This window comes from Streptomyces sp. NPDC006529 (genome assembly GCF_040611795.1).
In the GTDB taxonomy this organism is placed as follows: domain Bacteria; phylum Actinomycetota; class Actinomycetes; order Streptomycetales; family Streptomycetaceae; genus Streptomyces.
Window position 1 is genome coordinate 1 of the sequence record NZ_JBEXPB010000001.1, and the last position, 55,406, is coordinate 55,406.

Here is a 55,406-nt window from a genome sequence, read left to right on the forward strand (position 1 = left end):
ATCGGCCCGCTCTTCTACGAGCCCACCATCCTCGACGGCGTCGAGGCGCCGATGGCGGTGTGCGCGGAGGAGACCTTCGGCCCTCCCCCATGACGTGCGCGGCTCAGGCGTCGAGGACCTGACCCTCGCGCTTCACGACGGGCGGCTCGACCGACCAGGGGAAGTTGATCCACTCGTCGGTCTTCTTCCACACGTACTCGCACTTCACGAGAGAGTGGGACTTCTCGTAGATCACGGCCGACCGCACCTCGGCGACGTGGTCGAGGCAGAAGTCGTGCACCAGCTTGAGCGTCTTGCCGGTGTCGGCGACGTCGTCGGTGATCAGCACCTTCTTGGCGGTGAAGTCGATGACCTCGGGGACGGGCGACAGCATGACGGGCATTTCGAGCGTCGTGCCCACGCCGGTGTAGAACTCCACGTTCACGAGGTGGATGTTCTTGCAGTCCAGCGCGTACGCCAGGCCGCCCGCGACGAAGACGCCGCCGCGCGCGATGCTGAGGATGATGTCGGGCTCGTAGCCGTCGTCGGCGATGGTCTGCGCCAGCTCGCGGACGGCGCGTCCGAACCGCTCGTAGTCGAGGTTCTCGCGTACTTCGCTCATGCCTGGTGCCTCACCTGGGTGCGGTGGAAGTTCTGGAAGGACCGCGAGGCCGTCGGGCCGCGCTGCCCCTGGTAGCGCGAGCCGTAGCGCTCGCTCCCGTACGGGAACTCGGCGGGCGAGCTGAGCCGGAACATGCACAGCTGCCCGATCTTCATACCGGGCCAGAGCTTGATGGGCAGCGTCGCGACGTTCGACAGCTCCAGCGTGACGTGCCCGGAGAAGCCCGGGTCGATGAACCCGGCGGTCGAATGCGTCACCAGCCCCAGGCGGCCCAGGCTGGACTTCCCCTCCAGCCGGGAGGCGAGGTCGTCGGGCAGCGAGATGACCTCGTAGGTCGAGGCGAGCACGAACTCGCCCGGGTGGAGGATGAACGCCTCGTCCCCCTCGGGCTCGACCATCCGGGTCAGATCCGGCTGCTCGGTGGCGGGGTCGATGTGCGCGTAGCGGTGGTTCTCGAACACCCGGAAGAACCGGTCGAGCCGTACGTCGATGCTGGAGGGCTGCACCATCGAATCCTCGAACGGGTCGATGCGAACCCGTCCGCTGTCGATCTCGGCACGGATGTCTTTGTCGGAGAGAAGCACGTCCCGAGGATACGCAGAGCGCGCGGGCCACCCCCAATCGAGTGCGCCCGCGCGCGTCCGCTCCGCTCCTGCTCCGGGCCCGTGCCCGCCACGGCTACCGCTTGGCCGAGCCCACGGGCACCGCGTGCCGCAGCCGCGCGCACCGCGGGCACCGGATGAGCCGCCCCGGACCGATCCGGCCGGCCCCGAGCTGCTGCATCGGGAACGAAGCGGTACTGAATACATGCCCTTCGGCACAACGGACGACGGTGTGCTCCATCGAGTCCCTTTCCCCAACGAGCCGTGCTGCGACGAATCGCCACATTAGGGGATGAAGAACACCCACTCCAGTCGCCGCTCCGCACCCCAACGGTACGCCCCAACTCCCGCCCCCACAGCCCCCGGTACCCCCACCACCACCCGAACCCCGCGGGTCCGAATTCACCGACAAGGGATCATGGGGTACAGTGTGCAACGATGCGGCACCAGCCAATTGGCCCGCTGCGCGGATGTAGTTTAATGGTAGAACATGAGCTTCCCAAGCTTATAGCGCGGGTTCGATTCCCGTCATCCGCTCCATTGCAAAGCCCCAGGTCAGCGACCTGGGGCTTCTGTGTTGCCTAGACCTTTTCAATGGTCCGCGCCAGACCCGTGCCAGAAGGCTTGCCGCCACCCGCCTTGGCACGCAACGCCTGCGCGGGCATAGATCCCGGCGGCCACTGTCACGGGCCTTTTCAGTTGATCTTGGGTTTACGGGTCTGCACTATGAGCGGCTGAGCACCCCCACGCTGCGGGCCTCCCGTAGCCATGCCTGACGGTGCGGGGGGTTCGGGGGACCGGTCCCCCCGCAGTCGGGATCGTCGACCGCCGGTCAACGCTTCCCCCAGCAGTGACACGAAATGCCCCCAAGCGCTCCGATCTAGGTAGTCGATGCTGCACCGAGGTATCAAATTCATCTACGCCGCCGTATTCGCGTTCTCCGCTGTGGTGGCGTTCCTGTTCGTGCGGGGGCTGGACGAGGACTGGGTGCTCGGCCACTCGGCCGTGGTCTGGGTGCTCGACTCCGACGATTCGGTCAGCGGGTCGCAAGTCGCCCGCGACGTGGCCTCTTTCGCCAGCGACCACCGGCTCTCGGTGGCCCGTGAAGTACCCGATCTCAAGGACCCCGACGGCCGCCGGCACCTGTATCTCGCTTCGGGCGACCCGGGCTCGGAGGCGGCGTCATGGCTGGGCGAGGGCTATCCGTCCTTCGGTCGCGACTACCGCACCGAGGTGCACCCGCTCGCCGAGATCGGGCAGCGGGACCCGCGAGGTTTCTACTACGTGTTCGGCCCGGCAGGGTCCGATGACGCCCTCGTGGCTCGGTTCAAGAGTCTCGGCCTGCGTGCCAGTGCGCACCACCCGCTCTCCGTCGGAGAGCTGACCCCCTTCTACGCGGACGGGGTCCTCGTCCGGTCCTTCCTGGTGGTTGCCCTCGCTGCCGTGACGATGACCGGAGCGAGTGTCCTGCTCAATGCGAAGGCGTACGGAGTGCTGCGCCTGCAGGGAAGGTCCTTCACCGACATCCTGCTCCGTGATCTGCGGCAGCTCGCGTCGTTCGCAGCGATCGCGGCCGGTGCGGTGGCCGGTGCGGTCCTGGTGCTCCTCGGCCTCTACAACGGATGCGCGTGGCTCGGCCTGTTCGCTTCGGTGACTCTGGGCATCGCGGGCCTCCTCGTGCTCTTGATCCTGGCGACCCACGCGGCCGTGCTCGCCCTCACTTTCAGGACCGATGTCCGGCGAGCTTCCCGCCCGGGCCGCGTCCATTTCGGCCTACCTCGTGCGCGTCCCTGCCCTATGGCTCGCCCTCAGCATCGCCACCTCCGCTGCCCTGGCGGGGCAGGACATCCTGGCCCGCCAGGACAGCCGGGAGATGTACGCGAAGGTGGGCGACACTGCAGCCATCCGTCTCAACGGCAGCCTGGGCGGCGACGATGAGATAAAGCAGATGCAAAAACGCGTGGGCGGATGGCTTCGTCAAGCCGACGCCGCAGGCAAACTCATCGTCGCCGGGCGGCGGGAACTCCAGGACGTCGCCCCCGGTTCCGGCCTGCCCCAGGGCGAGATGCTCATCGTCAACGAAACCTTCCTCACCGAGCAGACGCTCCTTGGTCCCACCGGATACCGGTACGCTCCCGCGGCACGGGACGGCACGAACCCCGACGATCGCGCAGTGCGGCTCATCGTGCCCGAGTCCCTGAACCAGCACGCCTCGACCATCGCCGCACACATCCCGGGCGTCCTGAGCCCGGCCCGTCCGGAGCGCATCCGGCAGAGCCAGGTGCAGACGCTCCCGGCGAAGAGCGGCCGGCGCGTCTTCGGCTACAACCCCGGCGACCAGGCCCACACCGCCGCTCGCAACACCAAGGAAGACCGCTCACTCGTGGACGATCCGGTCCTCCTCGTGGTCCCCAACGGGTCGGCCTATCTCACGGACAACGCGTACACCTCGTTCGCCACCCAGGGCGGAGTGGTCTTCCCCGACCCCGCCGACATCCAGGCCGGCATCGAGACGAACAAGCTGCAGAACGACGTGATAGCCATCAGGCCGATCGGGCAGAACGCGGCCCTGCAAATGCGGGACGCGGTCAACGACTTCCGGCTGTACCTGTTCAACCTCGTGGTGGCAGTGGTCGTGCTTGTCATCACCGGCGTCGGCGTCTGCATCGTCTACTCGCGAAAGAACGCCCAGGCCATCTTCGTCAAACACATCAGCGGCTGGCGGTTCGCCGCAAGTCACCGCTCCGTGCTGGCCGTCGAGGGGATCCTCGCCGTCCTCCTGGCCGGCTGGGTGCCCTTCCACGTCTGGCAGCAGAACCAGGATCTGGAGGAGTTCAAGGCCATGGGGATGCCCGCACCCAGCGCGGCCGTGCAGATCAGCGCTCTGGATCTGGCCCTCACCAGTGGGCTGGTCGCAATCGAGGTCGGAGCCGTGCTCCTCGCACTGGCAGCCTTCCATCGCCGCATCGTCAAGGAAGGGGCGACCGAAGGATGAGTCCCGTTCGCACCCTTTCACGCAGCAGGAGCACCACCGTGATCGATATCGAGAACCTGTCGAAGTCCTTCGGCCGACGGACCCTGTGGTCGGATGTCACGCTGACCGTGAAAGGTGGCGACATGCTCGCCCTGGTCGGCCCCAGCGGATCGGGAAAGTCCACTCTCCTCAACTGCATCGGACTGCTCGAGGCGCCGAGCAAGGGCGCGATCCTGCACGAAGGCAAGGACATCACCCGCTTCAACCCGCGTCAGACCCGACGGTTCCGCCGCGAGGTGCTCGGCTACCTCTTCCAGAACTACGCCCTGATCGACAACGCCACCGTCGCCGCCAATCTGGAGGCCGCCGTCAAGCCTCGGCGGTCGCCGAGGAACACCACCCGCGTCACCATCGCCGAGGCCCTCGACCGCGTCGGTCTCGCCGGGCGCGAGAAGGAGAAGATCCACTACCTCAGCGGCGGTGAACAGCAGCGTGTCGCCCTTGCCCGGCTCATGGTCAAGCAGCCGGCACTCGTACTTGCCGACGAACCGACCGGCGCGCTGGACCACACCAACACCGCCATGGTCGTCGACATCCTGCGCGAGATGAGCGACGCCGGGTGCGCCGTCGTCATCGCCACCCACAACGATTACGTCCGCGACCGTTGTGACAGCGTCTTCGCGGTGGACGAGCCTTCCGCCGGTCATGGACAGGGGGCAGATGTGCACCGCGCCGAGTTGGTACCGGATTCGGCGCGCACGCGGAGCGGTGCCTGACGGGATGGCGCTCAGAAGGCGTTCAGCGCGTCGCGGGTGTTCGTGCGGTACAGGCCGACCTTCGGGTGGGCGACGGTGCCCGGCTTGGCCAGCCGGAGGTTGACGCCGTCCGCGTTCGGCATGTGCTCCTCGTCGGCCAGGACGTTGACCTCGTCGGCCACGGGGCCGCTGCCGGCCGTCGGGTTGAGGTTCACGGCGGCGTACGCGGTGGCGCCGGGGCGCACCGGGTACGCCGGGGCGCCGCCCAGGCCGCCGGGGGCGGTGGCCTGGAGACCGAGTGCGCCGCCCTTGGCGCTGAAGCCGACGGTGGGGAAGTAGTCCAGGCCGCAGGAGGTCGAACCGTTGTTGGTGACGGTGATGACGCGGACGGTGGCCGGAGTCCCCGCCGGGGAGGTGACCTTGACGGTCAGGTTCCGCGCCGAGCAGGGGTGGGTGTAGGCGTAGGCGTCACCGGTGGTGCTCCCCGTGTCCTTGCCGCCCGCACCGGCCTTCGCCGGGGTGACGGTGGTGCCCGTGCCGGTTCCGGTGACCTTCCCGGTGGACGAGGCGGCGCCCTCCCCGGACGGCGTCACGGTCCCGGTCGAGGCCGGCTTGTCGGTGCTCTTGGTCGTGGCGGGGTCCGCGGCCGGCCCGGCGGCGCTGTGCGAGCCGCCGCCGCAGGCGGTCAGAGCCAGAGCGAGGCCGGCGGTGACGGTGGCCAGGGCGGTGGTGCGGAGTCGGTAGGTGCGCATGGGGAATTCTCCGTATCGGTGCGGTCGTCAGGCGGAGGGCTTGCGTTTCCCGGCTGACGAGACGTGGGGTGCGGCTGCTGTTCCGGTCGGCTGCTGCCGCAGGCGGCCGAGGGTGGCCCGTGGGCGCCCTCCCGTTGCGACCGCCGGATCCGACCGGCGATCCCATCGGCGGACCGACGGGTTGATGACGCAACTGTGGGGCCGGTTTCGTCCCAGTGGCGGTCGGCCCGGGATAGTAGGGACCCTGGAACGCTCCCGACCCCTCTCACCTGGGCGATCGGGCGAGCCTGGAACGTGCTTCCGGGATGAGGGGGAGGGTGGAATGGCCACGGAGACGGAGCGGTTCGCGGAGCTGATGCGCGGATTCAAAGAGCGCTCGGGTCGCAGCTACGGCACGCTCGCGAAGCGTCTGCACTCCAGCAACTCGACGCTGCACCGGTATTGCAGCGGCACTGCGGTGCCCACGGATTACGCCCCGGTGGAGCGGTTCGCCCGGGTCTGCGGTGCCTCGGCCGACGAACTGCTCGCGCTGCACCGGCAGTGGCTGCTGGCGCTGGTGGAGCGGCGGCGGGGGGTGACGCAGGGGCAGGACTCGGCGGCGGGGGCGGCGAACTCCGCGGCTCCGCGGGGCGGTGACGCCGCGCCTGAAGCACCGGCTTCTTCGGCGGATGTGGTGGCCGGGGAGGCCTCGGAGGTCCGGCCCCCGGCGGAGACCGGCCCCGTACCGGTCCCTACGCTCGCCCCCGATTCCGCGCCGGCACCGGCACAGGCACCGACGGAGGCCCCCGCCCCCGCACCGCAGGAGCCCGCACACGCCCTCGGCGCCCTCATCCAGCCGGGCTCCGCCCGGGCCTCCGTACCGGCGGCCCGGCGTCCTCGGCTGCTGCTGGCCGTTGCGGCCGCCGTGGCCACCGTCGCGGTGGCGGGAACCGCCGCCGCCCTCTCCGCCATGGGGGATGCGGGTCACGCGGACCCGCGCCACGGCGCCGCCCAGCCGTCCTCGCGCGAACGGGCGGCGGCGGGCCCGGCCCTGCCGTCCGGCGCGCCGTCTTCACCCACGCCCGCAGCCGGTTCCGCATCCCCGTCCGGCCCCGGACCCTCGTCCCCCTCGGCGACGCCCGGGACCGCCTCGCCGGCCGCCGGCCGGGAGGGGGCCTCCGCCGCCGCCCCGTTCACGGTCAACGTGCTGCCCGACAACTGGGGCAGCCCCTGCGACCAGTGGTTCGCCCTGGACAAGGCACCCGGTACGGTTCCCCCGCCCCCCGCCGGGCAGGCGACCGAAGGGTGGGCCCGGACCCTGGGCGCCGTCCCGGCGGGGCACCTGCGCCTGCAGCTGACCGTCCAGGGCACCGAGGGCAAGCCCGCGGTCCTGCACGCGCTGTACGTCCACGTCGTGAGCGGCCGCAAGGCTCCCGGCTGGAACGCCTACACCATGGGGTCCGGTTGTGGCGGCGCGCTGGTGCCGGCGTCCTTCGCCGTGGCCCTGGACGACGCCTCCCCGCGGGCCAGGTCCGTACCCGGCAAGGAGGGCGAGCGGCCGACGGCGTCGACCGACTTCCCGTACAAGGTCTCCGCCACCGACCCCCAGGTGCTGAACATCGACGCCGCCACGCTCGGCCAGGACGTCAGCTGGTACCTGGAGCTGGCCTGGAGCAGCGGCGACCGCCAGGGCACCACCCGCATCGACGACCACGGCCGCCCGTTCCGCACGGTCGCCATGAACGCCGGCCACGGCTACTGGTACGACGAGAACCACAACGCCTGGCTCCCGCACACGGAATGACGGATCCATCGCACCGTGCCGCTCACCCGGCCGGCCGCCGCCCCATCAGCCTGCCGCGGCCGTGGCCGGGGACCTTTCGGCCTCCTCCCGTGCGGTTCCCGTCTGCGGCCCGGGGGGCGTCCCCGGCCGGTGGTGGCGCGCCACGACGAAGCCGCCCAGGGCGAAGAGCGTCATGGTCGCCGACACGCTCCAGAAGCCCGCGCCGAGCGAAGAGGCGGCGAAGTAACCCACGACCGGCATGAGGGCTGCCGTGCCGAGGCCGATGGCCAGCAGCCGCAGTGACGCCATTTTGGCCTTGTCGCCCTCGGCCGCGTAGTGCTGGAGCGACGTCAGCAGCCAGGTGAGGCTGTTGAGGTTGGCGAAGCCCGCCAGGAAGAACGCGCCGAAATGCACCGCGCCCGTCCCGCTCGACGCCAGCAGGACGGCCGCCGCAGCCTGACCGAGCAGCCACACCGGCAGCAGACGCTGTGAGACCAGGTACCGGGTCAGGAACGACGCGCTGATCATTCCGACCGCGAAGGTGGCCTCCAGCGCCGCCACGTACCATCCACGACCCCCGTGGAACTCGGCGGTCAGGGGGATGACCAAGGTGCTCAGGCCCTGGGCGAAAACGAAGTCCCCGCCGCAGAGCACGATCATGAGGAAGACGGTCCGGTCCTCCCGGTGGCGGATCAGCATCCGACGCCACTCCCCCAGCGTGCCCGCCACGGCCCGGGTCATCATGCGGACGGACACGGGCGGGTTGTGCTCGTTCGCCGTCAGGCGGATCCGGCTCATGGTGAGGGCGCAGCACAGCGACATCAGGACGTCGACCACCAGGGCCTGCGAGGCGGTGCCCCAGGTCAGGATCAGGCCGAGGAGGGCCATCCCGCTCAGCGCACCGGCCTGGAAGGCCACCCCGATCAGGCTGTTGAAGCGCGTGGCGTGGTCCGGATTCACGTGGTGCGCGGTCAGCTTGAACAGCGCAGACCGCTCGACGTTGTCGAAGACGGCCAGCAGCGCCGAGGCCGCCACGATCCAGGGCACCGCACCGGCGCCCGGCACCAGGGCCGCGGCACCCACGATCACCGCGACGGTGCCCGCCCGGCCCAGCCCGCACAGCGCGTACACCCACTTGGAGCTGAGGGCATCGACCAGCGGACCGCACACCGGAAGGACACACAGGGCCGCCACGCCCTGGAGGGTGAGCACGAACGCGAAGGCGGCCGGGCTGCCGGTGCGGCCGTACAGCAGCTGACCCATGGCGAGGGTGTGGATGCCGACACCGACGCTGGAGAGGGTGATCACGCCCAGCATGGTGCGCGCGACACGGTCGTTCCCGAGCATCACCGCACCCCGTCCAGTCGGCGGTCGATGACGTTCTTGACCTTGCCGCTGACCGGGTTGCGCGGCAGAGCGCCCTCCGCCGCGCAGACGATCCTGAGCTCGTACGCATCCAGCGCGGCATCGAAGTCCTGGTAGCCGCCCAGTACCGGGAACTCCTTGACCAGCAGTTCGCGCACGGCCTCGGGTTCCGGCGGGCAGGGAGCCTCGGTGCGCAGTGTCAGCACCTCCCGGCTGCCCTCGGTGGCCACCTCGATCTGGAGCTGCGAGACGCCGAAGGGCGCGAGGGCGTCGAAGACCTCCCCGTACAGCACCGTTTCGCCCTTGAAGCGGACCAGCCCGTCGGAGCGGCCCAAGTACTCCAGCACCCGCCCCGTCACGCCGCAGGCGCAGTGGTGCTCGTACGTGCGGCCCGTGTCGCCGATGCGGTAGCGGATCAGCGGGCCCTCGAACTTCTGCAGGCCGGTGACCAGCAGTTCACCCGCGGTGCCGTCCGGGACGGGGCGGCCGTCCGCGTCCACGACCTCGATGAGGTTGTAGTCGTCGTTGACGTGGTGCACGGTCCCGCCGAGGAATCCGCACTGGTAGCCGAGCTGCGCACCGTCGTTGGCGGCGAGGATGCTGGAGACCACGCGGGTCCCCAGCTCCTGGCGCAGCCACGTCTTGTCGGTCTCGGTCATGGGGGTGCCGCCGTAGATCACCTTGTCGACGCGCAGCTCGGGGCGGCGCTTCTTGGCGTCGCGCAGGAGCGGCAGGATGAGGGCCGGCATGCCGAGGACCACGTTGGCGTCGAAGCTGCCGGTGAGCATCAGCAGGTCGTCGACGGTCACGAACTGGGCCGTCGCGTAGGACTCCACGGGCATCCGGGACAACTCGCTGAACGTCGTGGTCAGCCCGCCGTACATGCCGCCGCCGAACAGCGTGTTCACGACGCGGTCGCCCGGTTCGAGCCCGAGCGCGTAGAGCATGGGAACGGCCTCGCGGACCATGTTCTCCCAGTCGGTGCGGGAGTAGACGATGTAGCGAGGTTCGCCGCTGGTCGCGCCCGAGCGCAGCACCTCTCCGGTGGCGGGATCGCCGCTGCTCAGGTCCCGGCTCGCGGGCAGCGAGTGCGCCTCCAGGGCGGCCTTTTCCAGAACGGGGAGCCGGGTGAGGTCGCCGTCCCGGGTCACGTCGGGCAGCTCCCGGTAGTACGGGGTGCGCCGGGCGCGCGCGACGAGGTAGCGCAGGCGCGCGGCCAGCCGGTCCGCGCGCTCCGGGTGGTCCTCGCTGCGGGCCCGGTCCAGGGAGACGCCCGGCAGGTGCCGGATCCGGTACAACCCCTGCGTCCAAGGGGCTCGGCAGTCCACGGCCAGGTCCGCGCCGGCGGCCAGCGCCGGTACCTCCAGCGGATCCGCGGTCACCTCGGTGTCCGGGGCGGTCACCCGGCCCGCGGGCAGCGGAACGCCGGCCCCCCGCAGCGCCGCCATGACCTGCTCCCACAGGTCCGGCCGTGCGGAGCGCAGCGTCACCTCGTTGCCCAGGGCCCACGCGAGCAGCAGAGCGCGCAGGGTGGCCTCGGCCAGCCGGTCGTCGAGGACGAGGGTGCCCGTCGGGCACAGCTCCAGGACGTCGTCGCTGTCGGTCAGCGGCTGCCACGGGTACTGGCAGACCCCGCCGAGCAGCCGGTCCAGTCCCTCGAAGAGCCGCCTGCTGTCGAACCGGCGGAGCGGGTCGGCGACGCCGGCCTGCCGCAGCCGGGCGTCGAGCGGGGCGAGGGCGCCGGACGCGAGGGCGCGTTCGACGTGCTCGACGGCCAGCAGCAGGTCGGTGGGGTAATGCCTCATGATCATGTCCTCGTCATAGGTGCGGTGCGGGTGGCTGCCGTACGTCTCACTGCCGCCCCCGTGCGTCCAGCCGCTCGGCGATCACTGCGGCCAGCCGGCGGACGCCGATGTCGATCTGCTCCGCCGGCGGATAGGAGAAGGACAGCCGCAGGTTGCGGGCGCCGCGGCCGTCCGCGTAGAAGCCGGTGCCGGGGACGAACGCAACGCCGGCCGTCAGCGCGTGAGGCAGCAGTTCACGGGAGTCCAGGCCCTCGGGGAGCGTCATCCAGACGAAGAATCCGCCGTCGGGGACGGTCCACGACACTCCTGCGGGCATCGAGTCGGAGAGGGCGCGCAGCATGGTGTCGCGCCGGGCGCGGTAGCCCGCGCGGAAGCCGGCGAGCCGGTCCTGCCACGGCTGGGTGCGCAGATAGCGGTCCACCGTCAGCTGGGCGAGCGCCGAGTGGGAGAGCATGGCGCTCTCGGCGGCGAGCACCAGCTTGCGGGTGAGGGCGGCGGGGGCGCGCACCCAGCCCACGCGCAGGCCGGGTGCCAGCGTCTTGGAGAAGGACCCCAGGTAGACCACCCGCTCCGGGTCGTCGGCGCACAGCGCCCGCGACGGTTCGCCGTCGTAGTGCAGCAGGCCGTACGGGTTGTCCTCCACCACCACGACCCCGGCCCGGCGGCAGACCTCCAGGATCTGCGCGCGGCGGCCGGCCGGCAGGGTGGCACCGGTGGGGTTCTGGAAGGTCGGAACGGTGTAGAAGAACTTCGCGGGCCGCCCCTCGGCCGCCAGCCGGTGCAGTGCCGCGGCGAGTTCGTCCGGGACCACGCCGGCCCGGTCCATGGCGACCTGCACCACGCGGGCGCCCGCGGCCTTGAACGTGCCGAGGGCGGTGACGTAGGTGGGACCCTCGGCCACGACCGTGTCCCCGGGGTCGAGCAGCACCCGGACCAGCAGGTCCAGGGCCTGCTGGGAACCGACGGTGACCATGACCTCCTCCGGTCGGGCGGAGATCCCCTCGACCGCCATGACGGAGCAGATGCGTTCCCGCAGGCCCGGGTCGCCCTGGGCGGCCCCGTACTGGAGGGCCGTCGGGCCGTGCTCGCGCACCACGTCGGCGACCGTCCCGGCCATGACCTCCTGCGGGAGGGCACGGACGTCCGGCATGCCGCCCGCCAGCGAGACGATGCCGGGCAGGGCCGCCACGCTGAACAGGGAGCGGACCTCGGAGGGCACCATGGCGCGGGCACCGCGGGAGAAATACCGCTCCCAGGGCACCGGCTCGCCGTCCGCCGCGGGCGGCCGTACCGCTCGTACGGCCGGTTCCGGTTCGAGTTCCATGGGCAGGCGCATCACTGTCTCCTGGGGTGGGAAGGGCGGGTCTCTTCGCCCGCGGTGGCGTCGGCCGGGCCGGCTGGTGTCGCGGCTGATGGACCGGCCGACTTCCCGGCCGGCGTCCCGGCCGACGTCAGGAGCCCCACCGCGTAGTCGTGCAGGACCCGGTCCTGTCGTGCGTGCAGCAGCGTCGTCTCCCTGCGCGGACCGTCCGGGTCCCGGGTGACCAGGCGGGCGGCCTGCCGGCACATCGCGTACGGCCGGGCGGCCGCGCCGCGGAAGGCGGCCGGGTCCGCGCGGGCCAGCTCGGCCCACTCGCGCTGGTCCTCGCCCAGCGCCGTACGGGCCAGGCCCAGCAGGTCGGAGGCGCACAGTCCGGGGCGGATCCCGGCCGGTGCGATCCCGTCGGCCGTCGTGGTGAGGTCGACGCAGGCGGGGCCGTCCCCGGCACCGTGCGCCGCCATCGCCTCCAGTGCCGTCTCGACGGCCCAGTCCTGCTCCGCCCCTCGGCGCGGGCGCAGGAGAGCACCGGGGAACTCGCACGGATCCGTCCCGCTCCCCCGCACGCTCCAGATGGCGCAGATCCGCTGGGCGGAGCCGAGCTTCACGAGGCTGATGTGCAGTCCCGTACGGACGTGTCCCATGGAACCCTCACTCGCTCAGGAGGTGTGGCCGCAGGACGGCTCGGGGTCGGCGGACGGCTCCAGGGCGTCGTGGCCAAGCCGTACGACCGCCTTGCCGGTGTTCTCGCCGCGCAGCATCCCGAGGAAGGCGTCGACGGTCCGCTCGAACCCCTCGGTGACGTGGAGCCGGTCGGTGACGCGGCCGGAGCGCAGATGGGGGACCAGGAACTCCTCCAGCTCCACCTGGGCGTCGCCGTGGCGGGAGACGAGGAAGCCCTCCAGGCGGATGCTCTTCTCCACGAGGTCGAAGAGGTTGCGGGGGGCCGCCGGGGCGGATCCCGCGTTGTACTGCGCCACGGCCCCGCACCAGGCGATGCGCCCGTGCTCGCGCATCGCCCCGATCGCCGCCTCCAGGTGCGCGCCGCCCACGTTGTCGACGTAGACGTCGATGCCCTCGGGCGCCGCCCGCTCCAGTTGCCCGGACAGACCCGGACCGGCGCGGTGGTCGAAGGCCGCGTCGTAGCCGAGTTCCTCGGTGAGCAGGCGGACCTTTGCCGCCGAGCCCGCGCTGCCGACGATCCGGCCCGCGCCCAGCAGCCGCGCCAGTCGGCCGGCGGCCGTGCCGACGCCACCGGCGGCGGCCGAGACGTAGACCGTGTCGCCGGCCCGCAGCCGGGCGATGCGGGTCAGCGCGACGTACGCCGTCAAGCCGGTCCCGCCGAGCAGGCCGAGGAAGGACTGGGGGGCGACGCCCTCGTAGCGGGGCAGGACGCGTACCTCCGCCGCGTTCACCACGGCGCGGGTCCGCCAGCCCTCCCGGTGGAACACCAGTGCTCCGACGGGCAGTTCGGCGCTGCACGACTCCACCACCCGGCCGATGGAACGGCCTTCGAGCGGAGCGTGCAGCTCCCAGTCCCCGTCCATGCACTCGCGCATGTACGGGTCGACGGAGAGCCACAGGTTCTCCACCACGGCCTGGCCGGCGGCCGGCGGGACCAGCGGCAGCTCCACCTCGGCGAAGTCCTCGGGCACGGGCATGCCGCGGGGCCGGCGGCGCTGCGTGAACGCGCGTGTGGTGCGGGCCGGGGCGTTCATGCCGCCACCTGCCCGGCGGGGACCGTGCGCACAGTGATGTCGCGGGCGCATTCCTGGAGGAACCGGCGGAGTTCGTCCGCATCGGTGTGCGAAGCCTCGACGAAGACCGGCACCTCCCACTCCTGGTAGGTGATGTGCCGCGGTGTCTCCTCCTGCGGGTCGAGAATGTGGAGGGCGTCCAGGCACGGATGGGTGCGGATCCGGTCGGGTACCTCGATCGTCCGTACCCCACCGGCCGCCAGGTGGTGACCGGGGAAGGCGAGCCAGCCGTGGTGGCGGCCGCTGGGCGGGCCGGCCGGCGGTCGCTGAAGGCCGAGCCGGACGGCTATCTCGTGCGAGGGCAGGTGCACCCCGGTGTGCAGTTCGTGCGTGGAGACCACGGCCGCGCCGCCGACCCGGTTGGCCACCTCCAGGAAGACCAGCGCACCTTCCGGGGTGTGGAAGAACTCCAGGTGGATGCAGCCTTCCTCGATCCCGAGGACCTTCACCACCTGTTCCACCAGCGCTCGTTGCGGCGGTGTGCACGGCTCCTGGTGCGAGCCCAGCGGGGCCCCTTGGGCGTACTCGACCGGCTTGTTGACGTACCGGCTGACCGCCACCTCGACGAGGCGCCCCTCCTGCACCAGCCCGTCGGCGTGCAGGATGTCCCCGTCGATGTGCTCCTCCAGCTGGAACTCCCCGGCGTCCGGGAGCAGACCGTAGGCCCGGAGCGCCTCGCGGGCCGTCGCGTGGACGGAGACGTCCTCGCTGGAGGCGCCCTGGCGCGGTTTGAGGACCGTGCGTCCGGTCCACGGCAGCGTGCCGTCCGGTGACGGCGCGGCCACGAAGCGGGGGTACCGCAGGCCCGAGCCGGCCAGGGCCTCCTTCATCCGGACCTTGTCCCGGACCCGCTCGACGGCGGCGAGCCCCGGGCCCTCGATGCCGAGGTGCTCCCGTACGTGGCAGGCCTCGATGAGGCCGAACTCGGAGAGCGCGAGCACCTTCTCGTAGCCGTCGGCGGGCGAGGTGCGGGCGCGGATGCCCGCGACCAGGTCCTCGTCGGCGTCGAGGACGAGCCGCCGGGCCGGCAGGTGCGCGGGGAGGTCGGCCATCCGGTGCGGGTGCCCGATGTACGTCACCTGGTGGCGCTCGTGGTCGATGCCCCGCTCGTAGCCGATCTTCCGGTACGGCACCTGGTGAATGACGAGGATCTTCATCCGAGATACTCCAAGGTCGTGATGCCCCAGCTGAAGCCCATGGCGCTGGTGGCGAGCATGATCAGGTCGCCGTGCTGCAGCCGGGCCCCGCGTTCGAGGTCCCGCAGGGCGATGAGGGTGTCGGTTCCGCCCATGTGGGCCAGCCGGTCGTAGTTGAAGACGCTCCGCTCGGCCGGGATGCCCAGGGCGCCCAGCAGCCGCTGGTGCATGTCCCGGTCGCCGTGGTTGACGAGGAAGTGGGAGACGTCGTCCAGGGTGATCCCGAGTGCGGTCAGCGCGTCCTCCACCAGGGCGGTGAAGTGCCGTACGTAGGCGTCCGCGAGTCCCTTGCGGTGTTCGCCGCGCCGGATCAGGACACGGGATCCGGTCAGCTCGCCGGCGTAGTAATCGGACCAGCCGCCGTCGGTGCGCATGGCGGAGTGTGCGACACGGAAACGACCCGGACCGCTGCCCAGCAGCACCGCCGCAGCCGCATCACCGAAGTTGAACAGAGCCTTGGAATCAGGGTCACCGTAATCAACCATCCGGCTCAGCCGGTCCCCGACGAGGACCAGGGCGTACGTGTTCTTCTCCAGGGCCCCGGGAGTGGACAGGAGCCGGACCGCGGTCATTCCCGCGTTGCAGAAGTTCGCCACTTCGAAGCAGTGAGCGCCTTCGATGCCCAGGGCGTGGGCCACCTTCGCCGCGGGCGACCAGAACGGGCGGTCCCACTCGCCGGATCCGGCGTAGACGACCTGCCGGATCAGCTCCGCCGGCACACCGGTCCGTTCCAGGACCGCTCGGGCGGCGTCCAGCGCGAGTTCCCAGGCCTGCTCCCCGTCCGCGAGCACCGGGAAGGTCTCGCAGTGCGTGATCCGGGCCAGGTCCCCGGCCGGCACGCCGGAGGCGGCGGCCATGACGCGGACATCGGCCCTCGCGGACGGGAAGGACACCTCGAAGTCGGCTATGCCGCCCACGTCTCGCCCTCTTCGATGCTCACGCGGTGCACGGTCCGGGTGGCCCCGGGCTCGACGGCGGTGGCGGCGTGGTAGGTCGTCGCCGTCTTCCACACCACCAGGTCGTTCGTCGTCCAGCGGTGGGTGTAGACGTGCGCGGGGTCCTGGATGAGCCGGTCGATGACGGCGAAGAACTCGGCGTTCTCGTTGGCGTCGAAGCCGACGACGGAGTCCATGTACTCGGGGGCGCCGTAGAGGTAGGAGCGGCCGGTGACCGGGTCCTGCTTGACCAGCGGGTGCTCGGTCGGCGGGTATTCCAGCTCGACCAGCGCCTTGAGCTCGGCGATGGACAGTCCGGCGTGCTCGGGAGAGATCCGCTGCCGCTTGCTCACGGTGTGCAGGGCGGTGCGGCCGGCGATCTTCTCCTTCCACTCCGCGGGAAGGCGGTCGTAGACGTCCAGGGCGCTGGCGTACAGGGTGTGGCCGCTGGTGGCGGGTACGTCGATGCCGTGCAGCATCGTGTAGGGCGCCGGGTCCTTCATGTACGAGGAGTCCTGGTGCCAGAAGTTGCCGACGCGGGCGACGCCGACCGGGCGGTCCGCCTTCATGGCGTTGGAGGAGATCATGATCTCCGGGTGATCGGGGTGGCGGTACTTCGCCATGAGGAACGGCACGGGCCGGCCGATCCGGGAGGCCAGTTCGATCTGCTGCTCCGGGGTGATGTCCAGACCCCGGACCACCACCAGCTCACGGCGGTGCACGGTGTCGATGAGCCGGGCGAAGACCTCGGGGTCCTGGAGGTCCTCGTAGCCGACGCCGGTCAGCTCCGAGCCGATGAACGGGGTGATGTCCTTGACCTGCATGAGCGGATCTCCTTGATGCGCTGGAATGCTCTGAAAGTGGAAGGGAAAAGCTGCCGGGGGCGCTATCGAACGTCGTCGATGCAGGCGCGCAGGGCGCGGACGAATCCCTCGATGTCCTCGCGGGTACGGAACGGAGCGACCGTGACCCGGAAGCGCTCGCCCCCCTTCGCGACGGACGGGAAGTTGATGGGCTGGACGTAGATGCCGTACTCGTCCAAGAGACGGCGCGAGATCCTTTTGACCCGCTCACCCCCCGGGACCAGCACCGGGACCAGGTGGCTGGGGGCGTCGATGAAGTCGATGCGCGCCTCGCGCAGGAGGCTCCGCATGAGTTTGGCGTTCTCCCGCAGCTGCAGGCGCAGTTCCGTCCCCGCCGCGCCCTGGATCACGTCGAGGCTCTGCTGGGTGGCGTCCAGACTGGAACGCGGAATCGTGGTGGTGAAGATGAATCCGGGCGCGTGGGACCGCACGTAGTCGAGGGCGGTGTCGGGGCCCGCGACGTATCCTCCGGTCGTACCGATGGCCTTTCCGAAAACACCTTGCACGAACGTCGCCCTGTGTTCTCCGATCTCCTCGCAAATCCCGGCTCCCGACGGGCCGTTCACGCCGATCGCATGGGTCTCGTCGAGGTAGGTCATGGCGTGGTGGCGCTCGGCCAGGTCGCAGATCTCGGCGACGGGTGCGATATCGCCGTCCATCGAGTAGACGGATTCGAAGACGATCAGCTTCGGCCGCTCAGCCGGGTACTGGCCCATGAGCGCGTCCAGCGCGGCGACGTCATTGTGCGGGAATATGTGCCGGCGATTACTGGAGGCGCGGATTCCCTCGATCAGCGACCGGTGGTTGAGCGAGTCGGAAAAGACCACCATGTCCGGTACGGCCGCCAGCAGCGTCGTCAGCATTTCGAAGTTGGCCACGTATCCGCTGGTGAATATCAGAGCACGGTCCTTCCCGTGCCACGCGGCGAGCCGGGCCTCCAGCGCGACGTGCGCCTCACTGGTGCCCGCGATGTTGCGGGAGCCGCCGTTGCCGGTGCCGTGCCGCCGGGTGGAGGCGACCTGGGCGTCCATGACCTGCACGTTCTGGCTCATGCCCAGGTAGTCGTTGGTGCACCAGACCTGGACGCGCTCGCCCCGGTGCATGGCGTGGCCGGGCTGATCGGCCAGGTACGAGCAGGGGGTGAATTCTCGGTACAGCCCCGAGCTCCTCAGGCCTGCCAGTCGCTCTTCCAGCCCGTTGAAGACGGACAGGGGTGATGCGGACACGGGAAGGACGGACATGTCTCTCCTGTAACTAGAATTTAATGGTCCAGGGACGGGGCAGGTGGTCAGCCGGCCCGGTCAGCCCCACTGCGAGTCACTCATCAAGGCGACGGAGACGACCTCTCCCTGCGGTGCGGATTCGCTGCCGGCGACCACGCCTAGAGTCGCGAGAACCGTCACGGCGAGTGCGCCGATGAGCTGCTGGAAAGTCGTCTTGAACATTTGTCCCCCTGATGAGTGCTGCGCCGCCGGTTTTCTCCGGCCCGTGACAGGAATCATGTGCCGAGCTTCTCGCCGAAAACAGGGATATCCGGGAGCATGATCACGCAATGCAGAGACTTGAAGGATGGAAAAATGTGCGTCAAACCGGGCAAAACAGCAAATGTTCCGTCTGTCGAGCTCTGCGTTGAGGGACTGGCCTTCTACGAGGACGTCGTCCGGGGTGACCTCTCGGGGCGGGACTGCCCGCAGTGCCTGCTGGACCTGGGGCTCCTGCAGACGCTGCCCGACGGAGGGCTGATGCCCCTGCCCCCGGGACTCGCGGCCAACGGCGTCATGCGCCTGCTGGAGACGGACATCGAGGAGAAGCAGCGCGCTCTGGCGGCGGCCCGGACCGCCGTGCACCAGGCCGAGGTGGTCTATCGCGCGCACACCCGCACCGACACGGGCATCCGCGCGATCAGCGGCGCGGACGCCATCAGCGCCACGCTGTCCTCGGTCGTGCTGTCCTGCGGGGAGGAACTGCTGACCGCCCAGCCCGGCGGCGGCCGACCGGCGGACCTGCTGGAGAAGGCCCTCGCCAGCGACGTGGCGGCCCTGGAACGCGGCGTCCGCCAGCGCACCATCTACCAGCACACGGTCCGCTCCCACGCACCGACGCTCGCCTACGTCGAGCAGATCTCGGTCGCGGGCGCCGAGATCCGCACCCTGGACGAAGTGTTCGACCGGCTGATCGTGTGCGACCGCAAGATCGCCTTCGTCCCCGATCCGGGCGAGGTACGGCGTGACCTCGCCCTGGTCATCGAGCACCCCGGGATGATCCGGTACCTCGTCGGCATCTTCGACAAGTCATGGGAACGCGCGGCTCCCCTGCGGCACACCCCCACGGAACACCGCCCGCCCCTGCTCACCGACGAGACGCGCCGGGCGGTCCTGCACCTGATGGTGAACGGCTACACCGACGAGGCCATCGCCGGCCGCCTCGGCATGAGCGCCCGCACGGTGGCCACGCACGTCCGCAAGGCGTCGGAACAACTGGGCAGCCGCAGCCGCGCCCAGCTGGCGTACCTCGTCGCGAGGAGCAACATTTTGGACGAGGATCCGTAGGAGCGTCCTAGTCCCAGATGTCGGTGTCGGTCGGGGGCAGGGGCCGCAGGGTGGGCCATTGGGCGAGGAGGCGGGTGGCGAGGGTGGTGCTGAGGTGGCCCAGGGCGTGGAGGTGGTCGTGGGTGCGGGTCAGGCCGGCCACCGCGCGCAGGCGGTGGAGCAGGCGCTCGCGGGCGGAGACGTAGCCCCACTCGAAGTCCTCGGTGGGGATGCGGGCGAGGTGGTCGACCGTGCCGCGGTGGGCCCGTTCGACGAGGGCGTCGCCCTGGATCAGCCAGGCCGCGCACGCGTCGGCGAGGTCACCCGGGACGTCCTTGCCGGTGAGGTCGCGCCAGGTCGTCCGGTAGACGTCCTCGGCCTCCGCGAGCGGGGCCGGGGCGACCGACATGGCACATCCGCAGGTGGGGAAGCCGATGCGGAGGTAGGCCAGTTCCATCAGGCCGTTGCCGAGCGAGGCCCGCTCGAAGTCGATGAAGCGGAGGCCGTCGGCGCTGTACAGGTCGTTGCCGGGACAGGGGTCGCCGTGCAGCAGTGCGTGGTGCCCGGCGGGGTCCAAGCGGTCCAACAGGGCGGCGAGTTCGTCGGGGACCGCCGGCGGGACGGGCACGTCCAGTGCCCGGGCCAGGGCGAGGAAGGACTCCGCGTCGGCGGCCGTGGGCCCCGACCAGGCCGGCAGCGCGCCCGCGTCGGCGGGGCCCGTCAGGGCGTGCAGCCGGGCCAGCGACTCGGCGTACCCCGGCATCCAGTCGGCCGTCCTGCCCAGGTCGTCCACGTGCTCCATGACCAGCACCCGCGAGGGCGGGTCCGTGGCCAGCAGCGCGGGGGCCACGGCGGGTCCGGCGGCCCGGCCCGCCAGCCGCAGGGCGGCGACCTCGCGCGCGAAGCGGGTGGGGGCGTCGGCGTCCGCGTCACCGACGTCGGTGATCTGCTTGACGATCACCAGCTGACCGTCGGCCACCCGCACCCGCCACACCCGTGAACGGGGGCTGCTCTCCAGGAGTTTGCTCTGGTCCGGGGTGCCCACGGTGGTGAGCAGCGCCTCGTTGAAGGGGACAGGATTCGGCATGCCGGTGAGCGTATCCGCCGGTCAGCGCATGCGCGCGGGCCTTTTCCCGGGCACTGACGCCGAGCACTGACAAAGGGTCCGGACCCGGGCCGGGACCCCTTGTCAGTGCCCTGGCCTAGCGTCAGATCATGACGAAAAGACCCTCTGACGCGTGGCGTTCGCAGAAGGCCGAGCGGGCCCGCAAGGTGGCGGCCGGGGAGAGGAGCGGGAGCAGCTGTGCGACTACATCGACCGCAGCCTGACCGGGAGCGGTGTGGACGTGACCGCGCTCGCGGCGAGGCGGGGCATCGACCGGTCGGAGATAACCGACCGGTGGCGCGACTGGTGACGACGCCCGCACGGCCGGGTCCCAGCAGCCGCCGGAGGGGCCGGACGCGCCGATCGTGAGGGCGGGCGGGGCCGCGCAGCAGCCACCGGCGGGGGCTCCGGTGGCTGCTGCGGATCCGGGCTGACCCCGTCCCGCTGCCCCCTTCCCGCCGACCTCCCCACCGCGGCACCCCGGAGGCGCTTAGGATCGCGGCCATGGCGCTGACCGTGAGTGACGTCGACCGTTTCGAGGCTGCCCGGCCCCGGCTGGAGGCCATCGCCTACCGGCTGCTCGGCTCGGCGAGCGAGGCGGAGGACGCCGTCCAGGAAACCTTCCTGCGCTGGCAGGCGGCCGATGTCGGGCGGATCGAGGTGCCCGAGGCCTGGCTGACGAAGGTCCTCACCAACTGGTGCCGCAACCAGCTCACTTCGGCCCGCGCCCGGCGCGAGACGTACGTCGGCAGGTGGCTCCCCGAGCCGCTGCTCGGCGGGGACCCGATGCTCGGCCCGGCCGACACCGCCGAGCAGCGGGATTCCGTGTCGTACGCCGTCCTCGTCCTGCTGGAGCGCCTGTCGCCCGACGAGCGGGCGGTGTACGTGCTGCGCGAGGCCTTCGGCCACCGGCACCGGGAGATCGCCGAGATCCTGGAGATCACCGAGTCCGCCGCCCAGCAGATCTACCACCGGGCCAAGAAGCACATCGCGGACGGCCGGGCGCGCACCGAGACCGACGGGGCCACCGCCCGCAGGATCGTCGAGGAGTTCCTGGCCGCGGCGACCAGCGGCCGGACCGAACCGCTCCTGCGCCTGCTCACCCAGGACGCCGTCTCGGTGGGCGACGGCGGCGGGAAGGTCCCGGCCCGCGCGAAGGCGTTCGAGGGCGCGCTCGCGGTCGCCACGTTCCTGCGCGGCCTGTTCAAGCCCAGCGCGGCCAAGCGGGCCCACATCGGCGGCGCGGCCGACTTCCACGCCACGACCGCCAACGGCGGGCCCGCGCTCCTGGCGGTCGTGGACGGCCGGGTCGCCGGGGTCATCTGCCTGGAGGTCACCGCGCAGGGCATCAGCGCGGTCCGCAGCCAGGTCAATCCGGACAAGCTCGTCCGCGCGACCGAACGGTGGGCCGCCGACGGCCGCGGCGAGGCTCCGCTCCACACCCTCTGACGCCGGGCCGCGATGATGTGACGCAGACCACAGTTTCCACCTGTCAGGGAACGGCCGGCTGTCCGGTTCAAGGGGCGAAACCCTGCCGGACCACGGCAGCCCCGCCCAGACAGGAGCACGGACATGGAGCACCGCATCGTCGTCCTCGGAGCCGGCTACACCGGGGCCCTCGTCGCCGGCCGCCTCGCCAAGCGGCTGCACTCCGACGGCGTCGGCATCACCCTCGTCAACCCCGAGCCCGACTTCGTCGAGCGCGTCCGGCTGCACCAGCTCGCGGCCGGCCAAGAGCTGCGGCCCCGCCCGCTCGCGCAGATGTTCGCGGGCACGGGCGTGGTGCTGAAGCTCGCGACGGTCACCGCCGTGGACGTGGACCGCAGGATGGTGACCGTCGCCCCCGCGAACGGCACCGGACCGCAGGAGCAACTGGCCTACGACACCCTGGTCTACGCCCTCGGCAGCGGCTGGAACGACGGGGGCGTCCCCGGCGCCGCCGCCCACGCCCACGAGGTCGCCGGCCGCCCCGGCGCCCTCCGCCTGCGCGCGCGCCTGGCCGCCCTGGAGGCCGGCCGGCCCGTGGTCGTGGTAGGGGGCGGTCTGACGGGCCTGGAGGCCGCGACCGAGATCGCCGGGGCGCGCCCCGACCTCGACGTGGCCCTCGCCGCCCAGGGCGCCCTCGGTGACTGGCTCTCCGCGAAGGGCCGCGCCCACCTGCGCAAGGTGGTGGCCGGGCTCGGCATCACGGTCCACGACCACACCGCGGTCAGCGCCGTGGCGGCGGACGGCGTGACGACCGCCGACGGCCGGGTCCTGCCCGCCGCGGTCACGGTCTGGACCGCCGGTTTCGCCGCGCACCCCATCGCCCGGGCCACCGCCCTGGAACTCGGCGACGACGGCCGCATCCTGGTCGACACCACGATGCGCTCGGTCTCCCACCCGGACGTCTACGTCGTGGGCGACGCGGCGCTGGCGACCCGCCCGGACGGCACGCCGCTGCGCATGGCCTGCGCCACGGGCGTCCCCATGGCCTGGCAGGCCGCCGACGCCCTCGCGGCCCGCCTCACCGGCGCCAAGGTCCCCCGCACCGCGATCCGCTACGCCCAGCAGTGCGTCTCCCTCGGCCGCGAGGATGGCCTGATCCAGTTCGTCACCGCCGACGACCGCGCGGTCGACCGCGCCCTGACGGGCCGTGTGGCCGCCCTCTACAAGGAACTCGTCTGCAAGGGCGCGGCCTGGGGCGTCGCCCACCCGACCCTGGGCATGCCCGTCCGGCGCCGCCGGATCGTACGGCAGGAGACCCGCAGCCGGGCCCGGGCGCAGGCCCCGGCCTGACCTCGCCGCACCCCCCGAAGCCGACAGCGGCGCACGGTGCCGGGGGCGTCGTGCGCTCCCGGCATACGATGCCGACCGTGACGCACGACCACGGTGAGCTGGACAGCCTCGTACGCAAGCGGATCCGGGCCCTGCGCGTGGCCCAGGGCTGGTCGCTGGCCGAACTGGCCGCCCGCGCCCACATCAGCCAGTCCACCCTCAGCCGGATCGAGAACGGCGGCCGCCGCCTCGCGCTGGATCAGCTCGTCACCCTCGCCCGCGCCCTGGACACCACCCTGGACCAGCTCGTCGAGACCGGCGCCGACGACGACATCGTCAGCAGCCCGGTGATCGACGCGGCCCACGGCCTCATGCGCTGGTCCATGAAGTCGGACCCGCGCGTGAGCGTGGTGCGCCGGCGGATGACGAACCCGCCCCCCGGCGACCCCGCGACCATGCGGGCCCATCCGGGGCGCGAATGGCTCGTCGTCCTGTCCGGCACCGCGGTGCTGCTGCTGGGGAACCGGCGCGTGCGGGTGGAGACGAACCAGGCGGTGGAGTTCCCCACGATGCTGCCGCACGCCATCGGAGCCGAGGGCGGCCCCTGCGAGATCCTGGGCATCTTCGACCAGGACGCCCGCCGCGGCCACCAGAGCGGTGACGACTGACGGTTTCCCGGTGCCCGTTTGCGCGTTCGGCAGCCCGCCGGGGCTCCTTCTTGCGGATACAGGGATACGCGATGCCGTAACGGCATCACCGTCCTAGCGTGGGTCCCATGCCCCACGCCTCCCACGCTTCCCCCTCACCTCACGATTTCCACGACCAGACGGAGCTCCTCGACCTGGACGCCGACGTCCTCGCCGGACACACCGCGTCCCTCGTCGCGTGGCTGCCCGTCCCGACCCCGCCGCGCCACATCGTGGACCTGGGCTGCGGCACGGGCGCCGGTACCTTCGCCCTGCTCGCGCGCTTCCCGGAAGCCGAAGTGACGGCCGTCGACGCCTCGGCCGCCCACCTGGACCGCCTGCGCGAGCGGGCCCGGGCGCTCGGCCTGGCCGACCGGGTGCGCACGGTGGCGGCCGACCTCGACGCGAACTGGCCCGGCCTCGGCCGCCCCGCACTCGTCTGGGCGTCGGCCTCCCTGCACCACCTGGCCGACCCCGGCCGCACCCTGCGCGCGGTGCACGGCCTGCTGGCGCCCGGGGGACTCTTCGCCGTCGTCGAGACGGCCGGCTTCCCCCGCTTCCTGCCCGCCGACGCCCCCCGCGATCGGCCCGGCCTGGAGGACCGCTGCCACGCCGCCCTCGCGCACCACCACGCCGAGCGCCTGCCGCACCGCGGCGCCGACTGGGGACCGCTGCTGGCCGCCGCCGGTTTCACCGTCGAGGACGACCGTACGATCACCGCGCGCGTCGACGGCTCCGCCGGCTCGGGCGGCGAAGCGGTCGGCCGCTACGCGCTGAGCGCCCTGGGACGGCTGCGCGCCGCCGCCGCCCACGTCCTCGGCGCCGAGGACCTCGGCGCCCTCGACCGGCTGCTCGACACCGGCGGCCCGGGGAGCATCCTGCACCGCGACGACCTCGCGGTCCGCACCGAACGCACCGTCTGGGCCGCCCGCCGCGCCTGACGCCACACCCGAGGCCGCACCCGGATCCGTGCCGAACGCCCCGGCGCCCTGTCAGGTGCGGTCACGCCCGGTCAGGCGCGGTCGATGTGGACGCTGGTGGACTTCACCCGGGCCGTGGCCCGCATGCCCACTTCGAGCCCCATCTCCTCGACGGCTTCGCGGGTCAGCAGCGAGACCAGGCGGTGCGGCCCCGCCTGGATGTCCACCTGCGCCGCGACGTCGCCCAGTTTCACGGCTGTGATGATCCCCGGAAAGGAGTTCCGGACGGAGCTGTGGACCTGCTCCTCCCCGTCCTGGTCGCGCTGCGCCAGATCGACGGCGAACGCCGCGAGGTCACGGCCGTCGATGAGCCGGCGCCCCGATCCGTCGGGGCCCTCGCGGAACGTGGGCACCTTGCCCGCGTCGGCCCAGCGGCGGGCGGTGTCCGTACTGACGCCCAGGAGACGCGCGGCCTGACCCACGGTGTAGTGCTGCATGGGCGACACGTTAGGGACGTGCGGACCGCATCGGCAATACGAGCGGACCGACGCCGCCCCCGCACGGGCGCCGGGCCCCGTCGGCGGGGCGCGGCGGCCCCGGATCCTGACGATATGCTGGCGTTTCTTTGCTTCCGGGGGGTGCAAGCAGGTGGAGTTCCGGCTGCTCGGATCGGTGTCCGTCGCCACGGAGGCGGGGGCCCTGCCGCTCGGCCCGGCCAAGCGGACGAGCCTGCTGGCCGCCCTGCTGCTGCGGCCGAACCATCCCGTCCCGCTGCGCCGGCTCATGGCCTCGCTGTGGGACGGCGAGCCGCCCGCCCGCGCCCGGAGCGTGATCCAGGGGCACGTGTCCCGGCTGCGCACGCTGCTGGACAGCGCCCAAGCCGGTTCCTCCGGCGTCGAGTTGGCGACCGAGGGCGCGGCGTACGTGCTGCGGATGCCCGAGAACCTGCTGGACGCCCACCGCTTCGAGGAGCTGGTCACCCTCGCCCGGGACCAGTCGTCGGTCGGGGACGCGGTGGTCATGTACCAGGAGGCCCTGGCCCTGTGGCAGGGGCCCGCGCTGACCGGCGTCCATCCGACGCCCCCGCTCCAGACGGCCGCCGACGCGCTGGAGGAGCTGCGCCTCACCACGGTCGAGCACCTCGCCGCCGGGTACGGGCGCCTCGGCGCGCACGCGCAGGCGGCAGCCGTGCTGCGGGCCGAGGCGAGCGCCCACCCGCTGCGCGAATCGCTGGCCACCGCCCTGGTGACGGCCCTCCAGCGGGCGGGGCGTCGCTCCGAGGCGCTCGACTGGTTCCACCACACCCGGCGCCTGCTCGCCGAGGAACTCGGCGTCGATCCGGGGCACGAGCTGTGCGACGCCTACGCGGTGGCCCTGCGCGGCCGGAGCGTGCACGAGGTCCACGAGCTGCACCGCGGCGGCGCGGGCGCCGGTGACCCCGTACCCGCGGGAGCGGCCGCCACGGCCGGGGCCCCGGCGCCGTCCCCCCGCTACGGCGACACCCTCGACCTGCTGCCCCGCGCCCCCCGCGGTTTCCACGGGCGCGCGGCGGAGCTGGCGGCGCTGTCGCGGGCCGCGGCCGCGGAGGCGGCCGTATGCCTGGTGACCGGGCCCGCCGGCGTCGGCAAGAGCGCGCTGGCCGTCCACTGGGCGCACCTGCACCACGAGCGGTTCCCGGACGGCCGGCTCCACGCCGACCTGCGCGGATTCAGCGACACCGGGGAGCCCGCGCCGATCGACGTGCTGCGCGAGTTCCTGCTGGCGCTCGGCGTCGCACCGCTGAGCGTCCCGGAGTCGCCGACCCGGGCGGCCGCCCTGTTCCGGTCGCTGACCGCCGGGCGCCGGCTGCTCGTCGTCCTCGACAACGTGCGCGCGTCCGAGCAGGTGCGCCCGCTGCTGCCGGGCGGCAGCGAATGCGTCACCGTCGTCACCAGCCGCCACCGGCTGCGCGGCCTGATCGCCTCGGACGCGGCCCGGCCGGTGCCGCTCGACGTCCTGGGACCGCAGGACGGTACGGACCTGCTCGCCGCGGTGCTCGGCCCGGACCGCGTGCACGCCGAACCGGCGGCCGCCCGGCAGCTGGCCCGGCTGTGCGACGGGCTGCCCCTCGCCCTGCGGGTCGCCGCCGCCCGGCTGGCCGACCAGCCGCACCTGACCCTCGCCGCCATGGCGGCGGAACTCTCCGACACCACGCGCAGGCTGGCCCTGCTCGACGCCGAGGACACCGGGGTCCGGGCCGCCCTGCACCTGTCGGTGCGCCGCCTCCCGCCGGGCGCCGCGCACCAGCTCGCGCACCTGGGCCGGCACCCCGGCACGTACATCGACCGCGGGGTCGCGGCGGCCCTGGCGGGCACCGGCCCGGCCCGGACGGAGGCGGCCCTCGACCAGCTCGCCGCCGCCCACCTGCTGACGTACGCGGCGCCGGGGCGGTGGGCGATGCACGACCTCGTGCGGCTCTACGCCCGCGACATGGAGAGCGGTCCGCACGCGCTGGAGCGCCTGCTCGACCACTACGTCGCCACCGGCCTCGCGGCGGCCCGGGCCGCCGAACGGGACGGGCAGCCGTGCTTCACGACGCCCGGGGACTTCCACCCGTCGCCGGACCCGCGGGAGTTCGCCGACCGCGACGAGGCGATGGCCTGGTACGCGGCCCACCGCGAGGACCTCGCCCTCGCGGCGGCGGCCGCGCACGACGCCGGCCGGCACGGCCGGGCCTGGCGGATCGCGCTGTCCCTGTGGCCGCTGATGGTGTGGCGGGTCCTGGACGGGTGGGCGCCGCTCCTCTACACGGCCCTCGACTCGGCCTGGGCCGACGCGGACCTGGACGGCCAGTCCCGCGTCCTCGCCCTCCTCGGCTGGGTCCTGACCGAGGAGGGGCGGACCGAGGAGGCGCTGCCCCACCTGGAGGCGGCCCCCCTGCTGGCCGCCCGGTCCGGCGACCGCAGCGCCCAGGCCACCGCGCTGGTCAACCTCTCCCTGGCGCAGGCCGCGCTCGGCGAACTCGACCTGGCGGCGCGGGGATGCGTACGGGCGGCCGAGTTGGCCAGGGAGGCCGGCGACCCGACCGCGGAGCGCCTCGCCCTCTACCACCTCTCCCGCCACCAGCTCGATTCCGGGGACTGGAGCCAGGCCCTGGAGAGCACGGCGGCAGCCCGGGCCGTCCGCGCGCCGGACGCGCGGTCCCCCACGCGGGTGCTGCTGCTCGCCGCGACCGGGGAGGCCCTGGTGGGGCTCGGCGAACGGACCGAGGGCATCCGGTGCCTGGACGAGGCGGCGCGGGAGGCCGAGTCGTCGGGGTACGACGAAGGCGCGGAGCGGGCGCTCGGGGCGCTGCTCCAGCTGTCGGCGCACGAGGCGGGGGCGGCCGGTCGGCGGGACGGGGCGCAGGACCCGGCGGGCGACGCCGGGTACCGCGCCCGGTACGACAAGGTGCGCGCGCGGCAGACCGTACGGGCGTGAGAGGGCGTACGGTCCTGGGGTGAGCGGGCGCACCGCCGCGGCGCGGACGCCGTACGGGGCCGGCTCGCCCGCGTCCGTACGGGTGGACGCGCCCGCGGATCAGGGGGACGTCAGCGGAACGTCAGCGTCGCATGATCACCACGACAGCGGCGCCCGGCACAGTGGTGCTCACGCGGCGAGCTTTCCGCGTGCCGACCGTTCCGCCTTCGGGGAGTTCCCTCATGCGCACCACCCGCCGCCGCCTGCGCACCGCCACCGCCGCCGCCACCGTGACCGCCGGTCTCGTCCTGGCCCTCACCGCGTGCGGCGGCTCGGACGGCGCGGCGGCGAAGCCCGGTGCCGGCCGGAGCGCGGCCCCGGACGCGGCCAAGGGCGGGGACGCGTCGGCCCCGGCCGGCACCGCGGGCGGCGCCTCGGCGTCGGGCGCGGGAACGCAGGGCGCCAGCGGCACCCCGGTGAAGAGCGGCGCGGGCACGACCGGCGGGAACGACAAGACCGGTGACGCGTACGCGTACTCCCACCCCTGTGCGGCGAAGAGCCTGACCGTCAAGGTCACCTCCCCGCAGGGCTTCCCGGCTTCCGTCCGCGTCGTCACGGTGACCAACAACGGGTCCGCCTCCTGCGGCCTGGACCACCACCCGACCGTCGGTTTCAGCGCGAAGGGCGCCGCGCTCGGCATCGAAGCCGCCGCCCCCGGCGGTCTGGGCGGCGCACCCGCGTACCCGCTGCGCCCCGGCGCCACCGCCTACGCGGCCGTGAACCTCGACCCCTCGGGCGGCACCGGCCCCTCCGCCGACGAGATCAGCGTCCTGGCCGACGCCGCGCACATGGCGAACGCGGACGGCGTCAGCCTCCCGCTGGCCGAGCCGGGCACCGTCGCCAAGCCGAAGGTCGGCCTGTACCGCGCCGGCGCGCGCGAATCGCTCGGCACCCTCTGAGCGCGCGGTAGCGCTCAGCCCCTGAACCCTCCGGGCCCCCGACACCCCCGACGGTCCCCGGAGCCCGCACACCCCCCGGCCGTCGGCCGGGGGGTGTGCGCTGTCGTCAGCGCCCGTGCCCGGGCCCGCCGTCGGGCCCTGCGCTGCGCGTGAGCGTCTTGAGGGCGCGTTCGCGCAGGGGGGCCAGCCGGGTGCGGGCGGCGGCGCCGTTGTGGACCGCGTTGGTGGTGATGACCACGTACCGCCCGCCGGCCGGGGCGAGGAAGAGGCTGGTGCCGGTGAAACCGTGGTGGCAGGCCACGGCGCCCCCGGCGGCCACGATCCATCCCAGGCCGCGCTCCAGACCGGGATCGATCTGCGCCACGGGCACCAGGCTCTGCCGCAGCCAGCCGCCGAGCGTGCTGTCCGGACCGGCGGACAGCAGGTGCTCGGCGTAGGCCGCGAGGTCCGCCGCCGGGGCGAACACGCCCGCGTGACCGGCGACATCGCCCATCACGGCCGCGTTCTCGTCGTGCACCGCGCCCCAGAGCCGGTCGTGCCCGTCGCGGTGCTCGGTCGGCGCGACCTGCGGGGTCTGCGGGAGCGGGCCGTAGGAGGTCCGGTCCATCCCCAGCCCGGCCCAGAGCGCGGCGGCGAGCCGGTCCAGCGGCTCGCCGTGGACGTGCGCGAGGGCCAGGCCGAGCAGGACGTACCCCCGGTTGATGTAGCGGTGGGTGCCGGGGACGTTCTCCAGGGGCTCGCGGAAGATCAGCTCGTGCAGCGGGCGCGCGGTGAGGTCGTACAGGTCGAACCGGGTGGCCGCGCGCAGGCCGGAGGTGTGCGCGAGCAGTTGGCGCACGGTCGCCCCCGCGCCGGGCAGGTGGCCGAGGTCCGGGTCCATCGGCGGCAGGAACTCCCGTACGGGCGCGTCCGGATCGATCAGTCCGGCCGCCACGGCGAGGCCGACGAGCGGCCAGGTCGCGGTGACCTTCGTGAGGGACGCGAGGTCGTAGACCGTGTGCTCGTCGGGGGTCCGCGGGTGGGTGAAGGGGGAGACCACCCCGGCCGACAGGACCGTACGCTCCCCCGCGGCCGTACCGCAGACCACGACCCCGCCCGGACTCGCGCCGTCGGCGACGGCCTCCTCCAGCGCCTCCCGCAGACCGTGGACATCGGCGGTCGTGAAGGGTTCGGCCTCGGTCATCTGCGCCTCCGGTGGGGGTGGGTGGTCTCCTGCGCCCGGGCCGGCCCGCGGACGGCCCGGCGCCTGTCGGCCGGGCTCCTGCCCCCGGCAGCACCACCCTGGCCATCACCGCGACCGGAGCGCGGCAGCCGCGCCGAGCGAACGCTCCGCGTCGTCGATCAGCTCGTCGCACCACGGACCGGAGGCTCGGCCGGCCCGGCGCTGTTCGACTGCGCGTCACCCGGAGAAACCGGCCCGTTCATGTGCCGCTCCTAGCGTCGCAGTGCCCGCACCGTTCATTTCCGAGGGGAAACCTCCCGCATCATGCGACGCAGACCTGCCAAGACGTTGACCGTACTGGCCCTGACCGGCGCCCTGGCCGCCACGACCGCGGCCACCGCCAACTCGGCTCCCCAGCACGGCGACCAGGGGAGGGAGATCCGCAACGTGATCTACCTGCTCGGCGACGGAATGGGCCGCACCCACGTCACGGCCGCCCGCGACCGGTTCTACGGGGCGTCCGGCAAGCTGAACATGGAGACGCTGCCCTTCACCGGCGCGGTCGCCACCTACGCCGTCGAGAAGGGCACCTCCAAGCCCGCGCTCGTCACCGACTCCGCCAGCTCGGCCACCGCGTGGTCGACGGGCGTCAAGACGTACAACGCCGCGCTGAGCGTGGACTCGTACGAGAAGCGCGTCACCACGCTGATGGAGCAGGCCAAGAAGGCCGGCTTCGCCACGGGCAACGTCTCCACCGCCGAGGTCACCGACGCCACCCCGGCCGCACAGTTCAGCCACGCGCTGCTGCGCGGCTGCCAGGGCCCGGTCTACTCCGACGCCGCCTGCCTCCCCAAGAAGGAGGACGGTACCTACGAGAGCGCGCCCGCGGACAAGACGCTGGTCACCCCGATCGCCGAGCAGATCGCGCGCAACGGCACCTCCGACGTCATCCTCGGCGGCGGCCTCGCCCGCTTCGAGCCGGACGACCAGAAGGCCCTCCAGGCCCAGGGCTACCAGGTGCTCGGCAGCTTCGGCGACCCCGCGCTGCCCGCCCAGACCGCCGCCAGCCAGAAGGTCGCCACCAAGACCGACCTGAGCCACGCCAACGGCAAGAAGGTCGTCGGCCTCTTCAACCGCGGCAACCTCACCGTCGAGCAGGCCAAGGCCGGGCTGCCCGCGGACGCCGCGCAGAAGCAGGAGCCGACGCTGGCCGAGATGACCCGCAAGTCGATCTCGCTGCTCGGTGAGCGCGGCGGGTACGACAAGAACAGGAAGGGCTTCCTCCTCCAGGTCGAGGGCGCCCAGATCGACAAGCGGTCGCACGCCAACGACGCCGCCCAGACCCTGGGTGAGATCAAGGCCTTCGACGACGCGGTCAAGGTGGCCACCGACTTCGCGAAGAAGGACGGGCACACCCTGGTCGTCGTCACGGCGGACCACGAGTGCGCCGGCTTCAACATCATCGAGAAGGGCACCTACACCAACGCCGAGGCCCTCGCTCCCCCGGCCAACACGGACGCGGGCAACCCCGCCAACAACAGCGTCACCTCGCGCCCCTCCTCGGGCGCCAAGGACCCGGCGCGCTCGACCGGCGCCGTCAACGGTGCGGGCTCGGGCGACGCGAAGAACTTCGCTCCCGCCACCTTCCGCACCCCGAACGACCCGGCCGACGTCAAGGACGGCAGCCCGGACGCCAGCCTCTGGCTGACCTACCTGTCCGGCAACCACACCGGCGCCGACGTGCCGATCTTCGCGTACGGCCCGAACGGCAGCGCCTTCGCGGCGAGCCAGAACAACACCGAGCTGTACGGCAAGCTGTACCGCTCGCTGTTCGGCAAGTCTCCCCAGCAGCACTGACCCATCGATCGGGCAGCCGGGGCCGGGCGGACCGAGTCCGCCCGGCCCCGGCCCCTTTCAGGAGCGTTCCGATGACCCGTCCCACCCGCCGCACCGCCGGGGCGCTGGCCGCCGCGGCCGCCGTCCTCGTCCTCGCCTCCGGCTGCGCGGGCGGCCCCGCCGCCGACGGCGCCGACCGGGCCGGCGGCTCCGGGGAGGCGGCCGGGTCCGCCGCTCCCGTCGCCATGCCCGCACCGCGCGGGGCGCCCGCGCCCGCCGCCGTACTGGCGCGGCCGGCCGCGGCGGGCGAGGTCCGCGTCGAGGAGGGCCCCTTCACGGACCGGGTCAAGCTGACCTCGCTGAAGCTCACCGGGCAGGGGTCCGTCACCGGGCACCTCGCGATCACCTCCGACGTCAGCGACGTCCTGGCCCTGGAGGTCGGCGCGGCGTACTACGACGCGAACGGCCACCTGCTCGGCACCGCGGCCTTCCCCTACCAGGAGGAGGGCGAGGACGCGCGGGGCGGTGAGCACCACGACGGACCCCGCGCGGCCGGCGGAGGCATCGACTTCACGGTGCCGGCCGGTCGGTTCGCGCAGGCACCGGCGAGCGCGGTGCTCTCCGTGCCGGTCCTCGTCAACGAATAGCGGGGGAGGTGGCCGGGGCATCCCCCGGCCACCTCCCCCGCGGCTACTTCCCCCGCTGCTACTTCCCCGCGGCCGCGGGCCCGCAGTGCGTGTCGGCCGACGGGCGGTGGCCGGTGGTAAGGAAGTCGGTGACGGCGCGGTCCGCGCAGGCGTTGCCGTTGCCGAGGTACACCCCGTGGCCGCCGTGGTCGACGGTGACCAGCCGGGCCCGGGGGCCGAAGGCCTCGCGCATCTTCAGCGCCCCGGCGTAGGGGGTCGCCGGATCGCGCAGGTTCTGGACCATCAGCACGTTCGAGGGACCCCGGCCGGTGATCCGGGTGGGCTCCTCCACCGGCGCGTCCTTCCAGAACGCGCAGGGAGTGATGTTCGCGGGCATGCCCGCGGTGAGCGGGTGCGCGGCCCGGTCGGCGGCCGACGCGCGGGCGTACGCGGCCGTGTCGGCCGGCCACTTCACGTCGTTGCAGATGACCGCAACGGCGACCGCCGCGTCCTCCTCGCGCAGCGGCTGTGCCAGTTCGGGCGGCAGCACCGGGGTCGCGGCCGGGTCCTGGGCCTGCTGGACGAGCCGCGCCAGGCCCGGGAAGGCCGCATCGGTGTACAGGGCGTTCTGCGCGGCCTGGCGCAGCACGTTCCCGGTCAGCGGCGCGCCGCCGGTGGTGGAGGGCCTGGGCGCGCGGTCGAGCGTCGCGGCGAGCGCGAGGAACAGCGGCCGGACCTGGTCGGGCCGCTCCGCGAGCCGCAGGCCCTCGGCCGCGCGGGCCGGATCGGCCGCCCAGGCCGCGAAGTCGGGGAACCGGTCGTCGGCGCCCGGCGCCATGTTCGCGAGCCAGCCGCGCGCCACCCGCGCCGGGTCGGGGTCGCCGCTGCTGTCCAGCACCCAGCGGTCGGTGCGCCCGGGGTGGGTCTGCGCGTAGACGGCGCCCACGTACGCCCCGTACGAAGTCCCCCAGGCCGACAGCTTCCGCTCGCCCAGGGCCTCGCGCAGGCGGTCCATGTCCCGGACCTCGTTGGCGGTGGTGAAACTGCGCAGCACCGCGCCCCCGTTGGCCGCGCAGGCCTCGGCGGTCCGGCGGGAGCGGGCCGTGTTCGCCGCGGTGCCGCCGTCGGCGTCCGGCCAGGACCGCAGCGTGACCAGCCGGCGGTCCTCGGGCGCGAGGCCGCAGCTCGCGGTGGTGCTGGCACCCACACCCCGCGGATCGAAGCCGACCAGGTCGTAGGTGCCCGCCAGTTCCTTGCGCAGCGCCTCGCCCTTCTGGGTCAGCCGCTGTACGCCGGAACCCCCCGGGCCGCCGGGCAGGACCATCAGCGTGCCGCGCCGGGCGCCCGGCCGATCGCTGCGGATCCGGGAGACCGCGAGCGAGAGCCGGCGGCCGCCGGGGTCGTGGTAGTCGAGCGGCACCGGCAGGTCGGCGCACTCCTGGCCGACGGGCCCGCCGGGCTGTTCGCAGGACCGCCAGGCAAGCGCCGACACCCCCGCGCCACCCGTCCCGGTCCCCGCTGCGAGGGCCGGCCGGCCGGTGTCCGCCCGGCCGTCGGCCGCGTCGGCCGAGGGGGCAAAGGCCACGGTCAAGGCGGCGGCGACGGTCACGGCCGAGAGGGCGAGGGTGGCGCTCGTGCGGGTGTAGGTCGTCATGCCCTCAGGGTGGTTCCCGCGGGGCCGCCGTCCCATCCGGCAGGCGGGACGGCCGGGGTGGGGCTAACCCCCCGGGGGCCCCAGGGGGGCGGCCGGGCCCCGCCCCCCGGGGACGACGGCTCACACCGGGAGCGCCATCACCATGAGCGGCGCGGTGGTCGGACGGGGGGAGCCGCCCGCAGGTTCGACGGTGAGCCCGATCGCGGTGGCGTCGCCCACCGCCCCGTCCAGCAGCAGCGCGTGCCCGCCGCCCAGCAGCCCGGCGGAACGCATCGACCCGTGCTCCGAGAACCACAGCTGGTACGTCGTCCCGCTCGGCGTCGGCGGCAGCTGCCCCGCCAGCACCACCGCCCGGTCCCGGGCCGCCGAGGTCACCACGGTGACCCGGTTCCCGCTCGCGGTGCGGCCGGTGGCGGTCCGGGCGTCCGGCGCGGCGAGCACCGCGGCCAGCGCCTCGCTCCGCGCTCCGGCCCGGTCGGCGTCCCGCTGCGCGGACTGGCGCACCCGCTCCGCCAGTTGGGCCCGCCCGTGCTGGTCCAGGGCGACCGCCCCGAAGGCGGCGGCCGCGGCGAGGCTCGCGGCGACCACGAAGACCCCGCCGCGCCGCCGGATCCGGGTCGCGAGCACGGCGTACCGGCCCGGCGCCGGCAGTCGCGGCGGGAGTTGGCGGACGGTGTCGATGCGCTCCAGCACCAACGCCTTGAGTTCCGGCGGCGGGCTCGCGGCGGCCGCCGACGCCAGCCGGGCGGCCGTCGCGGCGAACTCCCGCACCTCCTGGCCGCAGGACGGGCAGTGGTCCAGGTGCCGGGCGAAGGCCTCGTGTTCGTCGGGGGCCAGGGCGTCGAGCGCGTACGCACCGGTGAGGGCGTGCGGGTCTTCGGTCTTCACGTGGTCACCCCCATGCAGTCGCGCAGCCGGATCAGTCCGTCGCGCATTCGGGTCTTGATGGTCGGAAGGGGCGTCCGCAGGGTCTGCGCCACCTCGCGGTAGGTCAGGCCCTGGTAGTAGGCGAGGGTGACGGTCTCCCGCTGGAGTTCGGTCAGCCCGCGCAGGCAGCGGCGTACCTGCTCGCTCTCCAGCCGGGTCTCGACCTGCTCGCTGACCTCGTCGAAGGGCGGGGTGTGCGAGCCGAGCGCGTCCTTGTGGTCGCGGTCCGCGGCCGCCTGCGCGGAGCGCACCCGGTCCACGGCGCGGCGGTGCGCGAGGGTGGCCGTCCAGGCCGCGACGGAGCCCTGCGCGCGCTGGTAGCGGGCGGCTCCGCGCCAGATCTCGATCATCACCTCCTGGGTCACCTCCTCCGACTGGGCCCGGTCCCGCAGGACCTTGAGGACGATGCCGAAGACGGGTCCGGCGATCACGTCGTAGAGGGCGGCGAAGGCGTCCTGGTCGCCGAGCGCGACCCGGGCCATCAGCTCGGCCGGGTCGCGCTCGGCGACCGGGGCGGCGCTCTCGCTCCCGCCGAGGCGGGCCGGGCGGTTCACCGGGCGGCCCTCCGTCGTCGCGGGGCGGCTGGTGGGCGTCCGGTGTGCCCGGCGGACGGTGCGACCTCCGTGGTCGCGGGTCGCTCCGGTCGCGGTGGTCGGGCCGGTCGCACGGTTGGCGCCGGTCGCGCCGGTCGCGCCGGGAACCTTCGGTGGATCGCTTGCATGGGCCGTCCTTCGCGCCGCGCGGCATGGGTGGTGGGGATGGGGTGACGGGTGGCAGGTGGCCGGTGGGGGCGGGGCATCCCGGGTCGTCCCGGGCCTCTCGGGTCACCTGTACTTCGGCGCCGACGCCCCGGCGGATTGCCCCCCGCGCCCGCGAACCGGGCGCGTCAACGGGCGGCCCGCCGGTCGCTCCGCCGGGTGATCCCGAGATCCGCACCCATCCGGGGGGCCCGCGGCGCCGAATGGCAGATGTGACCATCAATCGATCGGCCCTGGAGCGCGGCGCACTCGCCGCGCTGAGCGGCCTGCTGTCCGGCTACACGGCACTGGCGGTCGCGGAACTGCTCGCCTCGTTCGTGCGGCCCCAGGCGGGCCCGGTCACCGCCGTCGGCGGCGCGGCCATCGACCGCACCCCGGCCCCGGTCAATGACTTCGCGATCCGGCACTTCGGGACGGACGACAAGCTCGTCCTCCAGCTCGGCATCGTCACCCCCCTCGGCCTCCTGGCCCTGCTCCTCGGGCTGTTCGCCCTGCACCACCGGCGCGGTGGCGCCGCCGGGGTCCTCGCCTTCGGCGTGCTCGGCGCGGTGGCCGCGCTCAGCCGCCCCGACGCCGCCGGTGTGGCCGCGCTGCCCTCGCTGGTGGGGGCGGCCGCGGGGACCGTGGTCCTGTACGTGCTCGCCGGGCGGCTGACGGCGGCCCGGCCCCGCGCCGGGGCCCGGCCGGCGCAGGCCCCGGGCCGCTTCGACCGGCGCGGTTTCCTGCTCGTCGCGGGGGCCCCGACCGTCGTCGCCGCCGGTGCGGGCGCGCTGGGGCGCGTCCTGAGCGGACGGCGCGGCCAGGGCGCGGTTGCCTCCCGGGACGCCGTACGGCTGCCCGCGCCCGCTTCCCCGGCCGCGGCGCTACCGGCCCGGGTCGCCCTGCGGATCCCCGGGATCAGCCCCTTCACCACGCCGAACGCCGACTTCCACCGGGTGGACACCGCGCTCGTCGTGCCGAAGACCGACACCGATACCTGGCGGCTGCGGCTGCACGGCACGGGCGTGGCCCGACCGCGCTCGTACTCCTACCAGGAGCTGCTCGGCCGGGACCTGATCGAACGCGACATCACCCTGACCCGCGTCTCCAACGAGGTCGGCGGGCCGTACGCGGGCACCGCCCGCCGGCTCGGCGTCCCGCTGGCCGACCTCCTCCGCGAGGCGGACGTACGGGCCCCCTCGCGCGGCGGGCGCGCCGACCAGCTGGTGGCCCGCTCGGTCGACGGGATGACCCCGGGCGGCCACACCCTCACCGTCCGCGCCACCGACGGAGCCGGCCCGCTCCAGACCGAGCGGCGCACCCAGACCATTCCCGACGGAGCGGGCGGCTGGCACAGCGTCTTCGTCACCTCCGGCTAACCACCCCAACCACCTCTTTGGAGAACGTCATGACCACTCTTCGTTTCCGCCGTACCGCCCTCGCCGTGGCCACCGCGGCCGTACTGCCCTTCGCCCTCGCCGCCTGCTCCGACTCGGGCAAGGACAGCGCGTCGGGCCCGGCCGCCGCCGACTCGCAGAGCGCCGCTCCCGCCACGTCCGCCGCCGCGGACGGTGCGATGACCGCGGACAAGCCGTTCGGTCCGGCGTGTGCAGGCGTCCCGGCCACCGGCGCGGGCAGCTTCGACGGGATGGCCAAGGACCCGGTCGCCACGGCCGCCTCCCACAACCCGGCCCTGTCCACCCTGGTCACGGCCGTCAAGCAGGCGGGCCTGGTCGACACCCTCAACAACGCCAAGGACCTCACCGTCTTCGCCCCGACGAACGAGGCCTTCGCCAAGATCCCGAAGGCGGACCTGGACAAGGTCCTCGCTGACAAGGAGATGCTGACCAAGATCCTCACGTACCACGTGGTGGGTCAGAAGCTCACGCCGAAGCAGCTGGAGAACGGCTCCTTCGACACCCTGGAGAAGGACAAGGTCACCACCACCGGGTCCGGCACCTCCTACCAGGTCAACGGCACCAGCAACGTGGTCTGCGGCAACGTCCCGACCGCCAACGCGACCGTCTACATCGTCGACACCGTCCTGATGCCCAAGTAGCGGCCGGGGGGGAAGGACCCCGCAGGGAACCGAGCGCGCCCGGAGGGCCGGTCACCGACAATGGCGACCGGCTCTTCGGCATGGCGTCCAGCCGCTAGGGTTTGCGGGGGTATCGCACGGGGTCGGGGAGGGCCGGGGCGGATGAGTCGTCGTTCCAGTGGACTGGTCGGGATCTGGGCCGAGGCCCAGCGCCAGCAGCAACGCTCGCAAGCCCTTCAGCAGCGGGAGCGCGAACGCCTCCAGCGGTCCCGGGAACGGGACACGGCCCGGGGCCTGCGCGAGCAGAAGGTGGCCTACCGCCAGTACCGGGACGCCGAGGCGCGCCGGCTCACGGAGCAGCTGGAGCAGCAGGTCGCCACCCTCCAGGGGCTGCTCGTCCAGGGCTGCGCCGCGCCCGCCTTCCGGATCGCCACGCTGCGGCGCGCCGAGGCAGGTCGAGGCCTTCGCCCCCGGACAGCTGGCCCATCCCGTGCCGATGCCGGAGCCGCATCAGTTCCCGCCGCAGACCGGCTGGGGCCTCGGGTCGGGCCGCCGCGCGCAGGCCGAGGCCGAGGCGCACGCCCGGTACACCCAGGCCTGGCACGCGGCGCAGGCCGCCGAAACGCAGCGGCAGCAGCAGCTCGCCGCGTACCGCGCCCAGTACGACCGGTGGGCGGGCGGGCAGCTCGGCGAGATCCGCGCGCACAACGCGGGCATCGCGGAGCTGGCGGCCTCGCTGCGCGCGGGGGACCCCGAGGCGGTGGTCGAGTACTTCTCGGCCGCGCTGTACGCGTCCGCGGGCTGGCCGGACGAGCTGCCGCGCGCACTGAGCGCCGCCTACGACCCGGGAGCCCGTCAGCTGGTGCTGGACTGGGAGCTGCCGGGCTTCGACGTGGTGCCGACCGCGAAGTCGGTGCGGTACATGCCGAGCACGGACCAGGACAAGGAGTCCCCGCTCCCGGCCGCGCAGCGCCGGGCGGTGTACCGGGACCTGCTGGCGCAGTGTGCCCTGCTGGTGCTGCGGGACCTGTTCGAGGCGGACGAGTTCGGCGCCCTGGAGTCGGTGGCCCTCAACGGATACGTCGACGACCACGATCCGGCGACGGGCCGGCCCGCGCAGATCGTCCTGGCGACCGTGATGGCGACCCGCCCGTCCTTCGCCGCCCTCCACCTTGCCCAGGTCAGCCCGGTGGACTGTCTGACCGGCGCCCTGCGCGGTCAGCTCTCGGCCCGCCCCGACCAGCTGGCGGCCGTCCGTCCGGCCCGGACTCCGCAGGACGTCGGCTCGGGCGTGGTCACGCACGGGAGCGGGCCGGGGGGCGGTGCGGGGGACGAGGAGCCGGACCTGTTCGCGATGGATCCCATCGAGTTCGAGGGCCTGGTCGCCGAGCTGTTCCGGGCCATGGGCATGCAGGCCGTGATGACCCAGCGCTCCAACGACGGGGGCGTGGACGTCGACGCGACCGATCCCACCCCCATCCGCGGCGGCTCGATCGTGGTGCAGGTCAAGCGCTACCGCAACACCGTGCCCCCGACCGCCGTGCGCGACCTGTACGGCACGGTCCAGGACGCGGGGGCCAACAAGGGTGTGCTGGTGACGACATCGGGCTTCGGGCCGGGATCGCACACCTTCGCCCAGGGCAAACCGCTGGAGCTGGTCTCCGGCCCGGAGCTGGTGGACCTGCTCCACCGGCACGGGCTGCGCGGCCGCCTCGGTGACGGCGGCGGCCGCCCGGTGGCGGCCGTACCGGCCCAGCGCGCCGCCGGGCCGGTGGCGACGGCGGAGCCCGAGTACAACGTCCTCGGCATGTACTGGTCCGGCCCGGTCGCGCTCGACGTGTGCGCCCTGGTCTGCGCGGGGACGCGTGTGCTCAGCGACGAGCACTTCGTCTTCTTCAACAACCACCGCACACCCGACGGTTCGGTGCGCAGCCGGGTGCACACCCCGCCGGACCGGGCCGCGATCGAGGTGGCGTTCGACGACCTCCCCGACCGCGCCGACCGGCTGGTGCTGGTCGCGGCGGTGGACACCGACACCCATCCGCACGCCGACCTGGCCGGCTTCGCGGCGGCCCGGATCCGGCTGCTGACCGCCGACGGAACGGAGCTCGACCAGCTGGAGGTGTCGGACGGCCGCCCCGGGGAGACCGCGCTCGTCCTGGGCTCGTTCCGACGGCGGCCCGGCGGGGACTGGTCCTTCGTGGCGGGCGGCAAGGGCTACCCGGGCGGGCTGGCCGCTCTCGTGCACGACTTCGGCATCGCCACGGAGTGAGGAGGACCGGAACGCCTCAACCGGCGGGCGTGGAGCGATGTTTCACGTGAAACAACGTGTTTCACGTGAAACAGGCAATTGTTTCACGTGAAACACCCGGTCGCCGAGCCAAGATCGACGCGCACGTACCCTCCCTGCCATGGACAACAACGCACCCGTGAACAAGCTTGCCGTCATTGTCGGTTCCACCCGTGAGGGCCGTTTCGGCCCGACGGTCGCCGACTGGTTCACCGCCCTCGCCACCGAGCACGCGGGCTTCGACGTGGACGTCATCGACGTGGCCGCGCTGGAACTTCCCGCCCAGCACCCGAACTGGGGCACCCCGCGCACCCCCGCGCTGGAGCAGCTGTCCGAGCGCGTCTCCGCGGCGGACGCCTTCGTGGTCATCACGCCGGAGTACAACCACAGTTACCCGGCGCACCTCAAGCACTTCATCGACCTGCACACCACGCAGTGGCACGCCAAGCCGGTCGCCTTCGTGTCGTACGGCGGCGTCTCGGGCGGTCTGCGCGCCGTCGAGCACCTGCGCCAGGTCTTCGCCGAGCTGCACTGCGTCACGATCCGGGACACGGTCAGCTTCCACGGCGCCTGGGACCACTTCGCCGAGGGCGGCCGGGCCCACGATCCGCAGGGCGCTGCCGGTGCGGCCAAGACCCTGCTGGACCGCCTGACCTGGTGGACCACCACCCTCAACGAGGGCCGTACGACCCGCCCGTACAGCGCCTGACCCGTGCTCCACCCTGCCGACGGGCCCGGACCGCGATGCGGCCCGGGCCCGTCCGGTGGGAGCGGCTCAGCCGGCCAGGGACTTCAGCGCGATGTTCAGCTCCAGGACGTTCACGCGCGGTTCGCCCATGAAGCCCAGGGTGCGGCCCTCGGTGTGGGCGGCGACGAGCTCTTCCACCCGGCTCAGGGCGAGATGGTTGCGCGCGGCGACGCGGGGGGCCTGGAGGGCCGCGTACGCGGGTGAGATGGCCGGGTCCAGGCCGGAGCCCGACGAGGTGACGGCGTCGGCCGGGACCTGCGAGGGCCGCGGCGCGAAGCCGGGGACCGTGTTGTCCGCGACGACCTTGTCCCGCGCCTCGCGGACCGCCTTGACCAGGTCCGGGCTGTCGGCGGCCTTGTTGGAGGCGCCGGAGACCAGCAGCGCGTACTGGGTGTTGATCGTGTTCTGGCCCAGTCCGGCCGCGGGTCGCGGCTGGAACCAGCGGAGGTCGTCGCCGTAGTCCTGCCCGATGAGGGAGGAGCCGACGACCGTGCCGGTCCCGTCCCTGACCTCGGATCCGTTGGCCTGGTGGCTGAAGGCCGCCTGGGCGATCCCGGTCACGGCGAGCGGGTAGAGGACGCCGCAGACCACGGTCAGGGCGAGCAGCGCCCGCAGCCCGGCGCCGAGCAGGCGGGCGGCATTGCCCACAGAGTTGTTCATCGAAGTCAGCGTTCCTAGTTCAGGCGAGCCCGGGGATGAGGGAGAGGAGCATGTCGATCAGCTTGATGCCGACGAACGGGGCGACGAGGCCGCCCAGTCCGTAGATGCCGAGGTTGCGGCGGAGCATCTTGTCGGCGCTGGTGGGCCGGTAGCGGACCCCCTTCAGGGCCAGGGGCACCAGCGCGATGATGACCAGCGCGTTGAAGACGACGGCGGACAGGATGGCCGACTCGGGCGAGGCCAGGCCCATGACGTTGAGCTTGTCCAGGCCGGGGTGGACCACGGCGAACATCGCGGGGATGATCGCGAAGTACTTCGCCACGTCGTTGGCGATGGAGAAGGTCGTCAGGGCGCCCCGGGTGATCAGGAGCTGCTTGCCGATCTCCACGATCTCGATGAGCTTCGTCGGATCGGAGTCCAGGTCCACCATGTTCCCGGCCTCCTTGGCGGCCGAGGTCCCGGTGTTCATGGCCACGCCGACATCGGCCTGGGCCAGGGCCGGGGCGTCGTTGGTCCCGTCGCCGGTCATCGCGACGAGCTTGCCGCCCGCCTGCTCCCGCTTGATGAGGGCCATCTTGTCCTCGGGGGTGGCCTCGGCGAGGAAGTCGTCGACGCCCGCCTCCTCGGCGATGGCCCGGGCGGTCAGCGGGTTGTCGCCCGTGATCATGACCGTCCTGATGCCCATCCGGCGCAGCTCGTCGAACCGCTCGCGCATCCCCTCCTTGACCACGTCCTTGAGGTGCACCACCCCCAGGACGCGGGCGCCGTCGGCGTCCTCCACGGCCACCAGCAGCGGAGTGCCGCCGGCCGCCGAGATCGCGTCCACCGTCGCCCGGGCGTCGGGGGCGGCCGCACCGCCCCGCTCCTCCACCCACGTCAGGACCGAGGTGGCGGCGCCCTTGCGGACCTTGCGGTGGGCCCCGCCCTCGTCGAGGTCGACGCCGGACATCCGGGTCTGGGCGGTGAAGGGGATCCACTCGGCATGCGCCAGATCGCCCCGGTGGCGTGCGCGCAGCCCGTACGTTCCCTCCGCGAGGACGACGATCGAGCGGCCCTCGGGGGTCTCGTCGGCCAGCGAGGACAGCTGGGCCGCGTCGGCCAGTTCGGCGGCGTCGGCCCCCTCGACCGCCACGAACGCGCAGGCCTGGCGGTTGCCGAGGGTGATCGTGCCGGTCTTGTCCAGCAGGAGGGTGGAGACGTCCCCCGCGGCCTCGACGGCGCGCCCGCTCATCGCGAGGACGTTGCGCTGCACGAGCCGGTCCATTCCGGCGATGCCGATCGCGGAGAGCAGCGCCCCGATGGTGGTCGGGATCAGGCACACCAGCAGCGCCGTGAGCACGATCATCGACTGCTCGGCGCCCGCGTAGACCGCGAACGGCTGCAGGGTGACGACGGCCAGCAGGAAGACGATCGTCAGCGAGGCCAGCAGGATGTTGAGGGCGATCTCGTTCGGGGTCTTCTGCCGGGAGGCGCCCTCGACGAGGTTGATCATCCGGTCGATGAACGTCTCGCCCGGCTTCGTCGTGATCTTGATGACGACCCGGTCGGAGAGCACCTTCGTGCCGCCGGTGACGGCGCTGCGGTCACCGCCCGACTCCCGGATGACCGGGGCGGATTCGCCGGTGATCGCCGATTCGTCGACCGATGCGACGCCCTCGACGACGTCGCCGTCACCCGGTATGACGTCTCCGGCCTCGCAGACGACCAGGTCGCCGACGCGCAGTTCGGTGCCGGGTACCGGCTCCTCCACGCCCCCGTTCAGGCGGCGGGCCACCGTGTCGGTCTTGGCCTTGCGCAGGGTTTCCGCCTGGGCCTTGCCGCGGCCCTCGGCGACGGCCTCGGCAAGGTTGGCGAAGACGGTGGTGAGCCAGAGCCAGACCGTGATGGCCCAGCCGAACCAGTCCGTCGGGTTCATCAGCGCGAGCACGGTCGTGACGACCGAACCGGTCAGGACGACGAACATGACGGGCGAGGCGATCATGACCCGCGGGTCGAGCTTGCGGACGGCGTCCGGGAAGGACGTCAGCAGCTGCTTCGGGTCGAAGAGGCCGGCGCCGGCCCGCCCAGGGTCCGGCGCACGGTCGGCGGGGGCGTCCTGGTGGGGCGCGCGGGTGGGGGTGGCGGTGCTCATGAGGCGAGCCCTTCGGCGAGCGGGCCCAGCGCCAGGGCCGGGAAGTACGTCAGTCCGGTGATGATGAGGATGGCGGCGACCAGCAGGCCGGTGAACAGCGGCTTCTCGGTGCGCAGGGTGCCCGCGGTCGCCGGCACGGGCCGCTGCCCGGCGAGCGAACCGGCCAGCGCCAGGACGAACACCATCGGAAGGAAGCGGCCGAGCAGCATCGCGAGGCCGATGGTGGTGTTGAACCACGGGGTGTCGGCGCTCAGGCCCGCGAAGGCGGAGCCGTTGTTGTTGGCGCCCGAGGTGTAGGCGTAGAGGATCTCGGAGAAGCCGTGCGCACCGGCGTTGGCCATCGAGGCGCGCGGCCCGCTCAGCGCCATCGCCACGGCGGTGAAGCCGAGCACCAGTACCGGGGTGATCAGGATGTAGCAGGCGGCGAGCTTGATCTCGCGGGTGCCGATCTTCTTGCCGAGGTACTCCGGGGTCCGGCCGACCATCAGGCCCGCGATGAACACGGCGATGACGGCCATGACCAGCATGCCGTAGAGGCCGGAACCGACGCCGCCGGGCGCGATCTCGCCCAGCTGCATGCCCAGCATCTGGATGCCGCCGCCGAGGCCCGTGTAGGAGGAGTGGAAGGAGTTGACCGCGCCCGTCGAGGTGAGCGTGGTGGCGACGGAGAAGATCGCCGAGGCGCCCACGCCGAAGCGGGTCTCCTTGCCCTCCATCGCCCCGCGCGCGAGCTGCAGCGCCGGCCCGTGGTGGGCGAATTCGGTCCACATCATCAGCGCGGTGAAGGCGAGCCAGATCGTGGCCATCGTCGCCAGGATCGCGTAGCCCTGGCGGACGGAGCCGACCATGCGCCCGAAGGTGCGGGTCATCGCGGACGGGATCAGCAGGATCAGGAAGATCTCGAAGAGGTTGGAGAAGGGCGTCGGATTCTCGAACGGGTGGGCCGAGTTGGCGTTGAAGTACCCGCCGCCGTTGGTGCCCAGCTCCTTGATGACCTCCTGGGAGGCGACCGCGCCGCCGTTCCACTGCTGCGAGCCGCCCGTGAACTGGCCCACCTGGTGGATCCCGGAGAAGTTCTGGACCACGCCGCAGGCGACGAGGACGAGGGCTCCGAGGACGGCGACCGGCAGCAGGATCCGGACGGTGCCGCGCACCAGGTCGGACCAGAAGTTGCCCAGTTCACCGGTGCGGGACCGCGCGAAGCCGCGGACGAGCGCCACCGCGACGGCCATGCCGACCGCGGCCGAGACGAAGTTCTGCACCGCGAGGCCACCGGTCTGCACGACGTGGCCCATGGCCTGCTCGCCGGAGTACGACTGCCAGTTTGTGTTCGCCACGAAGGAGACGGCGGTGTTGAAGGCCTGGTCCGGCTTGATCGACGAGAAGCCGAGCGAGCCGGGCAGCACCCCTTGGAGGCGCTGCAGGCCGTAGAGGAACAGGACGCTCACGGCGGAGAAGGCGAGCACCGCGCGCAGGTAGGCGGGCCAGCGCATCTGCGCGGACGGATCCGCGCCGATGGCCTTGTACGTCCACCTCTCCGGCGCGTAGTGCCGCTCGGAGGAGTAGACGCGGGCCATGTACTCGCCCAGCGGGCGGTACGCGAGGGCCAGGGCCGCGACGAGCGCGAGCAGCTGGAGCACCCCCGAAAGAACGGGACTCATCGGAGCTAGAACCTCTCCGGGAACACGAGGGCGACGACCAGATAGCCCAGCAGTGCGAGGGCGACCAGCAGGCCCACCACGTTTTCGGCGGTCACAGCCTGGTCACCCCCTTGGCGACGAAGGCCACCAGCGCGAAGACCGCGACCGTGGTGACGACGAAGGCCAGATCGGCCATCGTGAGCTCCTGAGGTTCCGGGGACGACATGCGGACACCCCGAGTGGAACCCCCCGGCAGGCCCCCCGAACGCCTCCTTGACGGGGCCCATACGCCCCGGAAGGCGCCCTTTACGCCTCTCTAACGCCCAGCGCCCGGCGCGGGCCCCGCGGCCGCACCGGGCGCCGCGCCCGTGCGCGGTACCCGCACCACCACCAGGCTCGTGTCGTCGTCCGTGTCCCCCGTGACCGCCGTCAGCAGCGCGTCGGCCATGACCTCCACCGGCCCGGCGCCCACCCGCTGGGCGGCCCGGCGCAGGGCGGCCAGGCTCCGGTCCATGCTCATGTGCCGCCGCTCCACGAACCCGTCCGTGTACAGCAGCAGGGTGTCCCCCGGGAGCAGGCCCAGTTCCGCCTCCTCGTAGACCGGCCCCGGCACCGCCCCGAGCAGCAGGTTCTGCGGCGCCTCCAGGATCCGCGCCCGTCCCTCGCGCAGCAGCAGGACGGGCGGATGGCCGGCCACGGCCCAGCGCAGCGACCCCGCCACCGGGTCGTACACCGCGCACACCGCCGTGGCCGTCGGACCGCCCCGGGTCCCCAGGGTGACCTCGTTGAGCCAGCCCATCAGCCGTCCCGGAGCCGCCCCGGTCACCGCGAGCCCGCGCAGCGCGTTGCGGAGCACGACCATGCTGGTCGCCGCGTCGATGCCGTGGCCCGCGACGTCCCCCACCGCGACCAGCACCCGGCCGTCCGGCAGGACCAGCACGTCGTACCAGTCGCCGCCGACCAGGTAGTCCTGGGAGGCCGGCCGGTAGCGCACCGCGAGGTCCAAACCGCCCGCCGGTTCGGCCGCCGAGGGCGCCTCGGGCACGATCGCCCGCTGGAGCTGGAGCACGAACCGGGCCCGCGCCGTCGCGTCCTCCTGCGCCGCCGACAGCGCGATCTCGGTGCGGTGCTGGGCGGAGACGTCCTGGTAGACCCCGGCCAGCCCGGTCAGCGCGGCCCCCGACAGCAGCGGCTCGGCCGCGATCCGCACGTGCCGGACCCCGCCGTCCGCCCGCACCACGCGCACCAGCGCCCGGTCGCCGCGGCGGCCCTCCACCAGGGCCGCCAGCAACACCTCCAGCAGCGGTACGTCCTCGGGGTGCAGGCGCCCGCCCAGCCGGGTCAGCGGCACCGGCGGCGCGTCCGGGTCCAGCCCGAAGAGCGTGTAGGTCTCGCGGCTCCAGCGCACGGCGCCCGTGAGCAGGTCCTCCTCGAAGGAGCCGACCCGCTCCAGCCGTCCCAGCACCCGGGTCAGGGCCTCGCTGCGCAGGGCCGCCGCCTCCCACAGCACGGCCGCCCGCCCCCGGCCCAGCGGCAGTACCCGTACGTCGTCCAGCCCGCCCACCCGGCCCAGCCGCTGCGGCTCGATGCGGTCCAGAGCGGGCGCGATGGAGCTCCAGGCGTACGGGAACACCTCGGCGGCGGAGCGGCCCACCGGGCTGCGCACCGCCCCCAGCACCGTGCGCGCGGCCGGGTTCGCGTACTCCACCCTGGCGCCCGCCCCCAGCAGCACCGCGGGGCCGCTGGCCGGCTCCAGCAGCGCCGCCTCCGCGGCCGGGCCCGCGGGCGTCTCGGCGTCGCCCAGCAGCGCCCCACAGGGCTCGCACAGCAGCTCGGCGGTGCGCCGGATCCGCTCGTCGGGCTCCTGCGCGGTGTCCCACACGCACAGCGCGACCCCGACGACGTGCCCGTGGCGGCGCAGCGGCAGGACCGCCCGGGTGCCGCTGCCGCCCGGCAGCCAGTCGTCCACGCCCCACCAGGCGGCGCCCTCCCACAGCACCCGGTGCAGCGGGGTGTCCGGCGGCACCCACTGCCAGTGCCGCGCTTCCTGCGGGCCCGCTCCGGCCTGCCCGGCCAGGGCGAGGCAGTCGGTGCCGGTGCGCCGCCAGAGGTAGAGCGTGCGCACCCCGATCCGGCGCAGCCCGCCGTCCAGCAGGGTGACGGCGGCCTCCCCCGCGGTGTCGGTGGCCAGGACGGCCGCCGTGGCCCTGCGGATCCGCCGGGCCTCGGCGGGGACCTCGGCGACGAGGGACTTCGCGGCGGCGTTCAGGATGTCGGCGGCCAGGTCACCGGCGCTGAGACCGGTGCTGACGGCCAGCTCCAGCAGGTGGTCGGCGGCCTCGGCGGGGGTGACCCGGAGCTGGTCGACGAGCACGCCGGTGGCCAGGTCGAGCAGCCGTCTGCGGGCCCGGTCCTCGTGCAGCCCGGCGACCTCGGCGGTCAGTGCCGAGACGGCCGCGGCCAGGGCATGGTGGACGGCGCCGCGCCCGTCGTGGTCGCCGTCACCGTCGCCGCCGGCGCCGCGCGTCTCCCGGCTGCTGTCCCGGCTCATGTCCCGGCTCCCGGTCCTCAAGGGTCTCCAGTGTGCTCCCTCCGGGCCCCGGGGGCGTGCCGCCCGTCACCCGTACGGGTAAGCCCATCGCCCACCGGGTATATCGAACAGGTCAGCTCGCACGACGGCCGTGCCGCGATCAGGCAGTGCGACCATCCGTCGGAGGAGCACCACATGCTGCGAACAGATGACCGCGACCAGCTCATGGAGGGCATCCCGGAGGAGCCGCTCAAGGTGAGCACGGCCGACGCGAGGACCCTTTCGGTGACCTTGTTCGACCGGCTGCGGGCCTTGGAGGAGGGCACCGCCGAGTACTCCTACGTCCGCAACACCCTCGTGGAACTGAACCTCAGCCTGGTCAAGTACGCGGCCCGCCGGTTCCGCGGACGCAGTGAACCCCTGGAGGACATCATCCAGGTGGGCACCGTCGGACTGATCAAGGCGATCAACCGGTACGACCCCGGGCGCGGGGCTGAATTCACCACCTTCGCGATGCCCACGATCACCGGTGAGATCAAGCGGTTCTTCCGCGACACCAGCTGGGCCGTCAAGGTCCCGCGCCGTCTCCAGGAACTGCGGCTGGACACCGCCAAGGCCCAGGACGCCATGGAACAGGACCTCGGGCGCTGTCCCACCGAGGAGGAGCTGGCCGAGCGCCTGGACGTCACCCCAGAGGAACTGGCGGAGGGCCGCAAGGCCGCCGTCGCCTACTCGGCGCGGTCCCTGGACGCGCCGGTGCAGGGCGAACCCGAAGGGGAGTCCTTCGACAGCCAGCCCGTGCTGCGCGAGGACGAGGACGCGTACGACCGCATCGAATGCCTGGAGTCCCTCAAGCCCCTGCTGTCGGTCCTGCCCGAACGCGAGCGCGCCCTGCTCGCGCTGCGGTTCGGCGAGGAGCTGACCCAGTCCGAGATCGGCGACCGGCTGGGCCTGTCCCAGATGCACGTGTCCCGGCTGCTCACGCGCACCCTGGCGCGCCTGCGCACGGGCCTGCTGGAGGACGCGCCGGACGCCGCCGCGGGCAGCGGCAAGAGCTAGCAGGGAGCAGAACTCTTTACGCGGAGGGCGGTAGGAGCGGTGAGGCCACCTCGGCCCACACGGTCTTGCCGCCCACCACCTCGTTGCGTTCCCAGCCCCATTCCCGGGAGAGCCGCTGGAGGACGACCAGCCCGTGTCCGCCGGGGACGGACGGGTTGCCCGGGGAACGGCGGCGGGGGTGCTCGGGGCTCCCGTCGCTGACCTCCATCCGCAGACCGTCCGCGCTGTGCCGCAGGACCAGGCCCGCCGGACCGCCCGCGTGCAGGCAAGCGTTGGTGACCAGCTCGGAGACCATCAGCAGGACGTCCTCGGCCGCTTCCTCGACCTCGGCGCCCGGCTTGGTCCCCGCGCCGCCACCCGGCTCCGCGTCCGCGTCCGGGGCGAGCCAGCGCCACTCCGTCAGCGCGTGCCGGGTGAAGTCGCGGCACCGGGTGACCACACCGGCCACCGGTCCGCCCAGCACGAGCCGCCGTGTCTGCTCGGGGATGGGCTCGGGCCCCCCGGCCCGTTCATCCACCGCGTCCGGCCGCAGCCGCTCGGGATCAGCCACCGGTCCCGCCGCCTCCGTCGTGCGCCAGGGCCGCGGCGAGGTCGTCGTGGACGAGGAACACCCCGTCGGCCCCGGTCGTGCGGAACATCCTGGCCACCGGCTGCCGCAGGCCGGCCAGCTCCAGGCGCGCACCGGTCTCCCGCGCGGCGAGCCGGGCCCGCAGCAGGGCGTTGAGCCCGGTGGAGTCGCAGAAACGCAGCTCTGCGCAGTCAACGAGCAGCCGGGTCCCGTCATCCCGGGTCAATGCCGCCTCCAGGGCCGCCCGCAGGGGGCCCGCCGTGTCGTGGTCCAGTTCACCCGCCAGCGCGAGGACGGTCGCGCCCTCCACGTGGGTCGCCTCGACCGAGAACCGCTCCGCCATCACCCGGCCCACCTCCCGTCGCCCACCGCCTACCCCGCCACCCGGGGCTCAATCACCGCCGCGACCCCGCGCGGCGGGGCGCCGCACGGCGTCCCCTCCGCCCCTCCATCCACATCGTGGACAACTACGCTCGACTCATGAACGCAGCAGCCGCCCGCGCCCGTGACGCCGTGAAAGAAGCCGACCGGAAGCACGTCTTCCACTCGTGGTCGGCCCAGGAGCTGATCGACCCGCTCGCCGTGGCGGGGGCCGAGGGCTCGTACTTCTGGGACTACGAGGGCAACCGCTTCCTCGACTTCTCCAGTTCGCTCGTCTACACCAACATCGGCTACCAGCACCCGAAGGTGGTCGCCGCGATCCAGGAGCAGGCCGCCCGGCTGTGCACCCTGGCCCCCGGCTTCGCGGTCGACGTCCGCTCCGAGGCCGCCCGCCTGATCGCCGAGCGCACCCCCGGCGACCTGGACAAGATCTTCTTCACCAACGGCGGCGCCGAAGCCGTCGAGAACGCCGTCCGGATGGCCCGGCTGCACACCGGCCGCGCCAAGGTCCTGAGCACCTACCGCTCGTACCACGGCGCCACCTCCGCCGCGATCAACCTGACCGGTGACGCCCGCCGCTTCGGCAACGACACGGCGACCGCCGGGGTCGTGCACTTCTGGGGTCCCTACCTCTACCGCTCGCCCTTCCACGCGGAGACGGAGGAGCAGGAGTGCGAGCGCGCCCTGCGCCACCTGGAGGACACCATCGTCTTCGAGGGCCCGCAGTCGATCGCCGCGGTCATCCTGGAGAGCGTCGGCGGCGCCCCGGGCGTGCTCGTGCCGCCGCCCGGCTACCTCGCGGGCGTGCGCGCGCTGTGCGACCGCTTCGGGATCGTCTTCATCCTGGACGAGGTCATGGTCGGCTTCGGACGCACCGGCACGTGGTTCGCCGCCGACCACTGGGACGTCACGCCCGACCTGCTGTGCTTCGCCAAGGGCGTCAACAGCGGCTACGTACCGCTCGGCGGCGTCGCCATCTCCGGCGCCATCGCCGAGACCTTCGCCCGCCGCCCCTACCCGGGCGGGCTGACCTACTCCGGGCACGTCCTGGCCTGCGCCGCGGCGGTCGCGACGATCACCGCCATGGCCGAGGAGGGCATCGTCGAACAGTCGGCCCGCACCGGCGCCGAGCTGCTGGGTCCGGGCCTACGGGAGCTGGCGGAGCGCCACCCCTCGGTCGGGGAGGTCCGCGGGCTGGGCACCTTCTGGGCGCTGGAGCTCGTACGGGACGCCGGGACGCGCGAACCGCTCGTCCCCTACGCCGCCTCGGGCGCGGCGGCGGCCCCCATGGGCGCCTTCGCCGAGGCCTGCAAGAAGGGCGGCCTGTGGCCGCTCGTCGCGGGCAACCGCCTGCACGTCGCGCCGCCCTGCACCATCGGCGCGCAGGACGTGGCCAAGGGCCTGGCCGTCCTCGACGAGGCCCTCGCGGTGGCGGACGCGCACATGGCGTGAGCCGCCGGGCGGGGCGCGGGGGCGTGCTGTGCGGTCGCCCAAGGCAGGGGTGCCGGTTCTCGGACGATCCGTACGGGGGAGAACCGGCCGCGTGCGTGCTGCAATCCCCACAGCGGCACAAGCACCTACGGACCGGGATGCACGTCAGTCCCGGGGCGGCCCCGGAGTCGATCCGGCGGCCGAACGGCGGGGAGCGGCGCGTCCGGGGCACCGGGCGGGCGCTGGACGCCGGGCGTACGGGATCCAGAACACCGGACTCCGTGTTCCCGAGTACCCGAAGGAAGTCAGCATGAGCAAGTACGTCCTGGGCCACAACCAGTACGGCAAGGCCGAGAACCGCATCGTCAAGGTCACCCGCAAGGGGAACGACGGTTCGTGGCACGAGATCCGCGACCTGAACGTCTCGGTCGCGCTCCGCGGGGACTTCCGCGACGTCCACCTGAGTGGCGACAACGCCCACTGCCTGCCGACCGACACCACCAAGAACACGGTGTACGCCTTCGGCAAGGAGCACGGGATCGACTCCCCGGAGGCCTTCGGCATCCGGCTCGCCAAGCACTTCGTCTCCTCCCAGGACCCGATCCGCGAGGCGCAGATCCGCATCGAGGAGTTCGCCTGGGAGCGGATCCCGGTGCCCACCCGCAGGAAGCAGCACTCCTTCGTCCTCTCGGGCCGGGAAGTGCGCACCGCGCAGGTCACCTACAGCGAGACGACCGGCCTCCAGGTCATCTCGGGCCTGAAGGACCTGACCGTCATGAACTCGACCAACTCCGAGTTCCACGGCTACGTGAAGGACGAGTACACGACCCTGCGGGAGGCGTACGACCGCATCCTGGCCACCAAGGTCACCGCCCGCTGGGCGCACTCGGCGCTCGCCGCGGACGACCCGGAGCACGACTGGGACCGGTCGTACACCAAGGTCCGCACCCACCTGCTGGACGCCTTCGCGCAGACGTACTCCTATTCGCTCCAGCAGACCCTGCACCAGATGTGCGAGCGCGTGCTCGACCACTGCCCGAGGGTCAACGAGGTCCGGCTGAACCTCCCCAACAAGCACCACTTCCTCGTGGACCTGGAGCCCTTCGGCCTCAAGAACGACAACGAGGTCTACTTCGCCGCGGACCGGCCCTACGGCCTCATCGAGGGCACCGTGCACCGGGAGGGCGTGCAGCCGGTGATCGCCACGAGCGACTGGATCGTCGCCTGAGGCTCCACACGCGGGGGCTCACGGCGTTTCCTCGGCTCCGCTCCGGCCGAGCAGCAGGTTCCAGCGGCCGGAACGGCCCGTCAGTTCCGTGACGGTGCGCGGCCGGACGTCGAGCCGCCAGAAGGCCGCGTGCGGCAGCTCCAGCGCGTGCACGACGGCGGCGCGCACGACGGCCTGCTCTACCTCCAGCCGGTGGCGGCCCCCGTCCAGCGCGGCCAGGGCCGCCCCCACCCGCTCCGTCAGCGCGGCCACGGATTCCCCGCCCGGGGGCGCGTAGCGCGGGTCCGTGAGCCAGTCACGGACGCCGGCCGGGTCCTCGGCGGCCACCTCGTCCAGGGTCCGCCCGGCCCACGCCCCCGTGTCCAGGCCGCGCAGCCCCGGGTGCCCGGGGCAGGGCGCGGCGGACCCGAACCGGCCCTGCCGGGCGGCGAGGTCCAGCTCGGGGGTGACGAGGAGCAGGCGCACGGGCGCGGCGGAGGACATGGAGCGAGGGTAGAGCGCACGGCCGGGGGCACGGGACGGCGCCCACGCGCCGTGGTGTTCCGACCACGCGCGCGGTACGGTCGCGGACGACATGACGACGGTATGACGGAAGTACCGGTGAGAGTCCGGCACGGTCGCGCCACTGTGCATCCTCCCGCGAGCGGAGGTGAGTCAGACCCGCCACCGTCGTCAAGAGCACCACTGACCGGGACGCGCGTTCCCCCTGGAGGTTCTGCCATGGCCCACTCCGCCGTGCCCACGACGGCTCCCGCCGCCGCCCTGCCCGTCTCGCTCAAGGAACTGGCCCCCTGGGCCGTGTTCGTCGGCGTCCTGATGCTGGTCCTGCTGTACTTCGTCGGCGCCGAGCAGGGTGCCACCGCGGTGTTCCAGGGCGACTCCATTCACGAGTGGATGCACGACGGCCGCCACCTCCTCGGCTTCCCCTGCCACTGACCGGCGCGGCACGGCACGGCGCAGGGAAACTAACGTGAACTCCCATTCGCCTTCCGCTGTTCCGACCGGTTTCGCTCGCCCTCCAGGCGACGCTGTGGGCGGTTTTCGGCCTCGGCTTCGGTGTTCTTGCCGAACGCCTGCTTGTTCCGTCCGCCGGACGGAAGGAAGCTGGTCGGCCTACGAGTTGATCGGCCGATCGCCTCGGTCGTCACGACGGAGGGCCCCGGCATGGATACGGCGACACGGCAGCGGCAGGCCGGGCAACGGCAGGCCCCGCGTCCGCAGGGTTGGCGCCGGCCGGGCTGGACCGGCGCGGCGCCCCTCTGGGTCAACGTGCCGCTGTTGGTCGCGGTCCAGTTCTCCGACGTGACCCTGCTGGCGCAGATCGGCGTCATCACGGCACTGGCCGCGATCGGCGGGCTGGCCCGGCACCTCTGGTACGGCGACTACGGCCACCCGGCCGTCCATCTGACCGCCGCGCTCCTCGGCGCGGCGGCCGTGGCGTCGGTGCTCACCTGACCCCCTCACCCGGCCGGGCCCCCGCTCGCCCTTCACCCGTTCGGGGGCATGCCCACCCACGGCTCCCACCTGCCTCCGCACCGCCCGCGAGCTGCGAAGACTTCCTCCTGACGGTTCAACACGCAGGTGACACCTCATCAGGGACCGGTCGCGCACACGGTAGTGACAGGCGGACGGGGGTCCACTGCTCACGGGATCCCGGCCGCCCCCGCCCCGGCCGGACTCAGGAGGAGGGATTGCCATGCACCGTCCGAAGTGGATCGCCGGCGGACTGACGGTGGCGCTGCTGTGCACCGGCCTCGTGCTGCTGCGGAACACCGATGGCGCCGGGGGAGGCACCGGCGGAGCCGGAGCCGCCGGCGCCCCCGCCAAGGCCCCGGCGGAGGGATTCCCCTCCCGGGCCCTCGGCCTCTCCGGTCACCGCCGCCTCGTCGAGCAGCTGGAGGACGGACGCGAGGAGCACGCCGGACACGGCGGGGGCCGCGGCCCCCGCAGGGGCGCGGGCCGGTCCGCGCCGTTGTCGGCGGCCCGCCCGCTGCGGCTGCGCATCCCGGACCTCCGCGTCGACCTCCCGCTGAGCGCGGGGGCGGCGGGTGACGCGGTCGGCTGGGACGTGGACAGCCCGACCCCGGGCTCGGCGGGCACGGCCGTGGTCTCCGGCGAGAGCGCGATCCTGCCCCTGGGCACGCTGCGCAAGGGGCGGACGATCGAGATCACGCGGGCGGACGGACGCACGGCCGTGTTCACGGTCGATCACATCGGCACCCCCCGGGCGACCGGGACGGGCAGGCGCGCCGAACTGCGCGTGGTCAACGGCGAGACCAGCGTCCACGCCCACCTGACGGGAGCCCGGCGCAGCCGGTGACCGGAGGCGGCGGCCCGGGGCGGCGGCCCGGGGCCGTCGTGCGGTAGCCCGTGGGGGGTGTGTTCGTCAGCCGATCGGGGGCTTCTCGGGCGCCGCGGGGGCGCGGCCCGGCGCGCCGGGGCACATCCCGGGCATGAGCGGGACGCGGTACGCGCGAACGGTGCGGACGCCACTGGCGAGGGCCCTGACGGTGGTCTGCGTCGTGCTGCTCTGCGCGTTCGGCTCCGGCGCCGTGGCCCCCGTGGCGGGCGCGGACCCCGCGCCCCGGCCGGCGGCGGCCGCCGAGCCCGCGGAGACCGACCCGGGGGCGGACCCGGAGGTCCGGGCGGCGCCGCGGCCCTGCGTGCGCGGGATCGCACCGC

51 protein-coding genes, 1 tRNA gene and 1 pseudogene (1 of these 53 running past the window's edge) are annotated in these 55,406 nt (G+C 73.2%); 26 read left to right on the forward strand and 27 right to left on the reverse strand.

Annotated features, from left to right (window positions below; genetic code table 11):
- Positions 1-103: 103 nt before the first annotated feature.
- Positions 104-601, reverse strand: coding sequence for a phosphoribosyltransferase (locus ABZY31_RS00005; protein ID WP_356402761.1), 498 nt, complete (start codon positions 599-601; stop codon positions 104-106).
- Complete coding sequence (gene dcd / locus ABZY31_RS00010) at positions 598-1,185, reverse strand: dCTP deaminase (RefSeq protein WP_356402764.1); 588 nt, start codon at positions 1,183-1,185, stop codon at positions 598-600. The genes ABZY31_RS00005 and dcd overlap by 4 nt, the downstream gene beginning before the upstream one ends.
- 484 nt (positions 1,186-1,669) lie before the next feature.
- On the opposite strand from dcd, the gene ABZY31_RS00015 reads away from it, so the two are divergent.
- The 4 genes from ABZY31_RS00015 (at position 1,670) to ABZY31_RS00030 (ending at position 4,953) form a co-directional block, all read left to right on the forward strand.
- Positions 1,670-1,743 (forward strand) — tRNA-Gly (locus ABZY31_RS00015).
- A gap of 351 nt (positions 1,744-2,094) precedes the next feature.
- A complete protein-coding gene (locus ABZY31_RS00020) occupies positions 2,095-3,141 on the forward strand; it encodes a hypothetical protein (RefSeq protein ID WP_356402767.1) in 1,047 nt (348 codons plus the stop codon).
- Complete coding sequence (locus tag ABZY31_RS00025; protein WP_356402770.1) at positions 3,077-4,198, forward strand: hypothetical protein; 1,122 nt, start codon at positions 3,077-3,079, stop codon at positions 4,196-4,198. Before ABZY31_RS00020 ends, ABZY31_RS00025 begins: the two co-directional genes overlap by 65 nt.
- A 38-nt stretch (positions 4,199-4,236) precedes the next feature.
- Positions 4,237-4,953 carry an ATP-binding cassette domain-containing protein gene (locus ABZY31_RS00030; protein WP_356402773.1) on the forward strand — a complete coding sequence of 239 codons (717 nt, stop codon included), beginning with the start codon at positions 4,237-4,239 and terminating at the stop codon, positions 4,951-4,953.
- An 11-nt stretch (positions 4,954-4,964) separates the two neighbouring features.
- On the opposite strand, the gene ABZY31_RS00035 is transcribed toward ABZY31_RS00030, so the two are convergent.
- Positions 4,965-5,684 (reverse strand): DUF4232 domain-containing protein, encoded by a 720-nt coding sequence (locus ABZY31_RS00035; RefSeq protein WP_356402776.1) that lies wholly within the window; start codon positions 5,682-5,684, stop codon positions 4,965-4,967.
- Between the two features lie 322 nt (positions 5,685-6,006).
- On the opposite strand from ABZY31_RS00035, the gene ABZY31_RS00040 reads away from it, so the two are divergent.
- Positions 6,007-7,467 carry a helix-turn-helix domain-containing protein gene (locus ABZY31_RS00040; RefSeq protein ID WP_356402779.1) on the forward strand — a complete coding sequence of 487 codons (1,461 nt, stop codon included), beginning with the start codon at positions 6,007-6,009 and terminating at the stop codon, positions 7,465-7,467.
- A gap of 45 nt (positions 7,468-7,512) precedes the next feature.
- On the opposite strand, the gene ABZY31_RS00045 is transcribed toward ABZY31_RS00040, so the two are convergent.
- The 10 genes from ABZY31_RS00045 to ABZY31_RS00090 all read right to left on the reverse strand — a co-directional run bounded on the left by ABZY31_RS00045 (position 7,513) and on the right by ABZY31_RS00090 (position 18,130).
- Positions 7,513-8,793, reverse strand: coding sequence for an MFS transporter (locus ABZY31_RS00045; protein WP_356402782.1), 1,281 nt, complete (start codon positions 8,791-8,793; stop codon positions 7,513-7,515).
- A complete protein-coding gene (locus tag ABZY31_RS00050; RefSeq protein WP_356402785.1) occupies positions 8,793-10,616 on the reverse strand; it encodes a phenylacetate--CoA ligase family protein in 1,824 nt (607 codons plus the stop codon). The genes ABZY31_RS00045 and ABZY31_RS00050 overlap by 1 nt, the downstream gene beginning before the upstream one ends.
- A gap of 46 nt (positions 10,617-10,662) precedes the next feature.
- Complete coding sequence (locus ABZY31_RS00055; RefSeq protein WP_356402788.1) at positions 10,663-11,952, reverse strand: PLP-dependent aminotransferase family protein; 1,290 nt, start codon at positions 11,950-11,952, stop codon at positions 10,663-10,665.
- On the reverse strand, positions 11,952-12,578 hold the full coding sequence (locus ABZY31_RS00060; protein ID WP_356402790.1) for a hypothetical protein: 627 nt from the start codon (positions 12,576-12,578) through the stop codon (positions 11,952-11,954). Before ABZY31_RS00060 ends, ABZY31_RS00055 begins: the two co-directional genes overlap by 1 nt.
- 15 nt (positions 12,579-12,593) lie before the next feature.
- The gene (locus ABZY31_RS00065) at positions 12,594-13,652 is read right to left on the reverse strand and encodes an NADP-dependent oxidoreductase (RefSeq protein ID WP_356402793.1); all 1,059 of its coding nucleotides are present in this window, start codon (positions 13,650-13,652) and stop codon (positions 12,594-12,596) included.
- Positions 13,649-14,848 carry a hypothetical protein gene (locus tag ABZY31_RS00070; RefSeq protein WP_356402796.1) on the reverse strand — a complete coding sequence of 400 codons (1,200 nt, stop codon included), beginning with the start codon at positions 14,846-14,848 and terminating at the stop codon, positions 13,649-13,651. Before ABZY31_RS00070 ends, ABZY31_RS00065 begins: the two co-directional genes overlap by 4 nt.
- Complete coding sequence (locus tag ABZY31_RS00075) at positions 14,845-15,804, reverse strand: 3-oxoacyl-[acyl-carrier-protein] synthase III C-terminal domain-containing protein (RefSeq protein WP_356402799.1); 960 nt, start codon at positions 15,802-15,804, stop codon at positions 14,845-14,847. Before ABZY31_RS00075 ends, ABZY31_RS00070 begins: the two co-directional genes overlap by 4 nt.
- Positions 15,792-16,646, reverse strand: coding sequence for a TauD/TfdA family dioxygenase (locus tag ABZY31_RS00080; RefSeq protein ID WP_356402802.1), 855 nt, complete (start codon positions 16,644-16,646; stop codon positions 15,792-15,794). Before ABZY31_RS00080 ends, ABZY31_RS00075 begins: the two co-directional genes overlap by 13 nt.
- Positions 16,647-16,708: 62 nt before the next feature.
- Positions 16,709-17,926, reverse strand: a complete 1,218-nt coding sequence (gene hemA / locus ABZY31_RS00085; RefSeq protein ID WP_356402805.1) for a 5-aminolevulinate synthase — start codon at positions 17,924-17,926, stop codon at positions 16,709-16,711.
- 60 nt (positions 17,927-17,986) lie between these two features.
- Positions 17,987-18,130: a hypothetical protein gene (locus tag ABZY31_RS00090; RefSeq protein WP_356402808.1), complete on the reverse strand. Its 144-nt coding sequence runs from the start codon at positions 18,128-18,130 to the stop codon at positions 17,987-17,989.
- A gap of 132 nt (positions 18,131-18,262) precedes the next feature.
- Between ABZY31_RS00090 and ABZY31_RS00095 the strand changes: the two genes are divergently transcribed.
- On the forward strand, positions 18,263-19,234 hold the full coding sequence (locus tag ABZY31_RS00095; RefSeq protein ID WP_356402811.1) for a LuxR C-terminal-related transcriptional regulator: 972 nt from the start codon (positions 18,263-18,265) through the stop codon (positions 19,232-19,234).
- A gap of 7 nt (positions 19,235-19,241) precedes the next feature.
- Here ABZY31_RS00095 and ABZY31_RS00100 read toward each other — a convergent pair whose 3' ends face one another.
- Complete coding sequence (locus ABZY31_RS00100) at positions 19,242-20,300, reverse strand: phosphotransferase (protein ID WP_356402813.1); 1,059 nt, start codon at positions 20,298-20,300, stop codon at positions 19,242-19,244.
- A 151-nt stretch (positions 20,301-20,451) separates the two neighbouring features.
- On the opposite strand from ABZY31_RS00100, the gene ABZY31_RS00105 reads away from it, so the two are divergent.
- The 5 genes from ABZY31_RS00105 to ABZY31_RS00125 all read left to right on the forward strand — a co-directional run bounded on the left by ABZY31_RS00105 (position 20,452) and on the right by ABZY31_RS00125 (position 24,702).
- A complete protein-coding gene (locus ABZY31_RS00105; RefSeq protein ID WP_356402815.1) occupies positions 20,452-20,628 on the forward strand; it encodes a hypothetical protein in 177 nt (58 codons plus the stop codon).
- Positions 20,629-20,822: 194 nt separating this feature from the next.
- Positions 20,823-21,767, forward strand: coding sequence for an RNA polymerase sigma factor SigJ (gene sigJ / locus ABZY31_RS00110; RefSeq protein ID WP_356402818.1), 945 nt, complete (start codon positions 20,823-20,825; stop codon positions 21,765-21,767).
- A gap of 123 nt (positions 21,768-21,890) precedes the next feature.
- Complete coding sequence (locus ABZY31_RS00115) at positions 21,891-23,096, forward strand: FAD-dependent oxidoreductase (protein ID WP_356402820.1); 1,206 nt, start codon at positions 21,891-21,893, stop codon at positions 23,094-23,096.
- A 68-nt stretch (positions 23,097-23,164) separates the two neighbouring features.
- On the forward strand, positions 23,165-23,743 hold the full coding sequence (locus ABZY31_RS00120) for a helix-turn-helix transcriptional regulator (RefSeq protein ID WP_356402823.1): 579 nt from the start codon (positions 23,165-23,167) through the stop codon (positions 23,741-23,743).
- Between the two features lie 107 nt (positions 23,744-23,850).
- On the forward strand, positions 23,851-24,702 hold the full coding sequence (locus tag ABZY31_RS00125; RefSeq protein ID WP_356402825.1) for a class I SAM-dependent methyltransferase: 852 nt from the start codon (positions 23,851-23,853) through the stop codon (positions 24,700-24,702).
- A gap of 71 nt (positions 24,703-24,773) precedes the next feature.
- Here ABZY31_RS00125 and ABZY31_RS00130 read toward each other — a convergent pair whose 3' ends face one another.
- Positions 24,774-25,178, reverse strand: a complete 405-nt coding sequence (locus ABZY31_RS00130; RefSeq protein WP_356402828.1) for a TOBE domain-containing protein — start codon at positions 25,176-25,178, stop codon at positions 24,774-24,776.
- A gap of 151 nt (positions 25,179-25,329) precedes the next feature.
- Here ABZY31_RS00130 and ABZY31_RS00135 point away from each other — a divergent pair, with 151 nt between their 5' ends.
- Both ABZY31_RS00135 and ABZY31_RS00140 read left to right on the forward strand, forming a co-directional pair.
- Positions 25,330-28,140, forward strand: coding sequence for a BTAD domain-containing putative transcriptional regulator (locus ABZY31_RS00135; RefSeq protein WP_356402830.1), 2,811 nt, complete (start codon positions 25,330-25,332; stop codon positions 28,138-28,140).
- A gap of 221 nt (positions 28,141-28,361) precedes the next feature.
- A complete protein-coding gene (locus ABZY31_RS00140; protein WP_356402833.1) occupies positions 28,362-29,078 on the forward strand; it encodes a DUF4232 domain-containing protein in 717 nt (238 codons plus the stop codon).
- 106 nt (positions 29,079-29,184) lie between these two features.
- Here ABZY31_RS00140 and ABZY31_RS00145 read toward each other — a convergent pair whose 3' ends face one another.
- The gene (locus ABZY31_RS00145) at positions 29,185-30,261 is read right to left on the reverse strand and encodes a serine hydrolase domain-containing protein (RefSeq protein ID WP_356402835.1); all 1,077 of its coding nucleotides are present in this window, start codon (positions 30,259-30,261) and stop codon (positions 29,185-29,187) included.
- A 303-nt stretch (positions 30,262-30,564) separates the two neighbouring features.
- Between ABZY31_RS00145 and ABZY31_RS00150 the strand changes: the two genes are divergently transcribed.
- Entirely contained in the window at positions 30,565-32,097 is a 1,533-nt protein-coding gene (locus ABZY31_RS00150; RefSeq protein WP_356402838.1) for an alkaline phosphatase, read from the forward strand.
- A 71-nt stretch (positions 32,098-32,168) separates the two neighbouring features.
- Entirely contained in the window at positions 32,169-32,723 is a 555-nt protein-coding gene (locus tag ABZY31_RS00155) for a hypothetical protein (protein ID WP_356402841.1), read from the forward strand.
- Positions 32,724-32,781: 58 nt separating this feature from the next.
- Here ABZY31_RS00155 and ABZY31_RS00160 read toward each other — a convergent pair whose 3' ends face one another.
- The 3 genes from ABZY31_RS00160 to sigK all read right to left on the reverse strand — a co-directional run bounded on the left by ABZY31_RS00160 (position 32,782) and on the right by sigK (position 35,765).
- Positions 32,782-34,356, reverse strand: a complete 1,575-nt coding sequence (locus tag ABZY31_RS00160; protein ID WP_356402844.1) for an alpha/beta hydrolase — start codon at positions 34,354-34,356, stop codon at positions 32,782-32,784.
- Positions 34,357-34,476: 120 nt separating this feature from the next.
- On the reverse strand, positions 34,477-35,244 hold the full coding sequence (locus ABZY31_RS00165) for an anti-sigma factor (RefSeq protein ID WP_356402847.1): 768 nt from the start codon (positions 35,242-35,244) through the stop codon (positions 34,477-34,479).
- Positions 35,241-35,765: an ECF RNA polymerase sigma factor SigK gene (sigK, locus tag ABZY31_RS00170; protein WP_356403646.1), complete on the reverse strand. Its 525-nt coding sequence runs from the start codon at positions 35,763-35,765 to the stop codon at positions 35,241-35,243. The genes ABZY31_RS00165 and sigK overlap by 4 nt, the downstream gene beginning before the upstream one ends.
- A 479-nt stretch (positions 35,766-36,244) precedes the next feature.
- On the opposite strand from sigK, the gene ABZY31_RS00175 reads away from it, so the two are divergent.
- The 4 genes and pseudogenes from ABZY31_RS00175 (at position 36,245) to ABZY31_RS00190 (ending at position 41,057) form a co-directional block, all read left to right on the forward strand.
- Positions 36,245-37,399 carry a molybdopterin-dependent oxidoreductase gene (locus ABZY31_RS00175; protein WP_356402850.1) on the forward strand — a complete coding sequence of 385 codons (1,155 nt, stop codon included), beginning with the start codon at positions 36,245-36,247 and terminating at the stop codon, positions 37,397-37,399.
- 29 nt (positions 37,400-37,428) lie between these two features.
- A complete protein-coding gene (locus ABZY31_RS00180) occupies positions 37,429-38,079 on the forward strand; it encodes a fasciclin domain-containing protein (RefSeq protein ID WP_356402853.1) in 651 nt (216 codons plus the stop codon).
- Positions 38,080-38,220: 141 nt separating this feature from the next.
- A pseudogene (locus tag ABZY31_RS00185) lies at positions 38,221-40,330 on the forward strand (restriction endonuclease).
- A 139-nt stretch (positions 40,331-40,469) separates the two neighbouring features.
- On the forward strand, positions 40,470-41,057 hold the full coding sequence (locus ABZY31_RS00190) for an NAD(P)H-dependent oxidoreductase (RefSeq protein ID WP_356402856.1): 588 nt from the start codon (positions 40,470-40,472) through the stop codon (positions 41,055-41,057).
- 66 nt (positions 41,058-41,123) lie between these two features.
- Here the strand turns inward: ABZY31_RS00190 and kdpC are convergent, their stop codons facing one another.
- The 5 genes from kdpC to ABZY31_RS00215 all read right to left on the reverse strand — a co-directional run bounded on the left by kdpC (position 41,124) and on the right by ABZY31_RS00215 (position 48,078).
- Complete coding sequence (gene kdpC / locus ABZY31_RS00195; RefSeq protein WP_356402859.1) at positions 41,124-41,756, reverse strand: potassium-transporting ATPase subunit KdpC; 633 nt, start codon at positions 41,754-41,756, stop codon at positions 41,124-41,126.
- 19 nt (positions 41,757-41,775) lie between these two features.
- The gene (gene kdpB, locus ABZY31_RS00200; RefSeq protein WP_356402862.1) at positions 41,776-43,887 is read right to left on the reverse strand and encodes a potassium-transporting ATPase subunit KdpB; all 2,112 of its coding nucleotides are present in this window, start codon (positions 43,885-43,887) and stop codon (positions 41,776-41,778) included.
- Positions 43,884-45,548: a potassium-transporting ATPase subunit KdpA gene (kdpA, locus tag ABZY31_RS00205; protein WP_356402865.1), complete on the reverse strand. Its 1,665-nt coding sequence runs from the start codon at positions 45,546-45,548 to the stop codon at positions 43,884-43,886. Before kdpA ends, kdpB begins: the two co-directional genes overlap by 4 nt.
- 5 nt (positions 45,549-45,553) lie before the next feature.
- Positions 45,554-45,643 (reverse strand): K(+)-transporting ATPase subunit F, encoded by a 90-nt coding sequence (gene kdpF / locus ABZY31_RS00210; RefSeq protein WP_356402868.1) that lies wholly within the window; start codon positions 45,641-45,643, stop codon positions 45,554-45,556.
- Positions 45,644-45,843: 200 nt separating this feature from the next.
- Positions 45,844-48,078 (reverse strand): SpoIIE family protein phosphatase, encoded by a 2,235-nt coding sequence (locus tag ABZY31_RS00215; protein WP_356402871.1) that lies wholly within the window; start codon positions 48,076-48,078, stop codon positions 45,844-45,846.
- Positions 48,079-48,282: 204 nt separating this feature from the next.
- Here ABZY31_RS00215 and ABZY31_RS00220 point away from each other — a divergent pair, with 204 nt between their 5' ends.
- Positions 48,283-49,116 carry a SigB/SigF/SigG family RNA polymerase sigma factor gene (locus tag ABZY31_RS00220; RefSeq protein WP_356403649.1) on the forward strand — a complete coding sequence of 278 codons (834 nt, stop codon included), beginning with the start codon at positions 48,283-48,285 and terminating at the stop codon, positions 49,114-49,116.
- Between the two features lie 16 nt (positions 49,117-49,132).
- On the opposite strand, the gene ABZY31_RS00225 is transcribed toward ABZY31_RS00220, so the two are convergent.
- Together ABZY31_RS00225 and ABZY31_RS00230 are read right to left on the reverse strand one after the other, a co-directional pair.
- Positions 49,133-49,666, reverse strand: a complete 534-nt coding sequence (locus ABZY31_RS00225) for an ATP-binding protein (protein WP_356402874.1) — start codon at positions 49,664-49,666, stop codon at positions 49,133-49,135.
- Positions 49,659-50,027: an STAS domain-containing protein gene (locus ABZY31_RS00230; RefSeq protein ID WP_356402877.1), complete on the reverse strand. Its 369-nt coding sequence runs from the start codon at positions 50,025-50,027 to the stop codon at positions 49,659-49,661. Before ABZY31_RS00230 ends, ABZY31_RS00225 begins: the two co-directional genes overlap by 8 nt.
- 137 nt (positions 50,028-50,164) lie before the next feature.
- Here ABZY31_RS00230 and ABZY31_RS00235 point away from each other — a divergent pair, with 137 nt between their 5' ends.
- Positions 50,165-51,517 carry an aspartate aminotransferase family protein gene (locus tag ABZY31_RS00235; protein ID WP_356402880.1) on the forward strand — a complete coding sequence of 451 codons (1,353 nt, stop codon included), beginning with the start codon at positions 50,165-50,167 and terminating at the stop codon, positions 51,515-51,517.
- A gap of 289 nt (positions 51,518-51,806) precedes the next feature.
- Positions 51,807-52,724: a factor-independent urate hydroxylase gene (gene pucL, locus ABZY31_RS00240; protein ID WP_356402883.1), complete on the forward strand. Its 918-nt coding sequence runs from the start codon at positions 51,807-51,809 to the stop codon at positions 52,722-52,724.
- A gap of 18 nt (positions 52,725-52,742) precedes the next feature.
- Here pucL and ABZY31_RS00245 read toward each other — a convergent pair whose 3' ends face one another.
- Positions 52,743-53,207 (reverse strand): histidine phosphatase family protein, encoded by a 465-nt coding sequence (locus tag ABZY31_RS00245; protein WP_356402886.1) that lies wholly within the window; start codon positions 53,205-53,207, stop codon positions 52,743-52,745.
- A 237-nt stretch (positions 53,208-53,444) separates the two neighbouring features.
- On the opposite strand from ABZY31_RS00245, the gene ABZY31_RS00250 reads away from it, so the two are divergent.
- The 4 genes from ABZY31_RS00250 to ABZY31_RS00265 form a co-directional block, all read left to right on the forward strand.
- Complete coding sequence (locus tag ABZY31_RS00250; RefSeq protein WP_356402888.1) at positions 53,445-53,660, forward strand: CbtB domain-containing protein; 216 nt, start codon at positions 53,445-53,447, stop codon at positions 53,658-53,660.
- A 228-nt stretch (positions 53,661-53,888) separates the two neighbouring features.
- A complete protein-coding gene (locus ABZY31_RS00255; protein ID WP_356402890.1) occupies positions 53,889-54,179 on the forward strand; it encodes a hypothetical protein in 291 nt (96 codons plus the stop codon).
- 241 nt (positions 54,180-54,420) lie between these two features.
- Positions 54,421-55,044: a class F sortase gene (locus ABZY31_RS00260; protein ID WP_356402893.1), complete on the forward strand. Its 624-nt coding sequence runs from the start codon at positions 54,421-54,423 to the stop codon at positions 55,042-55,044.
- 160 nt (positions 55,045-55,204) lie between these two features.
- A protein-coding gene (locus tag ABZY31_RS00265) for a hypothetical protein (RefSeq protein WP_356402896.1) crosses the window boundary here: on the forward strand, positions 55,205-55,406 show its 5' portion. It continues 122 nt past the right edge of the window; 202 of the gene's 324 nt are visible here — the first part of the coding sequence; it begins with the start codon at positions 55,205-55,207; its stop codon lies beyond the right edge, outside the window.

Bases quoted from the DNA above. Each gene is read 5' to 3' on its own strand.
- ABZY31_RS00005 (WP_356402761.1), bottom strand. From the start codon at position 601: ATGAGCGAAGTACGCGAGAACCTCGACTACGAGCGGTTCGGACGCGCC.
- ABZY31_RS00020 (WP_356402767.1), top strand. From the start codon at position 2,095: ATGCTGCACCGAGGTATCAAATTCATCTACGCCGCCGTATTCGCGTTC.
- ABZY31_RS00025 (WP_356402770.1), top strand. From the start codon at position 3,077: ATGTACGCGAAGGTGGGCGACACTGCAGCCATCCGTCTCAACGGCAGC.
- ABZY31_RS00035 (WP_356402776.1), bottom strand. From the start codon at position 5,684: ATGCGCACCTACCGACTCCGCACCACCGCCCTGGCCACCGTCACCGCC.
- ABZY31_RS00040 (WP_356402779.1), top strand. From the start codon at position 6,007: ATGGCCACGGAGACGGAGCGGTTCGCGGAGCTGATGCGCGGATTCAAA.
- ABZY31_RS00045 (WP_356402782.1), bottom strand. From the start codon at position 8,793: ATGCTCGGGAACGACCGTGTCGCGCGCACCATGCTGGGCGTGATCACC.
- ABZY31_RS00050 (WP_356402785.1), bottom strand. From the start codon at position 10,616: ATGAGGCATTACCCCACCGACCTGCTGCTGGCCGTCGAGCACGTCGAA.
- ABZY31_RS00055 (WP_356402788.1), bottom strand. From the start codon at position 11,952: ATGCGCCTGCCCATGGAACTCGAACCGGAACCGGCCGTACGAGCGGTA.
- ABZY31_RS00060 (WP_356402790.1), bottom strand. From the start codon at position 12,578: ATGGGACACGTCCGTACGGGACTGCACATCAGCCTCGTGAAGCTCGGC.
- ABZY31_RS00065 (WP_356402793.1), bottom strand. From the start codon at position 13,652: ATGAACGCCCCGGCCCGCACCACACGCGCGTTCACGCAGCGCCGCCGG.
- ABZY31_RS00070 (WP_356402796.1), bottom strand. From the start codon at position 14,848: ATGAAGATCCTCGTCATTCACCAGGTGCCGTACCGGAAGATCGGCTAC.
- ABZY31_RS00080 (WP_356402802.1), bottom strand. From the start codon at position 16,646: ATGCAGGTCAAGGACATCACCCCGTTCATCGGCTCGGAGCTGACCGGC.
- hemA (WP_356402805.1), bottom strand. From the start codon at position 17,926: ATGTCCGTCCTTCCCGTGTCCGCATCACCCCTGTCCGTCTTCAACGGG.
- ABZY31_RS00090 (WP_356402808.1), bottom strand. From the start codon at position 18,130: ATGTTCAAGACGACTTTCCAGCAGCTCATCGGCGCACTCGCCGTGACG.
- ABZY31_RS00095 (WP_356402811.1), top strand. From the start codon at position 18,263: ATGTGCGTCAAACCGGGCAAAACAGCAAATGTTCCGTCTGTCGAGCTC.
- ABZY31_RS00100 (WP_356402813.1), bottom strand. From the start codon at position 20,300: ATGCCGAATCCTGTCCCCTTCAACGAGGCGCTGCTCACCACCGTGGGC.
- sigJ (WP_356402818.1), top strand. From the start codon at position 20,823: ATGGCGCTGACCGTGAGTGACGTCGACCGTTTCGAGGCTGCCCGGCCC.
- ABZY31_RS00115 (WP_356402820.1), top strand. From the start codon at position 21,891: ATGGAGCACCGCATCGTCGTCCTCGGAGCCGGCTACACCGGGGCCCTC.
- ABZY31_RS00120 (WP_356402823.1), top strand. From the start codon at position 23,165: ATGCCGACCGTGACGCACGACCACGGTGAGCTGGACAGCCTCGTACGC.
- ABZY31_RS00125 (WP_356402825.1), top strand. From the start codon at position 23,851: ATGCCCCACGCCTCCCACGCTTCCCCCTCACCTCACGATTTCCACGAC.
- ABZY31_RS00130 (WP_356402828.1), bottom strand. From the start codon at position 25,178: ATGCAGCACTACACCGTGGGTCAGGCCGCGCGTCTCCTGGGCGTCAGT.
- ABZY31_RS00140 (WP_356402833.1), top strand. From the start codon at position 28,362: ATGCGCACCACCCGCCGCCGCCTGCGCACCGCCACCGCCGCCGCCACC.
- ABZY31_RS00145 (WP_356402835.1), bottom strand. From the start codon at position 30,261: ATGACCGAGGCCGAACCCTTCACGACCGCCGATGTCCACGGTCTGCGG.
- ABZY31_RS00150 (WP_356402838.1), top strand. From the start codon at position 30,565: ATGCGACGCAGACCTGCCAAGACGTTGACCGTACTGGCCCTGACCGGC.
- ABZY31_RS00155 (WP_356402841.1), top strand. From the start codon at position 32,169: ATGACCCGTCCCACCCGCCGCACCGCCGGGGCGCTGGCCGCCGCGGCC.
- ABZY31_RS00160 (WP_356402844.1), bottom strand. From the start codon at position 34,356: ATGACGACCTACACCCGCACGAGCGCCACCCTCGCCCTCTCGGCCGTG.
- sigK (WP_356403646.1), bottom strand. From the start codon at position 35,765: ATGGCCCGGGTCGCGCTCGGCGACCAGGACGCCTTCGCCGCCCTCTAC.
- ABZY31_RS00175 (WP_356402850.1), top strand. From the start codon at position 36,245: ATGGCAGATGTGACCATCAATCGATCGGCCCTGGAGCGCGGCGCACTC.
- ABZY31_RS00180 (WP_356402853.1), top strand. From the start codon at position 37,429: ATGACCACTCTTCGTTTCCGCCGTACCGCCCTCGCCGTGGCCACCGCG.
- ABZY31_RS00190 (WP_356402856.1), top strand. From the start codon at position 40,470: ATGGACAACAACGCACCCGTGAACAAGCTTGCCGTCATTGTCGGTTCC.
- kdpC (WP_356402859.1), bottom strand. From the start codon at position 41,756: ATGAACAACTCTGTGGGCAATGCCGCCCGCCTGCTCGGCGCCGGGCTG.
- kdpB (WP_356402862.1), bottom strand. From the start codon at position 43,887: ATGAGCACCGCCACCCCCACCCGCGCGCCCCACCAGGACGCCCCCGCC.
- kdpA (WP_356402865.1), bottom strand. From the start codon at position 45,548: ATGAGTCCCGTTCTTTCGGGGGTGCTCCAGCTGCTCGCGCTCGTCGCG.
- ABZY31_RS00215 (WP_356402871.1), bottom strand. From the start codon at position 48,078: ATGAGCCGGGACAGCAGCCGGGAGACGCGCGGCGCCGGCGGCGACGGT.
- ABZY31_RS00220 (WP_356403649.1), top strand. From the start codon at position 48,283: ATGGAGGGCATCCCGGAGGAGCCGCTCAAGGTGAGCACGGCCGACGCG.
- ABZY31_RS00230 (WP_356402877.1), bottom strand. From the start codon at position 50,027: ATGGCGGAGCGGTTCTCGGTCGAGGCGACCCACGTGGAGGGCGCGACC.
- ABZY31_RS00235 (WP_356402880.1), top strand. From the start codon at position 50,165: ATGAACGCAGCAGCCGCCCGCGCCCGTGACGCCGTGAAAGAAGCCGAC.
- pucL (WP_356402883.1), top strand. From the start codon at position 51,807: ATGAGCAAGTACGTCCTGGGCCACAACCAGTACGGCAAGGCCGAGAAC.
- ABZY31_RS00245 (WP_356402886.1), bottom strand. From the start codon at position 53,207: ATGTCCTCCGCCGCGCCCGTGCGCCTGCTCCTCGTCACCCCCGAGCTG.
- ABZY31_RS00250 (WP_356402888.1), top strand. From the start codon at position 53,445: ATGGCCCACTCCGCCGTGCCCACGACGGCTCCCGCCGCCGCCCTGCCC.
- ABZY31_RS00255 (WP_356402890.1), top strand. From the start codon at position 53,889: ATGGATACGGCGACACGGCAGCGGCAGGCCGGGCAACGGCAGGCCCCG.
- ABZY31_RS00260 (WP_356402893.1), top strand. From the start codon at position 54,421: ATGCACCGTCCGAAGTGGATCGCCGGCGGACTGACGGTGGCGCTGCTG.